General features: G+C 41.8%; 54 protein-coding genes and 2 pseudogenes (2 of these 56 only partly in view). 21 read left to right on the forward strand and 35 right to left on the reverse strand.

Annotation, left to right across the window (positions count from 1 at the left end; translation table 11 throughout):
* Positions 1 to 974, forward strand: the 3' portion of a protein-coding gene (locus FTU75_RS10105; protein ID WP_180115886.1) for a S41 family peptidase. It extends 139 nt beyond the left edge of the window; only the last 974 of its 1,113 coding nucleotides appear in the window; its start codon lies off the left edge, out of view; it ends in the stop codon at positions 972 to 974.
* A gap of 12 nt (positions 975 to 986) precedes the next feature.
* On the opposite strand, the gene FTU75_RS10110 is transcribed toward FTU75_RS10105, so the two are convergent.
* Entirely contained in the window at positions 987 to 2,156 is a 1,170-nt protein-coding gene (locus tag FTU75_RS10110; protein WP_180115887.1) for a glycerate kinase, read from the reverse strand.
* A gap of 83 nt (positions 2,157 to 2,239) precedes the next feature.
* Here FTU75_RS10110 and FTU75_RS10115 point away from each other — a divergent pair.
* Positions 2,240 to 2,688, forward strand: a pseudogene (locus FTU75_RS10115) (carboxymuconolactone decarboxylase family protein).
* A gap of 77 nt (positions 2,689 to 2,765) precedes the next feature.
* On the opposite strand, the gene FTU75_RS10120 reads toward FTU75_RS10115, so the two are convergent.
* The 7 genes from FTU75_RS10120 to FTU75_RS10150 form a co-directional block, all read right to left on the reverse strand.
* Positions 2,766 to 3,338 carry an HdeD family acid-resistance protein gene (locus FTU75_RS10120; protein WP_078189701.1) on the reverse strand — a complete coding sequence of 191 codons (573 nt, stop codon included), beginning with the start codon at positions 3,336 to 3,338 and terminating at the stop codon, positions 2,766 to 2,768.
* Positions 3,339 to 3,464: 126 nt separating this feature from the next.
* Entirely contained in the window at positions 3,465 to 4,223 is a 759-nt protein-coding gene (locus FTU75_RS10125; RefSeq protein ID WP_180115888.1) for a hypothetical protein, read from the reverse strand.
* Position 4,224: 1 nt separating this feature from the next.
* Positions 4,225 to 5,028 (reverse strand): NYN domain-containing protein, encoded by an 804-nt coding sequence (locus tag FTU75_RS10130; protein WP_180115889.1) that lies wholly within the window; start codon positions 5,026 to 5,028, stop codon positions 4,225 to 4,227.
* Positions 5,029 to 5,118: 90 nt separating this feature from the next.
* The gene (gene topA / locus FTU75_RS10135; RefSeq protein ID WP_180115890.1) at positions 5,119 to 7,761 is read right to left on the reverse strand and encodes a type I DNA topoisomerase; all 2,643 of its coding nucleotides are present in this window, start codon (positions 7,759 to 7,761) and stop codon (positions 5,119 to 5,121) included.
* 38 nt (positions 7,762 to 7,799) lie between these two features.
* Positions 7,800 to 8,249, reverse strand: a complete 450-nt coding sequence (locus FTU75_RS10140) for a hypothetical protein (RefSeq protein WP_078189705.1) — start codon at positions 8,247 to 8,249, stop codon at positions 7,800 to 7,802.
* A 70-nt stretch (positions 8,250 to 8,319) separates the two neighbouring features.
* Positions 8,320 to 9,321 (reverse strand): hypothetical protein, encoded by a 1,002-nt coding sequence (locus tag FTU75_RS10145; RefSeq protein ID WP_180024467.1) that lies wholly within the window; start codon positions 9,319 to 9,321, stop codon positions 8,320 to 8,322.
* Between the two features lie 132 nt (positions 9,322 to 9,453).
* Positions 9,454 to 9,699 carry a SlyX family protein gene (locus FTU75_RS10150; RefSeq protein WP_078189840.1) on the reverse strand — a complete coding sequence of 82 codons (246 nt, stop codon included), beginning with the start codon at positions 9,697 to 9,699 and terminating at the stop codon, positions 9,454 to 9,456.
* 34 nt (positions 9,700 to 9,733) lie between these two features.
* Here FTU75_RS10150 and FTU75_RS10155 point away from each other — a divergent pair, with 34 nt between their 5' ends.
* From FTU75_RS10155 to FTU75_RS10170, 4 genes are all read left to right on the forward strand, one after another.
* Entirely contained in the window at positions 9,734 to 11,638 is a 1,905-nt protein-coding gene (locus FTU75_RS10155; RefSeq protein ID WP_078192744.1) for an ATP-binding cassette domain-containing protein, read from the forward strand.
* A gap of 186 nt (positions 11,639 to 11,824) precedes the next feature.
* On the forward strand, positions 11,825 to 12,586 hold the full coding sequence (locus tag FTU75_RS10160) for a 3-oxoacyl-ACP reductase (RefSeq protein WP_180115891.1): 762 nt from the start codon (positions 11,825 to 11,827) through the stop codon (positions 12,584 to 12,586).
* A gap of 87 nt (positions 12,587 to 12,673) precedes the next feature.
* Positions 12,674 to 13,609 (forward strand): LpxL/LpxP family Kdo(2)-lipid IV(A) lauroyl/palmitoleoyl acyltransferase, encoded by a 936-nt coding sequence (lpxL, locus tag FTU75_RS10165; RefSeq protein ID WP_180084716.1) that lies wholly within the window; start codon positions 12,674 to 12,676, stop codon positions 13,607 to 13,609.
* A 32-nt stretch (positions 13,610 to 13,641) separates the two neighbouring features.
* A complete protein-coding gene (locus tag FTU75_RS10170; RefSeq protein WP_078192747.1) occupies positions 13,642 to 14,754 on the forward strand; it encodes a glycosyltransferase family 4 protein in 1,113 nt (370 codons plus the stop codon).
* Positions 14,755 to 14,913: 159 nt separating this feature from the next.
* Here the strand turns inward: FTU75_RS10170 and FTU75_RS10175 are convergent, their stop codons facing one another.
* Together FTU75_RS10175 and FTU75_RS10180 are read right to left on the reverse strand one after the other, a co-directional pair.
* Positions 14,914 to 15,219 carry a hypothetical protein gene (locus FTU75_RS10175; protein ID WP_257223760.1) on the reverse strand — a complete coding sequence of 102 codons (306 nt, stop codon included), beginning with the start codon at positions 15,217 to 15,219 and terminating at the stop codon, positions 14,914 to 14,916.
* Between the two features lie 370 nt (positions 15,220 to 15,589).
* On the reverse strand, positions 15,590 to 16,717 hold the full coding sequence (locus FTU75_RS10180; protein WP_180115893.1) for an endonuclease/exonuclease/phosphatase family protein: 1,128 nt from the start codon (positions 16,715 to 16,717) through the stop codon (positions 15,590 to 15,592).
* Positions 16,718 to 16,902: 185 nt separating this feature from the next.
* On the opposite strand from FTU75_RS10180, the gene asd reads away from it, so the two are divergent.
* From asd to truA, 5 genes are all read left to right on the forward strand, one after another.
* The gene (gene asd / locus FTU75_RS10185; RefSeq protein ID WP_180101434.1) at positions 16,903 to 18,021 is read left to right on the forward strand and encodes an aspartate-semialdehyde dehydrogenase; all 1,119 of its coding nucleotides are present in this window, start codon (positions 16,903 to 16,905) and stop codon (positions 18,019 to 18,021) included.
* 143 nt (positions 18,022 to 18,164) lie between these two features.
* Complete coding sequence (locus tag FTU75_RS10190; protein WP_180115894.1) at positions 18,165 to 19,595, forward strand: hypothetical protein; 1,431 nt, start codon at positions 18,165 to 18,167, stop codon at positions 19,593 to 19,595.
* 75 nt (positions 19,596 to 19,670) lie between these two features.
* Positions 19,671 to 20,981, forward strand: coding sequence for a fimbrial protein FimV (locus tag FTU75_RS10195; RefSeq protein WP_180115895.1), 1,311 nt, complete (start codon positions 19,671 to 19,673; stop codon positions 20,979 to 20,981).
* A gap of 49 nt (positions 20,982 to 21,030) precedes the next feature.
* Positions 21,031 to 21,993: an asparaginase domain-containing protein gene (locus tag FTU75_RS10200; protein ID WP_180115951.1), complete on the forward strand. Its 963-nt coding sequence runs from the start codon at positions 21,031 to 21,033 to the stop codon at positions 21,991 to 21,993.
* A 16-nt stretch (positions 21,994 to 22,009) separates the two neighbouring features.
* On the forward strand, positions 22,010 to 22,807 hold the full coding sequence (gene truA, locus FTU75_RS10205) for a tRNA pseudouridine(38-40) synthase TruA (RefSeq protein ID WP_180115896.1): 798 nt from the start codon (positions 22,010 to 22,012) through the stop codon (positions 22,805 to 22,807).
* A gap of 132 nt (positions 22,808 to 22,939) precedes the next feature.
* Here the strand turns inward: truA and FTU75_RS10210 are convergent, their stop codons facing one another.
* Complete coding sequence (locus FTU75_RS10210) at positions 22,940 to 23,947, reverse strand: AraC family transcriptional regulator (RefSeq protein WP_078189717.1); 1,008 nt, start codon at positions 23,945 to 23,947, stop codon at positions 22,940 to 22,942.
* Between the two features lie 231 nt (positions 23,948 to 24,178).
* On the opposite strand from FTU75_RS10210, the gene infA reads away from it, so the two are divergent.
* The 3 genes from infA (at position 24,179) to FTU75_RS10225 (ending at position 25,489) form a co-directional block, all read left to right on the forward strand.
* A complete protein-coding gene (gene infA / locus FTU75_RS10215; RefSeq protein ID WP_001284370.1) occupies positions 24,179 to 24,400 on the forward strand; it encodes a translation initiation factor IF-1 in 222 nt (73 codons plus the stop codon).
* 153 nt (positions 24,401 to 24,553) lie between these two features.
* Complete coding sequence (locus FTU75_RS10220) at positions 24,554 to 24,928, forward strand: hypothetical protein (protein WP_078189718.1); 375 nt, start codon at positions 24,554 to 24,556, stop codon at positions 24,926 to 24,928.
* A gap of 114 nt (positions 24,929 to 25,042) precedes the next feature.
* Positions 25,043 to 25,489, forward strand: coding sequence for a hypothetical protein (locus tag FTU75_RS10225; RefSeq protein WP_373685859.1), 447 nt, complete (start codon positions 25,043 to 25,045; stop codon positions 25,487 to 25,489).
* 74 nt (positions 25,490 to 25,563) lie between these two features.
* Here the strand turns inward: FTU75_RS10225 and leuB are convergent, their stop codons facing one another.
* The 5 genes from leuB to FTU75_RS10250 all read right to left on the reverse strand — a co-directional run bounded on the left by leuB (position 25,564) and on the right by FTU75_RS10250 (position 29,839).
* Complete coding sequence (gene leuB / locus FTU75_RS10230) at positions 25,564 to 26,643, reverse strand: 3-isopropylmalate dehydrogenase (RefSeq protein WP_078189719.1); 1,080 nt, start codon at positions 26,641 to 26,643, stop codon at positions 25,564 to 25,566.
* A 41-nt stretch (positions 26,644 to 26,684) separates the two neighbouring features.
* Positions 26,685 to 27,248: a hypothetical protein gene (locus tag FTU75_RS10235; protein WP_180115897.1), complete on the reverse strand. Its 564-nt coding sequence runs from the start codon at positions 27,246 to 27,248 to the stop codon at positions 26,685 to 26,687.
* A 109-nt stretch (positions 27,249 to 27,357) separates the two neighbouring features.
* A complete protein-coding gene (gene leuD / locus FTU75_RS10240; RefSeq protein WP_078189721.1) occupies positions 27,358 to 28,008 on the reverse strand; it encodes a 3-isopropylmalate dehydratase small subunit in 651 nt (216 codons plus the stop codon).
* 24 nt (positions 28,009 to 28,032) lie between these two features.
* The gene (gene leuC, locus FTU75_RS10245) at positions 28,033 to 29,481 is read right to left on the reverse strand and encodes a 3-isopropylmalate dehydratase large subunit (RefSeq protein WP_180115898.1); all 1,449 of its coding nucleotides are present in this window, start codon (positions 29,479 to 29,481) and stop codon (positions 28,033 to 28,035) included.
* Positions 29,482 to 29,638: 157 nt separating this feature from the next.
* Entirely contained in the window at positions 29,639 to 29,839 is a 201-nt protein-coding gene (locus FTU75_RS10250; RefSeq protein ID WP_180115899.1) for a hypothetical protein, read from the reverse strand.
* Here FTU75_RS10250 and FTU75_RS10255 point away from each other — a divergent pair.
* Positions 29,838 to 30,074 carry a DUF2061 domain-containing protein gene (locus FTU75_RS10255; RefSeq protein WP_180115900.1) on the forward strand — a complete coding sequence of 79 codons (237 nt, stop codon included), beginning with the start codon at positions 29,838 to 29,840 and terminating at the stop codon, positions 30,072 to 30,074. The two genes, FTU75_RS10250 and FTU75_RS10255, sit on opposite strands and share 2 nt — an antisense overlap.
* 129 nt (positions 30,075 to 30,203) lie before the next feature.
* Here FTU75_RS10255 and FTU75_RS10260 read toward each other — a convergent pair whose 3' ends face one another.
* Entirely contained in the window at positions 30,204 to 30,413 is a 210-nt protein-coding gene (locus tag FTU75_RS10260) for a hypothetical protein (RefSeq protein ID WP_111884091.1), read from the reverse strand.
* A 466-nt stretch (positions 30,414 to 30,879) separates the two neighbouring features.
* Here FTU75_RS10260 and FTU75_RS10265 point away from each other — a divergent pair, with 466 nt between their 5' ends.
* Positions 30,880 to 31,743 (forward strand): LysR family transcriptional regulator, encoded by an 864-nt coding sequence (locus FTU75_RS10265; RefSeq protein WP_180084725.1) that lies wholly within the window; start codon positions 30,880 to 30,882, stop codon positions 31,741 to 31,743.
* 617 nt (positions 31,744 to 32,360) lie between these two features.
* Here the strand turns inward: FTU75_RS10265 and FTU75_RS10270 are convergent.
* The 3 genes from FTU75_RS10270 to FTU75_RS10280 form a co-directional block, all read right to left on the reverse strand.
* Positions 32,361 to 32,603 (reverse strand): DUF2789 family protein, encoded by a 243-nt coding sequence (locus tag FTU75_RS10270; protein WP_078189726.1) that lies wholly within the window; start codon positions 32,601 to 32,603, stop codon positions 32,361 to 32,363.
* A gap of 96 nt (positions 32,604 to 32,699) precedes the next feature.
* On the reverse strand, positions 32,700 to 33,173 hold the full coding sequence (locus FTU75_RS10275) for a DUF2628 domain-containing protein (protein ID WP_257223761.1): 474 nt from the start codon (positions 33,171 to 33,173) through the stop codon (positions 32,700 to 32,702).
* An 86-nt stretch (positions 33,174 to 33,259) separates the two neighbouring features.
* Entirely contained in the window at positions 33,260 to 33,916 is a 657-nt protein-coding gene (locus tag FTU75_RS10280) for an HAD family phosphatase (protein ID WP_078192760.1), read from the reverse strand.
* Positions 33,917 to 34,097: 181 nt separating this feature from the next.
* Here FTU75_RS10280 and FTU75_RS10285 point away from each other — a divergent pair, with 181 nt between their 5' ends.
* Positions 34,098 to 34,577, forward strand: a complete 480-nt coding sequence (locus tag FTU75_RS10285; RefSeq protein WP_078192761.1) for an RNA pyrophosphohydrolase — start codon at positions 34,098 to 34,100, stop codon at positions 34,575 to 34,577.
* A 76-nt stretch (positions 34,578 to 34,653) separates the two neighbouring features.
* Positions 34,654 to 36,948, forward strand: coding sequence for a phosphoenolpyruvate--protein phosphotransferase (gene ptsP / locus FTU75_RS10290; protein ID WP_180024480.1), 2,295 nt, complete (start codon positions 34,654 to 34,656; stop codon positions 36,946 to 36,948).
* A gap of 1 nt (position 36,949) precedes the next feature.
* Here the strand turns inward: ptsP and FTU75_RS10295 are convergent, their stop codons facing one another.
* On the reverse strand, positions 36,950 to 37,135 hold the full coding sequence (locus tag FTU75_RS10295) for a hypothetical protein (protein WP_180024481.1): 186 nt from the start codon (positions 37,133 to 37,135) through the stop codon (positions 36,950 to 36,952).
* 189 nt (positions 37,136 to 37,324) lie between these two features.
* Positions 37,325 to 38,986, reverse strand: a complete 1,662-nt coding sequence (locus tag FTU75_RS10300) for an acyl-CoA dehydrogenase family protein (protein ID WP_180115902.1) — start codon at positions 38,984 to 38,986, stop codon at positions 37,325 to 37,327.
* Positions 38,987 to 39,077: 91 nt separating this feature from the next.
* On the opposite strand from FTU75_RS10300, the gene FTU75_RS10305 reads away from it, so the two are divergent.
* Positions 39,078 to 39,686: a TetR/AcrR family transcriptional regulator gene (locus FTU75_RS10305; protein ID WP_180115903.1), complete on the forward strand. Its 609-nt coding sequence runs from the start codon at positions 39,078 to 39,080 to the stop codon at positions 39,684 to 39,686.
* A gap of 626 nt (positions 39,687 to 40,312) precedes the next feature.
* On the opposite strand, the pseudogene FTU75_RS18675 reads toward FTU75_RS10305, so the two are convergent.
* Positions 40,313 to 40,862, reverse strand: a pseudogene (locus FTU75_RS18675) (alpha/beta hydrolase); the annotation flags it as partial.
* A 734-nt stretch (positions 40,863 to 41,596) separates the two neighbouring features.
* On the opposite strand from FTU75_RS18675, the gene FTU75_RS10315 reads away from it, so the two are divergent.
* Positions 41,597 to 43,117 carry a catalase gene (locus FTU75_RS10315; RefSeq protein ID WP_111884100.1) on the forward strand — a complete coding sequence of 507 codons (1,521 nt, stop codon included), beginning with the start codon at positions 41,597 to 41,599 and terminating at the stop codon, positions 43,115 to 43,117.
* Between the two features lie 81 nt (positions 43,118 to 43,198).
* Here the strand turns inward: FTU75_RS10315 and FTU75_RS10320 are convergent, their stop codons facing one another.
* The 9 genes from FTU75_RS10320 to hcaE all read right to left on the reverse strand — a co-directional run bounded on the left by FTU75_RS10320 (position 43,199) and on the right by hcaE (position 52,127).
* Positions 43,199 to 44,254, reverse strand: coding sequence for an MBL fold metallo-hydrolase (locus FTU75_RS10320; RefSeq protein WP_180024485.1), 1,056 nt, complete (start codon positions 44,252 to 44,254; stop codon positions 43,199 to 43,201).
* A 60-nt stretch (positions 44,255 to 44,314) separates the two neighbouring features.
* Entirely contained in the window at positions 44,315 to 45,256 is a 942-nt protein-coding gene (locus tag FTU75_RS10325; RefSeq protein WP_180115905.1) for a cation diffusion facilitator family transporter, read from the reverse strand.
* A 230-nt stretch (positions 45,257 to 45,486) separates the two neighbouring features.
* Positions 45,487 to 46,389: a DMT family transporter gene (locus FTU75_RS10330; RefSeq protein WP_168377924.1), complete on the reverse strand. Its 903-nt coding sequence runs from the start codon at positions 46,387 to 46,389 to the stop codon at positions 45,487 to 45,489.
* Between the two features lie 433 nt (positions 46,390 to 46,822).
* Positions 46,823 to 48,058, reverse strand: coding sequence for a 3-phenylpropionate/cinnamic acid dioxygenase ferredoxin--NAD(+) reductase subunit (gene hcaD / locus FTU75_RS10335; protein ID WP_180115906.1), 1,236 nt, complete (start codon positions 48,056 to 48,058; stop codon positions 46,823 to 46,825).
* A gap of 11 nt (positions 48,059 to 48,069) precedes the next feature.
* Entirely contained in the window at positions 48,070 to 49,032 is a 963-nt protein-coding gene (locus tag FTU75_RS10340) for a 3-carboxyethylcatechol 2,3-dioxygenase (protein ID WP_180115907.1), read from the reverse strand.
* Between the two features lie 65 nt (positions 49,033 to 49,097).
* Positions 49,098 to 49,916: a 3-phenylpropionate-dihydrodiol/cinnamic acid-dihydrodiol dehydrogenase gene (gene hcaB / locus FTU75_RS10345; protein ID WP_067763930.1), complete on the reverse strand. Its 819-nt coding sequence runs from the start codon at positions 49,914 to 49,916 to the stop codon at positions 49,098 to 49,100.
* Between the two features lie 2 nt (positions 49,917 to 49,918).
* Positions 49,919 to 50,245, reverse strand: a complete 327-nt coding sequence (gene hcaC, locus FTU75_RS10350; RefSeq protein ID WP_067763933.1) for a 3-phenylpropionate/cinnamic acid dioxygenase ferredoxin subunit — start codon at positions 50,243 to 50,245, stop codon at positions 49,919 to 49,921.
* Positions 50,245 to 50,763, reverse strand: coding sequence for a 3-phenylpropionate/cinnamic acid dioxygenase subunit beta (gene hcaF / locus FTU75_RS10355; RefSeq protein WP_180115908.1), 519 nt, complete (start codon positions 50,761 to 50,763; stop codon positions 50,245 to 50,247). Before hcaF ends, hcaC begins: the two co-directional genes overlap by 1 nt.
* Entirely contained in the window at positions 50,760 to 52,127 is a 1,368-nt protein-coding gene (gene hcaE, locus FTU75_RS10360) for a 3-phenylpropionate/cinnamic acid dioxygenase subunit alpha (protein ID WP_078192774.1), read from the reverse strand. Before hcaE ends, hcaF begins: the two co-directional genes overlap by 4 nt.
* 278 nt (positions 52,128 to 52,405) lie before the next feature.
* On the opposite strand from hcaE, the gene hcaR reads away from it, so the two are divergent.
* Positions 52,406 to 53,311, forward strand: a complete 906-nt coding sequence (gene hcaR / locus FTU75_RS10365; protein WP_078192775.1) for a DNA-binding transcriptional regulator HcaR — start codon at positions 52,406 to 52,408, stop codon at positions 53,309 to 53,311.
* Positions 53,312 to 53,717: 406 nt separating this feature from the next.
* Here the strand turns inward: hcaR and FTU75_RS10370 are convergent, their stop codons facing one another.
* From FTU75_RS10370 to dmpG, 3 genes are all read right to left on the reverse strand, one after another.
* Complete coding sequence (locus tag FTU75_RS10370) at positions 53,718 to 54,575, reverse strand: alpha/beta fold hydrolase (RefSeq protein ID WP_078192776.1); 858 nt, start codon at positions 54,573 to 54,575, stop codon at positions 53,718 to 53,720.
* A gap of 293 nt (positions 54,576 to 54,868) precedes the next feature.
* Entirely contained in the window at positions 54,869 to 56,149 is a 1,281-nt protein-coding gene (locus FTU75_RS10375; protein ID WP_180115909.1) for an OprD family outer membrane porin, read from the reverse strand.
* Between the two features lie 547 nt (positions 56,150 to 56,696).
* Positions 56,697 to 57,671, reverse strand: partial view of a 4-hydroxy-2-oxovalerate aldolase gene (dmpG, locus tag FTU75_RS10380; protein WP_111884105.1) — the 3' portion only. Its footprint extends 45 nt past the window's final position; only the last 975 of its 1,020 coding nucleotides appear in the window; its start codon lies beyond the right edge, outside the window; its stop codon occupies positions 56,697 to 56,699.

The raw sequence follows: 57,671 nt of genomic DNA on the forward strand, positions 1-57,671 counted from the left end.
TTATACTCAAAAATGATGCTGGTATTCGAGCAAAAAACTGGGACAACTATCCAAAAAATATTCAAAAGGTCATAAATGAGCAAAACGCTAAAATTACACAAGTAATTTCGGTCGATGCCTGTAAAGAAATCACCAATCACTTTCTGAAATCTATCCGTAAAGGTCATCTGAGCTTAGGCCGAAAAACCATATCAGAAGCCATCACAGAGAGTTCAACAATACAATCAAGCAATCTCGTGACCACGCAAAAATTGTCTGAGCAGACAACCTTAATCACCATCCCAACTTTTGCTCTGTCTGTTCAAGATCAACTTGAAAAGATCATTCAAGACAATCAAAACCAAGTGTTAGACGCACGTTATTTAATTCTTGATCTACGCAAAAACTCAGGCGGATTTGATACATCAGCACAACCCCTTTATCCACTTTTGGGAGCAGCTGAGTATTGGTTTGAAATGCCCCAAATTTATGCATCTACAGAAAATATTCAATCATGGAAAGAAACAGCCAAAATCTTACCTGATGGGGAAATCAAGGTAGAATTTAATCGTATGATTGCTAAACTTGAAAGCAATAAAAATAGCTGGGTTGGGATGACGAAGCAGAAAGAGGAAAAATATGTGATCGCCCATTCAGACGTCAAAGCTACGCCCAAAAAAGTTGTTATTCTGTCAGATGAAGAATGCGGTAGTTCGTGTGAAATGTTTATTTTAACCGCACGTCAAAATCCGAATGTTTTAGTCATGGGGCGTAACACTTATGGTGCTTTAGATGCATCGAATATTCGAACCATCAAAACGCCATCTCAACAATTCACACTGTATTATGCAACCACATTTATCCACCGCCGTACGGGGCAGCAAATTGACGACATTGGTATTGCACCTAATATTCGCCTCCCTAAACCGCAAAATCCAACTGAGTACGATGCAGAAGTCACATTGGCACAGCACTATTTAGAAAATCGCTTATAGAAGTAACACTTTTCAGAACCGATCCATCTTAAGAGGAGTAGGTTCTGATCTTTTACATATAGAATTGATGAGATCTGTACAACTTTTTTCTAAGTATGTTTCGGCATTTTTTAATGCATCCTCCAACTTACAATCTGGTGGATTAATTCCAACAATCTGTGTGAAACCTAAATCATAGAGTTCTGCTATTTCCTCACCCACTAGACCAGCAAAGGCGATCACGGGTTTATTAAACTTTTTTGCAACCTGCGCCACACCAAATGGTGTTTTACCTAACTTGGTTTGATGATCAATTTTCCCTTCACCAGTGAGCACATAATCTGCCTGTGCTATTTTTTCCTTCAACTGACTTTGTTCAATGACCAATTCCACACCTGATTGCATCGATGCACCCGCAAAAGCCATCAACCCAAAACCTAATCCACCTGCAGCACCTGCACCTGCTGCATCACGTAAAGCACAATCCAGAGTCGCTTCAACCACATCCGCATAATGACTGAGGTTCTGATCTAACTGACGCACCATCTCCTGCGTTGCACCTTTTTGCGGGCTAAAGATATGGGATGCACCATTTTCACCACATAGTGGATTAATGACGTCGCTGGCAATGATAATTTCTGTATGCGCTAAACGTGAGTCGAGCTGCGTCAAATCAAGACTTTTAATTTGATCAAGACAACCACCACAAACTGCTATTTGCAAGCCATTTTCATCTAAAAATTGTGCCCCCAAGGCCTGCGCCATACCTGCACCGCCATCATTGGTCACACTCCCGCCTAAGCCAATGATAATTTTACTTACTCCGAAGTCTAGAGCAGCCTGGATCATTTCGCCCGTACCATAAGTTGACGTCAGTAAAGGATTTCGCTGAGCCATATCAACAAGATGAATACCATTAGCTTTTGCCATTTCAATCACCGCAGTTTTTCCACCGTCGATCAAACCGAAATACGTCGTCACACGTTGATTGGGCAAAGGACCTGTAAGCGCTATCGTCACTTTTTGGCCGTCGCAAGTACTGAGTAACGCATCTACAGTTCCCTCACCGCCATCTGCCATTGGCACAGCGATGACATTTGCGTCAGGTATGAGCTTTAAAATTGCACGCCGCATCGCGTCACAGGCTTGTTGAGCACTCATACTTTCTTTAAATGAATCGGGCGCAAGAACAAAAGTGGTCATCTAAATGCTCAAAATAAAACTTGTCCTCAACCATAACGGTTTTAAAATAGCAGGTATATCTAAAAACATCAGAAAGGTTCGAAATGTCACGAATCAACCTAGGTCAGTCTGCACCTGAGCTATATAAAAAAGTTGCAGAACTTGATGCACTGGCAATGCAAAAATAAATGAAGCTGGCCTAAGTGAAGGATTAGCTCATTTACTCAAATTACGTGCATCCCAAATCAACGAATGTGCGTTCTGTATTCGTATGCATGCACACGATGCACTGAAAACAGGTGAAAGCATTGAACGTATTAGCCTACTGACTGCATGGCGTGAAACTGCGTACTATGACGAAAAAGAACGTGCTGCTTTAAGCTTGATCGAAGCAATTACATTAATTGCCGAAGGCCAAGTTCCTGATGCAGTTTATGAAGATGCCCTACCATTTTTAACGGATGATCAAATCAGTGCGATTGAATGGCTCGCAATTGTCATTAACACATGGAATCGTATCGCCATTAGTAGCCGCTATAGCGTGAAACCTTAACGGGTAGTACACATTTTAAATAAATAAAAAAAGAGTGCCTCAGCACTCTTTTTTTATTTATCAGATCCGCAAGCAGCTTACTGCTCTGCCGAGCTTTTCGGTACTTCACGTCGAATATAAGAAGCCAAAGTAAGGTAGTTGACCCCTTGGAATAAAATATCAACCGCCAAGAATAATCCTAATACCCAAAATGGCGCATCAGGCGACATCAAAATGATCACACCAGTAATCAAGGTCAATAGACCTGAAAATAGTGTCCATCCCCAACCTTGAAATGCTCGAAATAGCACAGCATTAAAGATACGAATGACCCCTGCAATGATCAAAATAATCGCCAATAAATTGGTCAGGACAATGGCCGTTTTGACAGGCGTTGTAAATGCATAATAGCCTGCGACCAAATACAGCACACCAAATAGTGCCCAGAACCAGCGGTAACCGCCTTCAAAAATTTTAAATGCTGCGATGAAGTGAATTACGCCACCTAACATCATCAGCACACCAAAAATATAAATCACCGTAAGTGTCGCAAATGGCAAGGCTGCCAAAAGGACCAATCCGAAGACCACCAATAAAGCACCTAAACCGAGATACCACTTACGGTTTTCATGGAGCTGACTGCGAATTAAATCGTTGCCTACTGTTCTCATGTTTTTTCTCAAGTTATTCGTTATTCAATGGATTATGCAACTTCATGATGAAGAAAAATGAAAGAAAAGTCCAAATCTTATCCACACTACCAATTGAAACTGTGGATAAGATACGTTTTATCCACATTATTTTTTCCATCCTACTTCAATCGCTGTGACGTCATTCACCACAGTATCAGCTAAATCTTCAGGCATTTTACTTTGCGTCTGTGAGGTAGGAATATGCCCTGCCATCAGTTCAGCTTTGCTTTGTGGAAACAGAGGCTGCCGCTGGGGTTCTGCATAACCGACAGGGAAGATTGGCTGACCTGTGGCCAAATCGTACTTATCCGTTGCACCAAAAGCGTGTAATAACTCATGGGCTAAAACGATTTTATTCTGCGCTGCCTGTTTATTCGATGCAAATAAATTCACCGATCCAATTCGACCATTTTCCAAGGCTGTGGAATGTTTAAGTTCTTTGGTTTGGGTCGGATCGTAATAATTTAAAAATAGCGTGACACTCGAAACACCATCTACATTTTCATGCTGCTGCCAAGCATAGTAGCGGAATTTCAAACTCCATAAGATAACGTCCAACATACCGGCGTCATTGGGTACTTTGGGAGGTAAAACTTTCAGCTCACGACCTAACTTAAAATACACATAAGTCGGTTGCCCTCGGTATTTCTGTGCTGTCGCTTGTAAATATTGTTGAACATCATTTAAATCATTGACAGAGAGCTGCTGTATATAAGCTTGAGTGCTCTCTCGACCATCTGCATTAATTGGATGTAACAATACAAAGATCGGTTTACTCCAGTCTTGATTTTTGTCTTTATAGGCATTGACTGCGACAACCAATAAAATCAGCAATAAGCACAGTACCCGAATTTTTTTCCACATTTTAAATCGTACTCTGCTTTTTTATCTTTCTTAAATACATTTGACTCATTTCTATTTTTGTTTCAAACAAATTTAGCGTTTTAATTAGTCCAGATAATTTTGCTCGACCGTAGTTTCTAGAATCAAAGTCAGGTTTAACTGCGCTGATATATTGCCCAACCATACTTAAATTTGCCCATCCATTTTCATCCGCATTATCTTTCACAGCTTTATAAATCAAATTTAAAGTGGGTTTATCAATGATTTCAGTGATTGTATTCTCTTTAATCTGCACAGATGGCTTTGGTTCACTTACTTTTGTATTTTCAATGACTTCTTTAATTGGTGAAACAATAAGATCTTCTTCAGTATTTTTTAGCTCATTATCTTGCAGTAAGTTTTCAACATAAATAAATTTATCACATGCTTTTTTAAATGCCTCTGGCGTCGACTTTTTTCCAAAACCGTAAACACTTAGCCCATTTTCACGAATTCTAGATGCTAAAGGGGTAAAATCACTGTCGCTTGAAACAATACAAAAGCCATCCAATGCACCTGCGTACAGCAAATCCATCGCATCAATGATCAAAATCATATCCGTTGCATCTTTGCCCTTTGTGTAAGCAAACTGCTGAACAGGTGTGATTGCATGAGGAAGTAAGACTTCACGCCAATTTTTTAAGGTTTCGCTGCTCCAATCTCCATAAACTCGTTTAACACTTGCGATTCCATATTTTGCAACCTCTTCCAACACAGATGGAATAGCATTGGTCGATGAGTTATCCGCATCTATGAGTACAGTAAACTTTTTCGTTTGAATTTCCACTATTCCCCCAATCATTTTTATCATTTAAATTTTGATTAATTCTGACATAAAAAATGCCGACCGAAGTCAGCATTTTATTGATTTTAAAGCTTAAGCCTCAACCCACTTACCGTCTTGGTACACCAAAGACCATTTGGTTTGTTTTCCTTCAGCATTTTCAGAACCAATATATTGCGCTTGGTTCTTACGGCTGAATTTCACCAATGTTGGGTTTCCTTCAGGATCGACATCCGGTGCTTGTAAGATGAACTGATATTTTGCATCCAACTGATCTGCGACAGAACGTAGTTCAGCCACTTTCGGTGCACGAGTTTCACGTACTTTCGGGAACTTACTTGCAGCTAAGAATAAACCTGCTGCGCCATCACGAAGAACAAAGAAGTCATCATGTTTGGTTGAACGTAAGTGCTCCATTTTAATCGGATCTACACGTGGAGGTGCAGGCTGACCACTCTTCAACACTTTACGTGTATTGTCACAGCTATTACATGCAAAGTAAGGACCGAAACGGCCTGTCTTCAATTGCATTTCGCCATCACATTTGTCGCACGGAATGGTTGGACCATCATAACCTTTGATTTTGAACTCACCTTCTTCAAGCTCAAAACCAGCACAGTCTGGGTTATTACCACAGATATGTAACTTACGACCGCCATCAATCACATAGCTATCCATGGCTGTTTCACAGATTGGACAACGTTTTTTCGACATCAAATCTGCTGTTTCTGCCGAGTCATCGTCAGACAGTGCAGCCAATGATTCTACAGGTGTCAGGTTTAAAGTTCCCTTACAACGCTCTTTTGGCGGTAAGTTATAACCTGAACAACCCAAGAACACACCTGTAGTCCCTGTACGAATCTGCATCGGACGGTCACATTCTTTACAGTGCACAGCATCCACTTCTACAGGTAAATTACGGCGCATGCCATTTTCACCCTGAGCTGTGGTTAAGCGTGTTTTAAAATCACCGTAGAAGCTATTGAGTAACTCTTTCCAGTTACGATCACCATCCGCGACTTTATCTAGCTGACCTTCAAGATCTGCCGTGAATGCATAGTTCATCAAGTTATTGAAGTTTTCATCGAGACGATCTGTCACGATTTCACCCATTTTCTCGGCGAACAAACGACGGTTATCAAGCTTCACATAACCACGGTCTTGAATAGTTGAGATAATCGCAGCATACGTCGATGGACGACCAATCCCTTTTTTCTCAAGCTCTTTGACCAAAGATGCTTCAGTGAAGCGCGCAGGTGGTTTAGTAAAGTGTTGCGATGGATCTAATTTTTCAAGTTTCAGTACTTCACCGACTTTTACAGCAGGCAACAGTACATCATCATCCGATTTGTTTTGGCCACGCACTTTAGTGAAACCATCAAAGACCAATGTACGGCCTTTGGCTTTGAGTTCGACACCATTGGCATTGACTAAAATCGTTGATGATAAATATTCTGCAGGGGTCATTTGACATGCAACGAACTGACGCCAGATCAAATCATAAAGACGCTGTGCATCACGCTCTACGCCCACCAAACTATCGCCTTTTAGCGCAACATTTGATGGACGAATCGCTTCATGGGCTTCTTGCGCACCCGCTTTATTGCCATAGCGATTTGGTTTAACCGGTAAATATTTTTGTCCAAACTCAGTTTCAATATGACCACGAACCATATTCACAGCATCATCACTCAAGAATGTTGAGTCTGTACGCATGTAAGTAATAAAGCCCGCTTCATATAAGCGCTGTGCCAACATCATGGTTTTCTTCACAGAAAAACCTAAACGTGTACTTGCAGCTTGTTGCAATGTAGACGTGATGTATGGCGCACTTGGATTAACCTTGGTTGGTTTGTCTTCACGTGCTGAAACTGTGTAGTCGGCATCTTTAATCAGGTTCAATAAAGCATCCGTTTCAGCTTTATTGTGCAGTTTTAAAGTCTTGCCATTTTGCTTCACCGCTTCTAAGCGGATATCGTCTTTCTTCGACTTGGTATCTGCAAAAACTTGCCAAAATTCTTCTGGAACGAAGGCACGAATTTCACGTTCACGCTCAACCACAAGTTTAACAGCCACAGATTGCACACGACCTGCCGATAAACCACGGGCGATTTTTTCCCATAAGAGTGGCGAGATCATAAAGCCCACAATACGGTCGAGGAAACGACGGGCTTGTTGAGCATTGACTTTATCTGTATCGAGGCGAGAAGGATGTTTAAACGCTTCTTGGATGGCATTTTTGGTAATTTCGTTGAACACCACACGTTGATAACGTGAGTCGTCACCGCCAATCACTTCTTTTAAATGCCAAGCAATTGCTTCTCCTTCCCTATCCATATCCGTTGCGAGATAGACCTCGTCAACTTGCGATGCAAGCTTTTTCAGTTCCGCAACAACATGTTCTTTACCCGGTAGGACTTCGTACTGTGCCTTCCAGTCATTTTCAGGGTCTACACCCATACGATTAACCAAAGCTTTTTGTGCTTTTTTGGCTTTTTCAGCTTCAGTTAATTTTGCACGAGTTACTGGCTTTTTCTCTGCTGTTTTACTCGAACCGCCTGTAGGTAAATCACGGACATGACCCACCGATGATTTCACGATGTAATCAGAGCCCAAATATTTATTGATTGTTTTCGCTTTTGCAGGCGATTCCACAATCACTAACGCACGCTTTTTCCCAGCATCGGCAGATTTTGCTGTGGTACTTTTAGATGTGGACCGAGGAGCGTTCGCCATAGTTAACCATCATTCCTGTTTAATAGGTTTTTTAAAATTTAAAGTTCAGCCAATGAATGTAAAAATGCTTTCATATCATCAAGCTGTGTGGCTCTTAAGTCAGATTCTTCGTTCCAATAGAGTCCTACACAGTTTGCCTGCATATCAATAGCATAAATGCCCTTTAATGTAATGGCTAAATCCTTGAACTTGTCATCACCATGTACCAGTTCAAGTTTGTCATCGACCACTAAAGCACGCATTAAAGGCAAACGCGCATCTGGAATCAGCACACTGTAATACGCCACCATACTGGCACGTTTTTCAGAAGCCATTGGAATCTTGGTCCAAGCAGGTGCAGCCACTAAACGTGGGTGCAGCCCCATCTTACGCGCCTTCTCGCGCATAATGCCCAAGGCTTTTTCTCTAGGATTTACTCGAAGTCCAAAAATCGACCCAAGTACAAAGACCACAATAAAAACGGTAACCCAGATTCCAGTATTTTCCATAGCACAACCTTTATATTCCTTTATTAGAGTTGCATAAGCGCAATATAAAACGCAAGTTCACTCGATAAAATTAATTCAGGAACATCTCGTGGCTATACAGCACTTCGTGACCATTCCAGTAGATATATCCTTTTTCGATCAACTCTTTAAGTAATAATCGAACGTCAGATTGCGGGAACATTTGCTCCAATAAATCACGTAAGGCATAGATATCTTTTGGTTTATCTGACTTTAATTCATGCAATTTTCGGATCACTTCCATTTGCACAGGATCAATCTTATTGAAATTTTTAAATAAGCCTTGCTGTGCAGCCTGAATCATCGACGCCGTATCATCAGTATTTGAGGTTTGTTCTTCGAGTGAAGCAGTAAATGCATTCAGGTCTGTTTTTATCGGCAATGCTGTTTCAGCAGTCGTATTTAAATCTAGCTGCACCCATTGTTTGAGTACTTTTTTTCGAATCGAAATCTGCTCATCAAAGCGTTTGACGATTTTTAGATTGATCAACATACCGACCAAATGCTGAGCTTTTTCGCTAGAGACTTGCAAAATATTCATCAGCGAGTTTTTCAGTTTATCCAAACTGTTTGGCTTGCCACTGAGTTTTTCCAGACCATCACAATAGTGTTTAATCAGTAATAAATCAGGTTTATTCCGAATGGTTTCTAGGTCAGGAATTTTATATTTCACTTTATGTGAAACTTCTTGTTCTGACTGAATTTGAATAAGATGTGCGCTGAGTCCAGAGCCATCCAATTGTTCCATCAGTAATTCAATATCAGGCATTGCTGAAATCACTTCAATATGCGCATCTGGATCCATCAAGGCCATCAGTTGCCCCACAATCACCGCATATTCAAATTCTTTTTGCGGCGTTTCTGGAATATCCAAAACCACCAATTGACCACTCGCGATCCACCCTGCAATTTCAGTCAAATCTTCAAGTGCATATTCAAATTTTCCGCTGCAGCTAAACACATACAAAGTACTGTAATGTTCAATGATATTGCGCAATAGATTTGCTGTGGGCGGGTTATTTTCCAAATCTAGCAGGACAACTTTTTGACTCATGAGATGAAATAATGGGTTTCGATCAGCAGATGCGGTGCATTAGACCTGTCACGCTGCAAAAGGTCAAATAAATTTACACCAATCCACAGCTTTGGCGCTGATTCGTCATCTGCCTGTCATTCAATAGTGACATTAATAATGCGGTGGGCGGTTAGTCATTGGGTCAAATGCCGCAATACCTTCAGATAAATCTGCCGATTCAATACGACGATACAACATCTGCATTTGTTTCTTTAAATCAGCGATTTCGGCGTTTTGACGCGCAACTTGATCATTCAGTTGGTCAACTAAATCATCTAAAAATGCAATTCGGACTTGCAAATCTTCAATGGGTGCGGAAAATGACGCCTGTTCATCAAGATTTTGTTGTGTAGTCAATTTACACTCCTCATATAAGATTTCAGGAAACATTATGGCCTATATTACTTTAAGGGACGTCCAGCTTGCATTTGGCGGACCTTCCCTACTCGACGGCGCGAACTTCAGTTTAGAACGTGGCGAGCGAGTGTGTCTAATCGGTCGTAATGGTGAAGGTAAGTCTACTTTACTTAAACTGATTGAGGGAACTTTATTGCCAGATGGCGGTGAAGTTTCATTGCAAAATGGCATTACGATTTCAATGCTTGCTCAAGATGTACCCATGGATTCGGGCAAAGTTGCTGATATTGTTGCCGATGGTGCAGGTGAAGCTGCAACTGTATTACGTGCTTATCATGAAGCCAGCGAAGCCTGCGTACTCGGCGATATGGACGCCTGTGAGCGCATGGGTAACCTACAACATCAGATGGATCAAATGGATGGCTGGTCACTTGAAACTAAAGTGAATGCCATCCTCAGTAAAATGGGCCTAGACCCAGAAGCTGACCTTGCAGATTTGTCTGGTGGTCGTAAGCGTCGTGTTCTATTGGCACGTGCTCTCTTAACGCAGCCCGATGTATTGCTACTCGACGAACCAACTAACCATTTGGACGTTGAAAGTATTGAATGGCTCGAAAAATTCCTGCTTGATCAAAACAACTTAACCCTGTTGTTTATTTCGCATGACCGTTCATTTGTCGATAGCATCGCAACCCGTATTGTGGAACTTGACCGCGGCATTTTGCGTAGCTATGAAGGCAACTATTCACGTTACCTCGAACTCAAAGCTCAGCAAATGGAAGCGGAAGAAAAGCAAAATGCGCTATTCGATAAAAAACTCGCTGAAGAAGAAGTGTGGATTCGTCAGGGCATTAAAGCGCGTCGTACCCGTAACGAAGGTCGTGTTCGTGCCCTAAAAGCATTGCGTGAAGAGTCTAAAGCACGTCGTTCACAACAAGGTAAAGTGAGCATGGCAACGCAAGATGCGCAGCGCTCAGGTAAAGTGGTCTTTGAAATTGAAAACTTAGCTGTGCAATTTGGCAACAGCGCACCAATCATCAAAGACTTCTCGGCACTGGTATTACGTGGTGACCGTATCGGCTTAGTCGGTGACAACGGTGTGGGTAAAACCACTCTTATCAAAGCTATTTTGGGTGAGCAAGAACATACTGGTACAGTAAAAACAGGTACACAGCTTGAAGTTGCTTACTTTGATCAGCTTCGAAATGCACTTGATCTTGAAAAATCAGTGAAAGATAACGTCTCTGAAGGCTCAGACCATGTCGATGTCAATGGTAGCCGTCGTCACATCTACAGTTATTTACAAGACTTCTTATTCTCTCCAGAACGCGCACGTACACCAGTTAAAGCACTGTCTGGAGGTGAGCGTAACCGTATTCTGTTGGCTAAGCTTCTACTGAAACCATCGAACCTTATCGTAATGGACGAACCGACCAACGACTTGGATATGGTGACTCTTGAACTGTTAGAAGAAATGCTCAGTGCTTACAAAGGCACACTGTTACTGATTTCGCATGACCGTGCATTTATGGACAACGTGGTGACTTCAACTTGGGTCTTTGATGGTAAAGGTCAAATCGATGAATACATCGGCGGTTACCAAGACTATTTGGAACAGCGTCCTGACCAAACTGTCGTGGATCAAAAAAGCGATGTGAAAAAAGCCATGGCTAAAGCCGAAGCAGCGGCTGCCGCTGCGGTGCCTAAAAAAGTCAAGCTCAGCTATAAAGACCAACGTGCTTTAGAACAACTGCCGACTGAAATTGAAGCATTGGAACAAGAGCAAGCTGAATTGTCTGAAAAATTAGCCGACGGTTCTTGGTTTATGACTGATGCTGATGCTGCGACCAAAGCATCACAGCGTCTTGCTGAAATTGATGACGAAATGCTAGAAAAAATGGAACGTTTAGATGAGCTAGAAACGCTCGCAAAAGGCTAAGCCTACAAATATTCCGCAAAGAAAAAGCCGTATTTCGATACGGCTTTTTTTATATCATATGACTCGACTGAATTATTAGATCGGATGACTCAGTTTCAAATTGGAGCATACAGCGTCTGTAAAGACGATTCCGCTAATGTGAAAAGCTTGCTATGGTGACGCTCAACATTAGATTGAGTCACGAGCATGCAAATTTCAGATCAAATTGTCTTGGTTACAGGAGGCGCACGTGGCCTCGGTTTGGCGATTAGCCAAACTTTAATTGCTGAAGGCGCACGCGTGGTCGTGAACTATCTATCCAGTCAAACTGCGGCAGAACAGTTGGCGACCGCATTTCCTCAGCAAGTGTTTGCCTATCAAGCAGATGTCACAGATAAAGCTCAAGTAGAACAGCTTTTTGCCGCAGCAGAAGCACATTTTGGTACCGCGATCACCTCTGTCGTAAATAATGCCCTCATCCATTTTCAATTTAATGGCGATGCCCGTCCTAAAATTGAAGAACTGACTGCACAGCACTTACAGCAACAGTTTGATGGCGCAGTCGTCGCTGCACTCAACACCACGCAAGCGGCGCTTCCCAAGATGAAAGCACAGGGTTTTGGTCGCATTGTCAATATTGGTACCAACCTGGTACAAAACCCTGTCGTGCCTTACCACGACTACACTGCAGCAAAGGCAGCTCTGTTGGCCTTCACCCGCACAGCGGCGCATGAGCTAGGTGAGTTTGGGATTAACGTCAATATGCTTTCAGGCGGCTTATTACAAAGTACCGATGCCAGTAAAGCGACACCCGATGCCGTCTTTGACTTAATTGCGGCATCGACACCTTTACGCACAGTGACCACGCCTGAAGAATTTGCTGCAGCCATCATGATGTTCTTGTCCCCTTACTCACGTGCGGTCACCGGGCAAAATTTGATTGTCGATGGCGGTTTAGTCAAAGGTTAAGGCTAGCGCAGCATGAGGTTGAACTTTCTCTTTCAATTCAGCTTCATGCTAAACTGAACCCTATTTTTTAATCTTTGATTTAGCCCTATGAGTCAAAAGCCAACATATCAACCCGGAAAATTCCAATGGTCTTTCTTACTTCCTCAGTATTGGGGAATATGGATAGGGATTGTATTTCTTATGATTTTGGCGATTCTTCCGTGGGCAATTCAGTATCGACTTGGGCAATTCCTCGGTTCTGTCGCATTTAATAATCTCAAATCACGTCGTAAAACCACGATTCGCAACTTGGAAGTTTGCTTTCCTGAATGGACGGCAGAACAGATTGAAGCTAATGCAAGACAGGTTTTTATCGACCAAATGATTGGTATTTTTGAAACCTTAAATGCATGGTACAGCCCGCAGTGGTTCAAAAATCGGGTGCAAATTGAAGGCTTAGAACATATTCAAAATGCACAAGCTGAAGGCAAAGGTATTTTACTCCTCGGCACACATTCTACCCTGCTCGATGCTGGTGGCTATTTATGCGCACAGTTTTTTGAGCCGGATGTGGTTTATCGTCCGCAAAATAATCCGCTGTTGGATATGTTGATTGTGCGTTGCCGTGCCACCATCTATGCCAACCAAATCGACCATGATGATATGCGTGGCTTGATTCGCAATCTGAAAAATGGCCATGCCATTTGGTACAGTCCCGATCAAGACTTTGGTTTAAAACAAGGGGTTATGGCACCGTTTTTTGGTACTCCCGCAGCCACTGTTACTGCACATCGTCGCTTATTAAAAATTGCTAAAGCCGTAGCGATCCCATTGTATTTTTATCGAGATGGCGACATCAGCAACCCTCAATATCATGTGCTGATTGAACCTGCTTTGGATAATTTTCCGAGTGAAGATGAAGTTTCGGATGCTGTTCGAACCAATAAAATTATTGAAAATCAGCTACGAATCGCACCGACACAATACATGTGGTTCCATCGCCGCTTTAAAACCCGCCCACAAGGCTATGACAAAATCTATTGAGTTCAACTCAGCACATAAAAAAGAGAAATGCTATGAAAGTAATGCAGCTTTTACCTGAATTGAACAGTGGTGGTGTCGAGCGAGGAACCTTAGAAATAGCTCGTGCTTTAGTGACCGCCGGTCATGAGTCCTTAGTGGTTTCAAATGGTGGTCGCATGGTAACTCAATTGGAAGCTGAAGGTTCAACTCACCTCACGCTCGCAATCCATAAAAAAGCCTTATCAAGCTTATGGCAAATTCGTCCTCTACGTAAACTGATTGAGCAACATCAACCAGACATCGTGCATGTGCGCTCACGTGTCCCTGCATGGCTCACGCATTTTGCCCTCAAAGGGATTCCTGCAAACAAACGACCTCACCTGATTTCAACTGTACATGGTTTTTATTCGATTAATCGCTATAGTCAAATCATGACGCAGGCTGAAAAAGTCATTGCGGTCTCAGATAGTGTTGTCAAATACATCACGGACAACTACAAAAACTGTCCTACCAAGGACATTGTGCGTATTTATCGTGGCATAGACCCCGCTGCTTTTCCACATGGTTATCAACCCTCAGCACACTGGCTCAATCAAACCCTAAAAGATTTCCCTGAACTAGAAAATAAGCGTCTGATTTGCTTACCAGGCCGTATCACCCGTTTGAAAGGTCATGAAACCCTGATCCATTTAATGGAACAGCTACAAACACAGTATCCCGACGTACATGCGGTGGTGGTCGGTGGTGCTGATCCGAAAAAAGCGGCTTATTTACAAGAAATGCAAGACAGTATTGCGGCTAAAGGGCTGAGTGATCGGATTACTTTTGTCGGTCATCGTTCAGATATCCGTGAATGGTTAGCTTTTAGCGATTTGGTTTTGTCTTTGTCGAGCCAAGCGGAAACCTTTGGACGCACAGTACTTGAAGCACTGTCTGTAGGTACACCTGTAATCGGTTGGAACCGTGGTGGCGTAGCTGAAATTTTATCGAATGTCTATCCGCAAGGTTTAGTCACTGTCGATGATGAAACACAATTACTCGACACCTTAAAGTTGCATTTAGACCAACCACAACACGTGCAGCCTATCAGCATGTTTAGTTTAAAAGAGATGTGTGATCAGACTTTGGAGTTGTATACGCAAGTGGTCTCTCAGCATTCAGCTTGATTGACTACACGCCATAGATCTTTGCTGTGCAGGATAACGCTCTGGAAATCTTTTTAATTCAGCAACTAGATCAGCATCTAGAAAGGATATTGTGAAATGCACAATATCCTTTTTTATTATGAACGACTCAATGGTTATTATGAATGACTCAATGGTGATTCAACCCTTCCATACACGGTATCGGGCCATCAACCAAAGGATCAGCGGCAACAACATGACATTTAGAATATGTTTCAAACTTTGCCCTATACGCCAAAAGCCTCTATCTAAAATATCATGGCGTGCATTAAACAATTCCAATCCCACTGCGACGACCACAACGGTCCAAATCGCATAATGTGATTTCAATTGGCGGTGGTGGCAAAAGGCCACAAAAAAGAACAGGATTAAGCCAAGATAAATGGAAAGTGCATCTGTCGATAAGTGTGTAATCTGCAATATTTTCTGGTGCCATTCGGACAGCATAGAACGTCTCATACCTATATTTTTATTGGAAATTCATCGTTTTTTCTTGGCACACTGTATAAAGAAATTGATCATAAGAAAAGCAAAAATATGTATATCACAAAAGCAAAACCCGAGTTCTGCATCCTGCAAAACTCGGGTCTATGAGGTTGTGCTTTCACAAGTATTCTTTTTATTTTTTATTGGCTTTCCTTTCCTGCATCTGTTCCGTGATGCTTCCATCGGCTTCGTCTTCCTTAGTGGGATGTTCCGTTCCCAGTTCCATGTGCCGATGATCAAAGAATAAGTCAATACACTTGACCTGACCATTCGTCAGAAGCCGAAAGCTGTGTAAGCTATTTCTTACACTTTTCTCTTAAATCAAACAAAATCAAGGTATCTTCGTACCATCCTTATAATCACGGGCGATTTCATCAGTCACAATCTTCTCCTCTTCCTCAGCTTTTTCTATACCCTCCTGAATTGCCTCTTGCGCTTCTTGTTCATCTTCATCTGTTTGCTCTAATTCTTCTTGGATTTGCTCAAATACCCTTCCTGTTTGCAGCACCACATAGACTGGAAAATGGTCTGAACCGATATTGGGCAAGCGTTCCATATGTACCAAGGCAAAATCTGTACTATGAAAAATATGGTCGAGCGACCAACGCAGCAGTGGATAATTGGCATGAAAGGTATTTACGAAATGCCGTCCAACACGTGGGTCTAAAAGCCCACTGATTCGTTGAAAGAGTCGTGTAGTACGTGACCATGCCACATCATTCAGGTCCCCCATAACGATGCAACTTTCATCTAAATCTTTAATCTGATCGCCCACAATCAGCAATTCTGCATCGCGTAAAGTTGAATCTTTGGCTTCTGTTGGACTTGGCGGTTTGGGATGTAAACAATACAGTTGAACCTGATTTCCTGATGCTAAGGTGACTCGGGTATGGATCGAAGGAATTTCATCACTGAGAATAAATTTGACTTCAGTTTCACCAAGTTCTAACTTGCTATACAAATGCATCCCATACAAATTATCCAAAGGTACGGGTACGCGATAAGGATAATCAGCTTCAATCACTGCCAATTCATTTTGCCAAGTTTGATCTGTTTCTAGCGTGAGTACCAAGTCAGGTTGATGCTTTTGTATTTGTGCCAATAATAAGTGATATTGAGTATTCGGCGTAAGTACATTTGAGACAATGATTGAAATTTGTTTCTGTTTATCTAACTGGTCTGATCGAACTTTTTTGACTTGTTTTTTCCAAATAAAGGTATAAGGCAAAACCATTTTTAATTGATATGCCAAGGCAGCAATCAACCCAATTAAAATGATTTCACGCGCCAAGTCCCATTCAGCATTCCATAAAATTAAGCCTATGAAGGCAAATATGCCCAAAGCCAAGATTTGCAGACGCGGAAAATCTGCACCACGAAACCACCATTCATCTCGTGGTATGAGTGACCAAAATGTCAACCAAATGACGAAGCCCGCCAGTATTTCAATCCAAATCATTACGCCTCCCTTATATTCTTTATTTTTTATTGATTCATAAATTTATATCAGTTTTGCATGTAACATAAACAAGATATATTGCACAATATTATTGGTGTTTTCATTATGTAGCGCTTGCAGTTATGCGCCCTTTTGGTACACTCGAACCCCCTTTTTATTTTTTTAACGCACCGAGGCAAAGTGACATGAAAGTAGGTCTGGTCGGTTGGCGCGGGATGGTTGGTTCCGTCCTTATGCAACGTATGGTTGAAGAAAACGATTTCGCTCATTTCGAACCGTTTTACTTTTCTACCAGTAATGCAGGTGGTGAAGCCCCTGCGTTTGGTGGTAAGACTGCCCCAGCACTTATGGATGCAACGGACATTGATAGTCTGAAGCAAATGGATGTCATTATCACCTGCCAAGGTGGCGATTATACGACTGAAGTTTTCCCTAAGCTTAAAGCTGAAAACTGGAATGGTTACTGGATCGATGCTGCATCGACTTTACGTATGGACGATGAAGCAATCATCGTACTTGACCCAGTAAACATGAATGTAATCAAAGACGGCTTAGTAAAAGGTACAAAAACATTCGTGGGCGGTAACTGTACCGTTTCATTAATGTTAATGGGTTTAGGCGGTCTATTCCAAAATAATTTAGTGGAATGGGCAACTTCAATGACTTATCAAGCGGCATCTGGTGCAGGCGCGCAAAACATGCGTGAACTGATTTCAGGTATGGGCTACTTGTACAACAATACCAAAGATTTGCTAGATGACCCACGTTCTCCAATTTTAGATATCGACTCTAAAATTGCAGCCCTACAACGCGGTGAAGGTTTCCCATCTGCGAATTTCGGTGTGCCTTTAGCAGGTTCTCTCATTCCTTATATTGACAAACAGCTTGAAAGCGGTCAGTCGAAAGAAGAATGGAAAGGGCAAGTTGAAACCAACAAGATCTTAGGCAACCAGCAAATCGTTCCAATCGATGGCCACTGTGTCCGTATCGGTGCAATGCGTTGTCACTCACAAGCATTGACTTTAAAACTTCGTAAAGATGTTCCACTGGATGAAATCGAAGATATCATCGCAAGTGCCAACGATTGGTCTAAAGTGGTTCCAAATACCCGTGAAGCGTCAATGACTGATTTGACTCCTGTTGCTGTAACAGGCACCTTATCTGTTCCAGTTGGTCGTCTCCGTAAGCTCAACATGGGTAAAGAATACCTAGGTGCATTTACTGTAGGTGACCAATTGCTTTGGGGTGCTGCTGAACCTTTACGCCGTATGCTAAGAATTCTCATTGATTATAAAAATGCTTAAGCATTTTTAAGTCTCTGAACAGGAAGCCGATCACAATTGATCGGCTTTTTTATGTAACTGTCGTGTAAATATTTTACAATTCTTTGACAACTCGCTAATCTATAATTTTCGCCATGCGACATATATTCGAGCTAAAGATTAAGATGACCGTATATAACAAATTAAAGATCGCCATTTTAGCCGTTATTGCATCTCAAAACATTCAAGCGATCAGCATTGATCCTGTACAAGTCCAGTCAGCACCCGGGGAATTGCTGTACGCTGAGATTCATTTTCGCCACTCAAATACATCTGTGCCGCTCAGTGCAAGTTTAGCCACGGCAGAAGATTTGTTGAGTATGGGTACAGGGCATCAACCACCGGGACATTTAAACTTCTTTACGCGTCGTGATGGTGCAGGCAACGGGGTAATTACCATTACCTCTTCGCGTCCAGTAACCGACGCTGAGCTTAATTTTATTGTTAATATTAAAGAAGGGAATGCTTCACGCCTGCAACAAATTCGCACACCATTAAAACGCAATCCAACCACATCGAATGCGAATCAAACCGCCAATGAGCGTGCTTTAGTACCTGTCGTGATTGTAAATGAAAAAGAAATTGCCCTAAATTTACCTGTTAGCACACTCTACACCGCAAAAGCACCTGTAGCTGCAGAACAACCCCTATTACTCAGTACCAAAGCACCGCCAAAATTAGCACAATTAGCAACGTCAACGCCTGTTGCGATTGAACCAGTCACGCATGTGCAAAATTATAGTGTTACGCCTGCGGAGCAACATAGCGGAAGTACTTCATCAGGTGCTGAAACATCAATTTCGCAAGTTACAAAAACCAATTCGACCGGCTCTGTCAGTTCAGAAATGCAAGCCACACAAACTGAAACCGCATCAACTGCAAGGTCTCAAGACCCATTGGCACAAAAATTTGCTGCGGAGCAGGCAGCACAAAAACGTGAAAATCCAACAATTCCAGCTCAAAAGGCATCTACACCAAAACCAACAAGTACTGCAGCTGCATCGACAGCAACACCAGCGGCAAAATATGTGGTTCGCTCAAATGAAAGCCTTTGGGGGATTGCCTCACGTATCGCGACAGAACAAAACCGCCCTGTTTCTGAAGTCATGCAACAAATTAAAAACAGCAACGAACATGCATTCATTCAAGGCGATGTCAACCGTCTGCGCCGTGCTGCTGCCTTAAATCTGCATGGTATGCAGCAAGCAAAACAGCCTGTAAAAGTCTCTGCTGCAGAACTTGCCAAAGTGCCTTCGAAGCAGTCAGGCAAAACCAAATACCGCTTGAATCAAGCTGAAATGAGCTTGGTTGCAGAGAAAGCACAAGATTCGGCACAATCTTCTGCCAACAGTGCGGCAGAAAAGAACAAAACTTCGAAAGAGTTGTCATTAAAAGTTATGACATCTCGTGAAAAAACCGTTAAATTACAGAGAAACGTAACTCAATTAGAATTGGCGCTAAATCAAAAGGATCACAGAATTCAATTATTAAATGCTCGTCTTGCTCAACTGCAACAACAGTTGAAAGCTCAACAAGCAGATAAAAGAAGCCAATAAACTAAAACGTTACCAATCAAGATTTTATAGGGATGAGTGCAACTTTATATCACTCTATCTCCAAGGGGTTAAAACATGCTGATTTATGTGATTCCATTAGTGATCTTAGTGATCGTATTGGTTTTTTTAAACAAACGCCAAAAAGGTCAAGAATCAGATAAAGCCAAACCAACATCCACTAAAACCAAGAAAACGGGTGTTTCGGCCAAAGCAACTCCGAAGAAAACTCAAGTGGTTGAAAGCAGTGTCATTGAAAAAAAATCAATGACGCCATTAACGACCGATGCTCGTGGCAAAATTGAAAAATTAATTGCGGAACGTAATTTCTTTTCTGCTGAAGCGCAAATCAATCAATCATTAAAACGTGATAACTCACAACATGAGTTGTATCTATATCTATTAGATATTCACATTTTACAAAAAGACGAATTTGCCATCAGCCAATTGCTGAGCCATATTCGTTCACTTGAACTCGATGAAATTTTAGAACAAGCTGAAGCAAAAAAAGTAGAGTTTGAAAATTCTCAAAATGTGAAAGATGATGCCATTAACTTTGTATCACCAATCACTGAAGAGGTTCCATCAAAAGCTCAAAATACCTCTGATTTTGATGCTTTAATGCAAAGTTCAACTGCTGCACCTGTTGAACCCAAAGCAGCAGAAATTAAACCTCTAGATTTTAATTTCACCACTGAAACGCCAGCAAAAGCAGACATTTCAACCCCAGTTGAAAGTGCGCCTGCTGAAAAAATACAGACGCTTGAATTTGACACGCTTTCAATTTCACCAGAACCCGCACTTGAAGCAACACCGAAAACCGAAGAGATTGCTCAGCCATCTCCTGCCGTTGAAGAAATCAAACCGATTGATTTTGTAATGGACTTTGCCCCAAGCACTGAAGCTGCGGCTGAAACCAAAACAGAAACTGTAGAAGAAAAAATCGAGCCTTTAGATTTTTCATTTACAACAGAAAAACCAGCTGTAGAAGAAAACAAAGTTGAAGCTCCAACCTTAAACTTTGACTTAGGTGCTTTTGAAACAGCAAAAACAGAAGAAGCGGTTGTTGCTCCTGCAACAGAGTTTAACTTAGAGTCTACACCTGAAGAAAAACCTCCCGCACTTGCTTCAAGTGGTGTGAGTTTTGACATTAGCGGTTTAGGCACACCGTCAACCCCATCTGCTACAGACCAAAACGATCCATTGGTTAAATCTTTCCCTGAACTGGTTGAAGTCAATGAAATTGAATTGAATCTTGAATTGGCAGCGCAATACATCAAACTAGGTGCTTATGACGCTGCACGTGAAATTTTAACTGAAAAAGAGGCTGAGTTTTCTTCAGCTCAGCGTCAACAAGTAGATCAGTTACTGAATCAAATCGCATCTTAAGCAAAAGCGATTTAAACTAAAGCAGTCTTTCAAGGCTGCTTTTTTTATGATGAAAAAAATTGCTCTTATTTATATGGGTGGTACCTTCGGTTGTATCGGTGAACCTTTAAGCCCCATGCCAGCGAATGCGTTTTTACCTAAATTACAGCATGTGCTGCCACTACACCTAAACATTGAATGTTTTGTTGCACCTGTCATTCGTGACAGTAGTGCTTGTACTGCACCCGACTGGCTGGCACTGATCCAACAAATTCAAAGTTTACAATTACAACAATTTCAGCATTTCGTAATTATTCATGGCACAGACACGCTTAGCTATGCCGGCGCAGTACTTGCACACTTTATGGCACAGTCTGCTCATATCGTGCTAACAGGCAGCCAATATCCGCTGTTTAATGTGGCTGGTGACAACACCCGTGAATTTACCGATGCCATCTACAATTTAAATTTTGCATTGGAATCGGTACACCAATCGAGTGTTGGGGTTTATTTGGCCTTTCATCATCAATTAATGCATGCTCAATCCGCACTAAAAGTACATACAACCGATCTGAAAGCCTTTGATGGGCTGCCAGCCACACAGCCACTTTCAATGCTGACATCGCCGTATATTGTTCAAGCCAATGATTTAGACAAAGCAGCTCATTTCAATTGCCTGAATTGGATGTGGCAACCGATAGCAACTGATCTACACAGTCAAAATTTAGCCGCCCTGCTTACACACACGCCAGATGTTTTAATTCTGCAAGGTTTTGGCACAGGGAATATTGCCGTTGATGCTGAATTACTCAATGTATTGAAAGCCATACAACAAAAAAATTGCAAAATTATCTTAAGTACACAGGTTGTTCATGGCGGTATAGATCAACGCTATGCTGTGAGTGACTGGGTCAAAGACAGTGGAATATTACTGAGCAATTGTTTGGGTCATGCAGATCTTTATGCCAAATGCTTGAAAATGTATTTACAATACGGCAGTGCCGCAGACTGGACTGCGCATTGGAACGATTAAGTCATTTGAGGTAACTATGCAACGTTTTGCGATTGGGATTGAGTTTTGTGGCATGCAATACAAGGGCTGGCAAACTCAGCAACCGGGCGTACCAAGCGTGCAAGAAACCATTGAAACCGTCCTCAGTAAAGTGGCCAATGAGCCGATCATGTTGCACGGCGCTGGCCGAACAGATGCCGGCGTCCATGCAACCAATATGGTGGCACATTTCGATACTCAGGCGATTCGTCCCATTCGTGGATGGTTAATGGGCAGCAATAGCCAATTACCTCGTGACATCTCCATCCAATGGATTAAGGAAATGGATCAGGACTTCCATGCCCGCTTTAAGGCACAAGCGCGCCGCTATCGCTATGTGATCTATAACAATCCACAACGTCCAGCTTTACTGCACAAGCAAGTGACTCATGTTTATGCCAAGCTAGATGTGCTAAAAATGCAACGTGCCGCGGCCAAATTTGAAGGCACTCATAATTTCGAAAGCTTCCGTGCCGCAGCCTGTCAGTCCAATCAGCCTGTTCGTCATGTCAGCCATTGCCGTCTGATCCAACACGGATGCTACTTGGTCCTAGATATTCAGGCGGATGGTTTTTTACATCACATGGTGCGTAACATCATGGGCTGTTTATTGGAAATTGGGCAAGGTATGTATGACATTGACCATATTGACGATATTTTTGCTGCTGAAGACCGAAAAGCAGCAGGTGTCACCGCACCACCCGATGGACTATATTTTATCCACGCAGACTATCCAGCTCAGTTTGAACTTCCTCAAGTTCCGTTAGGACCACATTGGTTAAATATGCCTGAATAAACAATCCATCCCAACCTCTCTTTCATAGAGGGAGGTGTTTCATTTTCTCAATTATTGCTAAGCTTTAAAATGAAACTTCCCCCTTCCAAAAGGGGGATTCTGTTTAGGGAAGGATTTTATCGAAGATCAACCTTAACGCTGCTTCCGCTTACGATATTCCACGGGCGTTTCATTGGTCCAGCGTTTAAATGCGCGATAGAACGTACTTGGCTCAGAAAAACCCGTTAAGTACACAATGCGCTCCACACTTTCATTGGTATTGGCCAATAATTTTTTAGCCAAACGACAGCGATAGTCTGACAAAATTTGCTGAAAACTGGTATTGGCTTCTGACAACTGAGTCCGTAAACGACGCGGAGTAATGTTGAGCTGCGCAGCGACCGTTTCGAGTGTGGTTTCACCGCTTTCAAGCGTTGAACCAATAGCACGGCGAACTTCACCAACCAAATCATAACGCGCCAACTCCTGAAGTTTTTCAATCGCCAACTGCTCATGCAATTGTAATAACTCAGGTTCTGCCTGCCACAATTGATACTCTAAAATAGCTGGATCAAAATATAATCGGGTTTCTTTTTGCCCTAAGCTCACAGGGCATTCATAAACACGGAAATACTCATCATCTGGCGCGCCCTGACTAAAGTTAAAGTCGATATAAATCGGCTGAAAACGCCCTTCAGTAATAAACTTAAAGAAACGCAAAACACCGGACATCGCGCATTCAGAAAAATGACGATTCACGATATTTTCTGCCCAAGGCTGATGACCATTGGTCAAATAGCAGCGGTCATCTTCAATCACCAATTGTGCATGAAAGGCATCGCTAATTAGGCGTTGATACGCCAAAGCTCGCTTTAAACCTTCACCAAAATTCTCAGATGAAATAAATAAGTGTTCAATCACTTGCCCTCGATATAAAGGCAAATGCTCTCCCAGATGCAAACCAATATCAGGATCCTTACTGACTTCTTCTGCAGCCACCCAGAACGCAAATTGCGCATTCAATGGGGTACGGTCATTGGTTTCAACCTGATTTAATGCCACACCCGCTTTTGTTAAAATTTCTTCTGTTGGTAATCCGGCACGACGAATCGCTTGATACCCTAAACGCAACACAACAGATGCATCAGTTAGCTGACCCACTCCAGAACCTTCCTTGTATGTACTTCATTTATACCTAAAAAGATTGATTTTAGATTAACTGCGATTGACCAAACTGACAACTGTTACTGCACATTTTTTGTTGAAAATATTTAACTGAATTGTTCGCTTATTTTACTGACAGTCGATCAGTTCAAAGCCTTTTACGGCTTGTATTCTGAAAAAAAATTGACTATAATTTGCGCCTTGCTAATTTATTCATTCAGGTAGGCTATGGCCAATAAAGAGGAACTCATCGAGTTCGAAGGCGTTGTCACCGAGACGCTTCCTAATACTATGTTCCGTGTACGTTTAGAAAACGGTCATGAAGTGATTGCTCACATCTCTGGCAAAATGCGTAAACACTATATCCGTATTTTGACTGGCGACAGTGTTAAAGTAGAAATGACACCTTATGATTTGACTAAGGGTCGTATCACTTACCGTGCGCGCTAAGTTTTAGCGAAGCGAAAAAGCCACTTTATCAGTGGCTTTTTTTGTATTTATTTCAATGCAATGATAAAAATTGACTGCAAATTTGCTTTCCTTTACAGTCTAAAAACATAAAAATTCGATTATAAAATTCAAAATATAAGGACATAAAATCATATGAAACATCTAGGATTAGTCGGAGCTATCTTTTGTGTGGCTTGCGCCACGACAGGCCAAAAGCAACTCAATCAATCACTACAACACTATATTGGGCAGCCAGCTGATCAAGTTCGTAAAGAGCTCAACTTGAGTCAATTGGGCTATAAAGTGATGGGAGCACCCGTACAAAGCAATGAAAAACTCAGCTATACCATTTTACGCTCGATGCCAATCCCGATTGGTACACCAAATATCGGCACCAGTATAGCCATGGGCGCCCCTATCCCAACGCCGTCTAAAGGTGGTGTCACTGTCGATATGGAATGTAAAATCGAGTTCAAATTACGCAATCAAATAGTTGAATCCATTGACTATGTTGGCAGAGCTTGTTGATCCTGCTTTAGAATACTAGAAGCTAATCTTGCTCAGCTGACCGTGTATCAAATGACTACAGTGTTATACAGACCGATCTGACTAAACTGAATTTATTTCGTAAGGAACTGACCCATGAAATTTATTTTAGAACATCAGGTTTACGAAGCTCAGCGTTTTATTCGCCCAATATTGAGCATGGGATGCGTTCTAAGCATTGTATGGTTGGCTGGTTGTACCACGACATCAACGATATCCTCCGTTGAACGTGAACGCTATTTAGCCTCATTTATTGGTCAATCGAGCCAAACGATTCAAGCAGAACTTAATCTCAGCAAACTCGGCTATCAAAGAACCTCTCCCGTAGAGGTCAGTTCAGACTACCTTCGTTATCGTGTTACACGCCCGATCAGTATTCCTTTACCGATGGCGGAAAATCCTGCGATGGGCATGGGCAGCGGCGCTGCTGTGCCGATTCCCAGTGGAAATACACACTATGAGGTTGAGTTAAACTGCCTTATTCAATTTCGCTTAAAGCATAATATTGCAACTGATGTCCGATTAACTGGTCGCACCTGTTAGCGCATCAATTCTAGGATTGATAATTTCTAGGCACAAAAAAACGCAGCATAAACGCTGCGTTTTTTGATTCGCCATTAGTTCAATGCAGAAACTACAGCTTGACCCATTTCAACAGTACCGACTTGAGTACTGCCTTCTGACATGATGTCACCTGTACGTAAGCCTTGATCTAAGACGTTACCTACTGCATCTTCAATCGCTTTTGCCGCCGCTTCTTCACGGAAGGTATAGCGCAGCATCATAGCAACAGACAGAATCGTTGCTAATGGGTTCGCAATGTTTTGACCTGCGATGTCTGGCGCTGAACCGTGGCAAGGTTCATACATACCTTTACCATTTTCATCTAAAGAAGCCGATGGCAGCATGCCGATAGAACCGGTTAACATCGCCGCTTCATCAGACAAGATATCGCCGAACAAGTTACCAGTCACGATCACATCAAACTGTTTTGGCGCACGGACCAATTGCATGGCAGCATTGTCAACATACATATGAGACAAGTTAATTTCAGGATACTGCTCTTCTTTTAACGCAGTTACGGTTTGTTTCCAAAGCTCAGTCACTTCTAGCACGTTGGCTTTATCCACTGAACACACTTTACCACCACGTAAGTTCGCCATTTCAAAAGCAACTTTGGCAATACGCTTGATTTCAGATTCTGCATATACGTCAGTATTGAAACCTTGTTTTTCACCGTTTTCGAGTTCACGAATACCACGTGGTTGGCCGAAATAGATACCGCCAGTTAACTCACGTACGATCAAGATATCCAAACCTGCTACGATTTCAGGTTTTAAGCTCGACGCATCTGCAAGCTGCGGATAAAGAATGGCTGGACGTAAATTAGCAAATAAATTTAATTCTGAACGAATTTTTAATAGGCCACGTTCTGGACGAATTGAACGCTCAATGGTATCCCACTTAGGACCACCCACTGCACCCAATAAAATCGCATCAGCAGTCTTCGCTTGTGCCGCTGTTACATCTGGATAAGGTGAACCGTGCGCATCGATCGCTGCACCACCTAAAAGACCTTGTTCCCAAGTCAAACCTAAGTTGAATTTCTCGTTTACACGTGTCAGCACTTGTTCAGCCGCTTTCACGATTTCAGGACCAATACCATCACCTGGTAAAATCAAAATATGTTTTGACATGAGTCTTTCCATTTATACGCTGGCTTGATTACCAGTCAGATTTAAAGTTTCTTTTCTACAAACTCACCAAGTCCTGTGAGGACATTGTACGGTCGGCAGAAACGTCGAATCGTTTTTGCACCTTGCTTTAAGTCTACACAGAGCGGATCAGGCGCAGATTTATCTAGTAAACTGCCTCTGTTTTTTGAACGCTCACGGTACATTTTAAAGGTGTACTCGTGTTTAGACCTAAAGTTGTGAATGACATGCAAGCGCTCTGCTTTTTCCTGAGAAATTGGATAATAGCGAATCACGACTTCATGCTGACCTGTAGGTACAGACAAATACAAAGGATTAGGCTCAGACAATGAACGACCATTCAACCGTACAATGCCCGCTTTAATCGCAGCACGTTGTACACGTTGATTATTTGGATCAACCACTTGTATTTGATCAAAACGCTCAAATTCACAGTGCGCTGTACCTGCACAGTAAATCAAAGCATTAGTGTTTGTACTTTCAGTTTCTTTCACATTTTTAATGCGTGCCGTGTCAAAGCTTTGACAGGCAGAGAGCGTTGCAAACAGCGCTCCCGTTACAACCAGCTGACCGAAGAACTTTTTCATTTTTCGAACCCAACCTGATAAATTCTGGCTAACGTATAAATTTTGTTTCGCCTGATATTAACAAGACTTAAGCCGACTGACTACTAAGAAGTTCTACAGTGACACTGACTTAAGCTTTAATTTCTGCAAATACCCAAGGGCGAGATGCTTTGGTTTTTTCTTCATAAGCACGGATATCATCGGCTGCTTGTAAAGTTAAACCGATATCATCCAAGCCATTCAATAGGCAGTGTTTACGGAATGGATCGACTTCAAATGTAAATGCTTCACCACTCGGTGTACGTACTTCTTGCGCAGCCAAATCAATGGTTAATTGATAGCCTTCAGATGCAGCACATTCTTTAAATAACTGATCGACGATCTCTTCAGACAAGATCACTGGCAACATGCCATTTTTAAAACTGTTATTAAAGAAAATGTCCGCATAGCTTGGTGCAATGACGGTACGGAAACCATATTCTTCTAATGCCCAAGGCGCATGCTCACGGCTCGAACCACAACCAAAGTTTGCACGAGAGATCAAAATCGACGCCCCTTGATAACGTGGTTTGTTCAATTCGAAATCTGGGTTGATTGGACGTTTTGAAATGTCTTGACCTAAATAGCCTTCATCCAAATAGCGCAACTCATCAAATAAGTTGGCACCAAAGCCTGTACGCTTAATAGATTTCAAAAACTGTTTTGGAATAATTAAATCTGTATCCACATTGGCACGGTCTAATGGTGCAACGATACCTTGTTCAACGGTATATTTTTTCATGCGATTTGCTCCTATTAGCCCTGATTAGAAGGTACGAACGTCAACGAAGTGACCAGCGATTGCCGCAGCTGCTGCCATTGCTGGACTCACCAAATGCGTGCGACCACCATTGCCTTGACGACCTTCAAAATTACGGTTAGACGTCGATGCACAGTGCTCACCTGGTTGCAATTTGTCGGCATTCATTGCCAAACACATTGAGCAACCCGGCTCACGCCATTCAAAGCCTGCTTCAATTAAGATTTTATCTAAGCCTTCTGCTTCTGCTTGTGCTTTGACTAAACCTGAACCCGGCACCACCATGGCTTGCTTAATCGATGCCGCCACTTTTTTGCCTTTGGCCACTTCAGCCGCTGCACGAATATCTTCGATGCGTGAGTTGGTACATGAACCAATAAATACACGGTCTAATTGAATATCAGCCAATGCCTGCCCCGCTTCTAAGCCCATGTAGTTGTATGCACGTGTCCAGTCATTACGCTGTACATCATCTTTGGCTTGTTCTAAAGTTGGCACTGCTTGAGATACAGGAATCACCATCTCAGGAGAAGTCCCCCAAGACACTTGTGGCTCAATCTCTTCACCTTGCAACACCACAACAGTATCAAAATGCGCGCCTTCATCAGACACTAAAGTCTTCCAATATTCTACTGCAGCATCCCACTGTTCGCCCTTCGGTGCATATGGACGGTCTTTTACATAGGCAATGGTTTTGTCATCGACAGCCACCATACCCACGCGCGCGCCACCTTCGATCGCCATGTTACACACCGTCATACGACCTTCGATCGACATATCACGGAATACTTGACCACCAAACTCAATCGCGTGACCTGTACCACCTGCCGTACCGATTTTACCGATAATCGCTAAAACCACGTCTTTAGGAGTTACGCCCTGACCCAATTGACCATCAACACGCACCAACATGTTCTTCATTTTCTTTTGAACTAAGCATTGAGTCGCCAATACGTGTTCAACTTCCGATGTGCCGATACCATGAGCCAAGCAACCAAAAGCACCATGAGTGGCTGTATGTGAGTCACCACAAACAACCGTCATACCTGGCAACGTTAAACCTTGCTCAGGTCCAACAACGTGTGCGATCCCTTGACGCACATCATTGATGTCAAACTGGGCAACATTAAATGTTTTACAGTTATCATCTAAAGTTTGCACTTGGATACGTGAAGTATCATCTTCGATCCCCGCAATCCCTTCAGAACGCTCTTTCGTAGACGTTGGTACGTTATGGTCAGGAGTTGCCACGTTTGCACTTAAACGCCAAGGTTTACGACCTGCAAGTTGTAGCCCTTCAAAGGCTTGTGGAGAAGTCACTTCATGCAATAAATGACGGTCGATATACAATAATGAAGAGCCATCATCTCGTTGTTTTACTAGATGGTCATCCCACAATTTGTCATACAAGGTTTTTTTTGTTTGGGTTTCCGCTTTTTGGGTTTCGCCTGCCATGTCGATTTGCTCCACTGGACTGGGTAAATTCTTTCGTTAAATCGATTATAACCACGTATTCACATAAATCTAATTTATCATTTTTATTAGTTTAAAAACTTATAGGAATGATATTTAACTGCTGATTTCCGCTGCATTTTAAAGACCATTAATGCGTTTAAAACACGCTCACTTCAATACTTTCAGCAGATGAGACTTTAGAATTTTCTCCGACTTTTTGTTCACTTTCTGCCATTTTTAAACAGTAATTTAAAAATTCAATGATCATAAATTGAATTTTCTCTTTTACATTGCAAATAAGAATCATTACTATTAACTCATTGCCAAGATTTATCAATTTAACAAGGAGCATTTTCATGGCACACATTAACAATTTCGTCGAAAATAATCAGCGCATGTTCAAAAAAACCTTGAGCTATTACATTATGCATATCACGGTTGCGATGTTGGTTGGTTATTACGTGACAGGCAGTATTGCAATGGCCATTACCTTAAGTTTACTTGAACCAACTGTTCAAGCGGTTGCCTTTTTCTTCCACGAAAAAGCATGGGAAAAGAAAGATAAAGCAGCAGAGGAAAATATCCCCGCTTAATTCAACCCTGCTCCTTGTAAAAAAACCACCATCACGGTGGTTTTTTTTATGACCTTTAAACGTTTTTTTACTCCATCTACTTTAACTTTTTATCGATTTCATCCTATAGATTCAAATGTAGACAGCTCATCAAAGCTTGGTTTTTTGCTGTAAGGCCAGCTGTTCATGCGCCTCAACCAATTGTTCTATCGCAAGAATCAGTTTATTTTTTGCCGCATTACACTCAGCAGCTGCACGGTTTTCGTCGTCTTCATCATCTGCGATTTCATATATCGCACAGCGCTTTTCGACTGTCCCTTCAAAAATATCCAATAAATTTTTAATGTGTTTAATATCCATCGCCTTCTCCCTGTGAGGTACGCTATCGCTAATCGATGCCGCCCTGACTGTACCTGTTACTTTAATTATTCACTGAAAAGTATGTTCCCCAAGCCATCAAAACTTGAGTTCATTTTTGTTTTAGTTCAATGCTGAGTTAAAAGAAACGCCATCGCTCCTCTTTAATTCAAACGGTTGAAATACTTTTCAGCCCTGTATTTTTTATATTATGCATAACTCTGGTTTCGGTTTAAAAAACAACTTTGTAACAGCGCATTTGAGCTGAAAACGTCACAGCTCCATCTCGAATCATGCAACAATCAAGCACTCGAATAACGCTATAGAACTCGGAAAATCCCCTCAGATTTAACGCGTAGTATGGCTTGAACGCCTAGTTTTAAATCAAAAGATACAACTTTCCCTTTGATTTATTCTTAAAATATTATAACAATGAGACTACGCATAAAAATTCTTTATAGGAATGAAGATGAATCTCGCAGCCTTTGAAGCCTTTGTAAAAGTCATGGAAACTGGTTCGATCTCTTTGGCAGCAGATCAGCTCTTCATTACGCAACCTGCTGTAACCAAGCGTATTCACAGTTTAGAAGAATACTTCGGTGTCAAACTTTTTGAATCCGCGGGTCGTGGTGTTCAGGCGACGCATGCAGCAAACTCTCTCTTGCCAAAAGTAAAAAGCTGGCTGAATGAGTTGGGCGATATTCACCATACGCTCAGCCATGAGCAAGGTCAGGTTCAAGGTAAACTGAAAATTGGTACCAGTCATCATATCGGCTTACACCATTTACCAGCGCATTTGCGTCAATATGTGCAACAGTTTCCGGAAGTAACCTTAGATGTACACTTTGTTGATTCTGAACAGGCCCATGAGCAAGTTTTGGCTGGCGACTTAGAATTGGCATTTTTAACTTTACCGCCACAAGGTGACAGCCGTTTAAAATACATCACGACATGGAATGATCCACTGGTATTCGTGGTTGCACCTTTCCATCCTTTGGCGCATGTTGAGCATTTAACCTTAGAAGATTTGATCCAATACCCAAGTCTATTGCCTGCGGCGCAAACCTATACCAGTCAAATTACCTTGGCTGAGTTTGAAAAGTATGGACTCAAGCCAAAAGTCACCATGAGCAATAACTCACTTGAGTCGATTCGTATGTTGGTTTCAATTGGTCTAGGTTGGTCAGTCCTTCCTAAAACCTTATTGAACCAAGATTTAAAACAATTGAATTTACCTTCAAACATGAATCGTCAACTGGGGATGGTATGGCACCCAGGCCGTACTCAGTCACTTGCTGCACAAAAGCTGGTTGAATTGATGAAACACATCTAATTCATTTTTTTGCCTACAAAATTCAATTATTAATCAAGCCACCACTATGGTGGCTTTTTTATTGATCTGTTTAAGCATCTAGAAAAAGCGAATGATTTGATTAGCCAAGTGTTGAACAGTCCTTGTTGAATAGTCATCATAGACAATGCAGTGTCCTTCAAATCTGCCATCAATATTTGTAGCTTGGCTCAAGGTCTGCAATAGATGCTCTTACTTATTGTGAAAGTTCAACCTCTTTTCACTGATGTTATACAGTAACATCAGAAGTGCAATTTGATTCAAATATAAGAACGATACGCGGCAAGGTCATCCGCAAGTGTTTGAGATAGAACTACTTCTCATCAAAAATGTTTTTGCGATACTTTGAATAATTAGACGGTAGTTAACGAGTTTTGCGGATGACAATGGTTTTGGGTACTTTTGCCGAAACAAAAGTACCTCCAGCCGAAGGCCAATCAATTTATTCAATTCCTAGATGTAAGACTTCGTTGAATAGACTTAAAAATCATTTTAAAAACACGAGATAACTTTTACGTACGCAACATCAGTTTTTCAGTAAAAATGGGATCACCTATTTCAGCCGATCCCATTAAAAAACAAAGGAAAACCCGTTAGTTTTACTTCGTCAACGAATCTTCATGTAATGATTCATTCAATTGATCAACAATAATCGCCCATTCACCATCTGACTTAATTTTTTCGGCCAAGAACTGGCGCTGAGCATCTGTCCAATAATCTGCTTCGGTAATTTTAGTTTGGGCACTGAGTTGATGCGTCACGATAAATAAAGCAATCGCGTCTTCACTCGAATCTAAACCCAGTTGTTCAAATAGATGAGTCATGCGTGGACGTACACTCATTGTCATTCTCCGTGTTAAAACTTATTATTTATGGATACAAAATTATTCTGTTTTAAGGATATAACACGGAACGAACACGCACTCAATTACAGAATTCTATAGCGGTGAAAATTGAATAAAAGGCAAACTGAGCATAATCATCACGACAGATTGAATAAATACCAACAATAAAGGCAGCCCCCAGTTCACTCCTCCTTCTTCAGCAAACACCCGCTCACTATATTTCGGCTGCTGCATATAGGCTTTGGTCTTTTGCACCGCAAAATCGCTATAAAGCCGCTTTCCGATCCCTGCGAGTATGAGGTTAGGAATCAATGACAGCCCCATCAAGACTTGTTCAGGCACACCGATGATGAGTGCCAACATGCTAATCAAAAAACCAACCGCAAAGAATAAGAAGAAATAGCGGTACATCTTTCGATAGAGTAACCAATAGGGTCCAAAAATTAGCCCTGCCCAACTCAGACCATTGTTCTGTCCAACTTGTTGTTCAATGAAATTTAAATAAGATTGAGCACGTGGCCCAATAAAGATTTGAATTAAATGTTTAAAAGAAGCTTCTGTCTGCATACGGAGCGATAGTTCAAATAGTCGAGGGTTAATCAAAAGAACATCAAAAAAAAAGCATCTCAAGATGCTTTTTTTCATGTTCATCTTTAGGCTTGAATTGACCAGTCTTGAATGTCCCAACCTTGTTCTTTTGCTAGGACCTCTAAACGATCATCTGGATTAACTGCAATTGCATGATCCGCATATTCCAATAAGAATCGATCATTGATTGAATCTGAATAGGCCCAGGACTCTGTAACATCACGACCTTCTAACCATTGATTCAAACGGACTAATTTGCCCTTTTGATAGCACGGAGTATTAATTACTTTACCTGTATATTTACCATTCACAATTTCGGCATTGGTCGCAATGATTTCAGTAATGCCGAATTCACGAAAAATCGGTGCGGTAATAAAATCAGACGTTGCGGTGATCCCGACCAATTGATGCCCTGCATCTTGATGGCGCTGAATGGCAGCATAGCCCTCTGGACGCATTTGCGCACGAATAACTTTTTTCATAAACAACTGATGTAACTCAGTTAAGTAGGCATTGTCATGTTGGGTTAAAAACTCAAATACAAATTCGTTATAGGCAATCGGGTCAAGCTGGCCTTTTTTATAATCATCATAAAATTTGTCATTCATGGCACGATGACGAATTGGATCAACCAAGCCTTCATTGACCAAAAACTCCCCCCAAGAATGGTCTGAGTCGGTATTTAATAAGGTGTGATCAAGGTCAAACAGTGCCAATTTCATGAAAATACTCGTAAAAGCTGAAATTTAAGAAAAAAATTGTAAATCTATCTCCGCTAGTCGATAGAAATTCGTTAAGATCATAACAATTTTAACATTTTTACACTTTGCTTTTTCGAGATGGACACAGAAATAAACGTCCCCGTGAGCAAAGTCATAAATTACACAATATTTAGGTAGCCAAATGATCGATTCAGAAGGTTTCCGACCCAACGTCGGGATCATTTTGGCAAACGACATTGGACAAGTTTTATGGGCAAAGCGCATTGGTCACAATGCCTGGCAATTTCCACAAGGAGGTATCCAACATGGTGAAACCCCCGAACAGGCACTTTACCGTGAGCTGAGAGAAGAAGTTGGCTTACTGCCCGAACACGTCCAGGTGATAGCACAAACCCAAGGGTGGTTGCGCTATCGTTTGCCACATCGGTATATACGTACCGATTCAGCCCCCGTTTGTATTGGTCAAAAGCAAAAGTGGTTTTTATTGAAACTGACAGCTTCAGCACAGCATATTCAGCTGGATTTGTCAGATCCACCTGAGTTTGATCAATGGCAGTGGGTCAGCTATTGGTACCCACTAGGACAAGTGGTGAATTTTAAACGCGATGTATATCGTAAAGCCATGGTGGAACTGTGCAGTCAGCTTCCACAAAAGCCGTAAAATTTGCAGAATGGATGCAGATTTTTAGGATGAGTGTTGTTATAAATAAAGCAGAATAAATTTTGGAGCAGACACGATGTCGAACATGCAACTGGATACCTTAAGACGCATAGTCCAAGAGATTAATGCGTCAGCCAGTTTGCATGAATCTTTAGACATAATGGTCAATCAAGTGGCAGAAGCCATGCATGTGGATGTCTGCTCAATCTACTTGCTTGATGAACGAAACCATCGTTATTTACTGATGGCTTCAAAGGGTTTAAACCCTGAAGCCGTTGGGCATGTCTCTTTGCATACCAGTGAAGGTTTGGTTGGCTTAGTAGGGCAACGTGAAGAGATCGTCAACCTTGATAACGCACCGAAGCATGAACGCTTTATGTATCTGCCAGAAACGGGGGAAGAAATTTACAATTCCTTCCTCGGGGTTCCGGTAATGTATCGCCGTAAAGTTATGGGTGTCTTGGTGGTTCAAAACAAAGAACCTCAAGACTTTAGCGAAGCTGCCGAATCTTTCCTCGTGACCCTATGCGCTCAACTTTCAGGGGTGATTGCCCATGCACATGCCGTCGGGAATATCGAAGTCTTTCGCAAACCGAACAACCTCCCAGCCTATAAAACCTTCCAAGGCATTTCAGGTTCAGGCGGCATTGCTCTAGGTCGTGCAGTCATCTTATATCCACCTGCTGACTTGGCTTCAGTCCCTGATCGTGAAGCCGATGACATTAGTGAGGAGCTCGAATTACTCGACAATGCCATAGACGCAGTTCGCCAAGAAATTCAGTCGCTTGATGAAAAAATGCAAGATGCCCTCATGGCTGAAGAACGGGCGTTATTTAGCGTGTTCTTACGGATGCTCGATGCCAATGCCCTCCCCGCGGAAATCAAAAGTGAAATTCGCGACGGTAACTGGGCACAAGGTGCTGTTCGCATTGTCATTGATAAACACATTGCGCTCTTTGCACAGATGGAGGATGACTATCTCCGTGAGCGTGTTTCAGACTTAAAAGATCTAGGGCGTCGTATCTTGGCCTTTTTGCAAGAGGCAGATGCCAGTCACCGTGAAATCACCGATGAAAGTATTTTAATTGGTGAGGAAATTTCTACGGCTGCCTTGGTTGAACTCCCAGTCGATAAAATCGCAGCGATTGTGACCACTGAAGGTGCCATGAACTCACACATGGTGATTGTGGCGCGTGCTCTCGGCATTCCAACTGTGGTTGGTGTGACTGAACTGCCGATTAACACCCTTGATGATGTCGAAATGATTGTCGATGCACATCAAGGTCGTGTATTCATCAATCCACCTCGTCGTTTACGCACACGTTATAAAGAGATTCAAAAAGAAGAAGAGCAAATTGCTAAAGATCTGAAGCAATACGAAACCAAAGATGCCATCACCCCTGATGGCGTCGCGGTTCGATTGTTTGTAAATACAGGCTTGATGATCGATGTAGTTCGCGGTGTACAACGTGGCGCCAAAGGTGTCGGTCTATACCGTTCTGAAATTCCATTTATGCTGCGTGATCGCTTCCCAGGTGAAGAAGAACAGCGCGCGATTTATCGTCAACAGCTCAGTCATTTTGCCAATAAACCCGTAGTGATGCGTACCCTCGATATTGGTGCAGATAAAGACCTGCCTTATTTCTCGATTGAAGAAGAAAACTCAGCTCTGGGTTGGCGTGGGATTCGCTTTACCCTCGATCATCCTGAGATTTTTTCAGCCCAAATTCGCGCCATGCTCAAAGCCAGTATTGGCCTCAACAACTTGCATATTTTGCTGCCGATGGTGACCAGTGTCAGCGAAGTCGAAGAAGCGTTGTATTTGCTCGATCGTGACTGGCAAGCGGTGCAAGAAGAAGAACAGGTGAAAATTACCAAACCCAAAATCGGCATCATGGTCGAAGTGCCGAGTGTGCTGTTACAGATCGATGAATTTGCTGAATTGGTTGACTTCTTCTCGGTCGGATCAAACGATTTAACCCAATATTTACTTGCGGTTGACCGTAATAACCCACGTGTTGCCAATGTCTATTCACACTCACACCCAGCCGTACTTCGTGCGCTGACTCGTTTGGTGCAAGAATGTCATAAATACGACAAGCCGATTAGTATTTGTGGGGAAATGGCTGGTGATCCACTCACCGCTATTTTATTGATGGCAATGGGCTTTAATACCCTATCGATGAGTTCGAGTAATATCCTGAAAGTTCGTAAAGCCATCTGCCATGTGCCGATGCCAGATGCAAAAGAGCTCTTAGATCGTGCCTTAAGCATGAATAATCCACTGATGGTGAAAAGCTTAATGGAGTATTACTTTAAGACTCATGGTCTAGGTGATATGGTGAAATCAGCGACACGAATAGTCAGTTAAATTATAAAAATACAGACCAATAAAAAGGGAGATAATCATTCGAATATCCCCCTTTTTTGTGCTTTGCATAGCCACGTTTTGCATTTTTCTTTCGATCTACAAAAGTTTGGCTTTTGTTAAAATCGTTCATGTGTTTTGCCACAAAGTTGCGAACTTCAACTTCAGGCAGGACTTTTTTCTTTGCCATTTGCATTCACCTTTTGCCTATACAGCACCCTCGTGCTGTAGTGCATATATTGGTCTATTTTTAGATTTTTTCAAGCACTTTCCTATGGCTTTTTGATACAGCGTCGTTAGTCCCATGGCCATAAAAAATTGTTTTGCCACATTACTTCCCTCTCCATAACCCTCTCCCAACAGGGAGAGGGAATCCATTTTAAGATGCGAAAGCCCGTTCCAACAAACGCTCTACATCGACCATTTTGGCATCCAACATCCCCACCACTTGCCCGTGTTTAGCGCTATAACGGCTTTGAATAAAACCATTTGCTACATAATCAGGCGCATAGCGTTTCAGTAAAACTGCTTGTGCCAAAACTGTTAAGCGACTGACTAGGCTACGCCCCATAAATTGTAAATCTTCAGGTGATTGATGGAACATTCTAAACAGGTCTTGTAATTCAGCTTGTAGGGTTTCATCTGTGCTTGCAGTTGAAGCGAGATCTTTAAATAATACTTCGATGGACTCAGGATCACGTCCAATCGCACGCAGCACATCCAAGCACATGACATTGCCTGAACCTTCCCAAATGGTATTCACAGGTGCTTCTTTAAAGATGCGCGCCATGATGCCGTTATCGACATAGCCATTACCACCAAAGACTTCCATCATCTCACCAGTTAGTTCGACTGCACGTTTACAAATCCAAAACTTAGCTGCTGGGGTCATAATGCGTTTCCATGCCACAGACAAGGCATCATCTGATTCATAGCACTGCGCCAAATGGAAACTGAGCTGCGTCGCTGCTTCACTCTCTAAAGCCAAATCTGCCAAAACTGCACGCATTAAGGGTTGTTCAATCAAATGTTTACCAAAAGCCTGACGCTGACGGGTATAGGCAATGCATTGCACCAAAGCTTGACGCAGCATGGCGCTCGAACCGACCGAACAGGTCAGACGGGTGTAATTCGCCATTTCAATAATGGTTGGAATGCCACGCCCTGCCTCACCAATCATAATGCCCCACGCATTTTTGAATTCGACTTCCGAGCTTGAATTACTGCGGTTACCGACTTTTTCTTTTAGGCGTTGCACCTGAATATTATTCTTGGTGCCATCTTCCAACCAACGTGGCACAAAGAAACAAGCCAAGCCATCTTGTTCGGTTTTTGCCACCACCAAATGCGCATCACACATTGGTGCAGAGAAAAACCATTTATGCCCTGTCAGCAAATAAGCTTTGCCTCGTCCTGTTTCTGCCATAGGCACAGCTATAGTTTCATTAGCACGTACATCTGAACCGCCCTGCTTTTCAGTCATGCCCATACCGAGCCAAATCGACTTTTTCTGCGCAATCGGTACATCGCGTTCATCATATTCAGTCGATAGTAGTTTCTCTCCAATTTTGGCCCACAGTTCAGGTTCACGCTGAATGAGTGGAATACTGCCGAGTGTCATTGAATTTGGACATAAATTGCCGCACTCGACCTGACCTGCTAAATAAAAACGTGCTGCCCATTCCACCCATTTTGCCTTGGAATTTGGCTGATTAAATGGATGTGCATGGGTATCAAACTGGCGGTTGAGTCCCATCCATTTATGCCATGAAGGATGAAACTCGATAAAGTCAGTACGGCGGCCTCGCGCATCGAAGGCATGTAAGATTGGGGTATGTTTGTTGGCTAAAGCCCCATGCTGAAAGTATTCACTCGAACCTGCCACTTTGCCCATTTCGCATAAAGTCGGCTGATCATGGCTGCCATAGCGTTTTAAGATTTCATGTAAAACCGTATCGCTTGAAAATAGATTGTAGTTTTCCAGCTCATCAAATTGGTTGCTGATTTGATGTGTCATCCATGGCTGTTCTAATGTATTCATCGTCTATATTTTCCACTTGTTCTCGTTGGCTTTTCATTTCAGTATAGAGAAAATTTAAAGCATAGACGTTCGGTTTTCAGCGCTTAACAATATGAAGAATTCAGCCATTCAAATACGGCGTAAGCCGCGTCAATCACGTGCAAAGCTCACCCAAGAAGCCTTACAGGACAGTTTTGTTCGGCTTTTGCATGAGCGCCCTGCCGACAAAATTACCATTCGGGAAATTACCGACCTTGCAGGCGTTGGCTTAGGGACATTTTATGAATATTTTTCTAAGAAGGAAGATTTGATTGCGCTGACCATTCATTTGCATGTGAAACACAATGCCGAACAGATGAAAACTTATGCACAATCGCTGATGAAGTTATCCACAGATTTGGATTTTCAAGAGTATTTACAGCAAATCATCCACTTTCAAATTGAGCAAATTCAAGCGCAGCAGTTTTTATGGTCACAGGTGTTTTTATTGGAACGGCGGATTTCAGATATTGAAAGTTACCGTAAAAGTTATGTCATGATGGTGCAAATGTGGCAACACATGCTTAAGCCTTTTATAAATAACGAGGAAAAGCTCAAGCCAATGGCTTTAAATATACAAAGAGTGTGTTATGGCTTTGTGTCGCAAAGCTTGTTGATCGTACCCAACTTTACTGAATGGGATGAATTAAAGCGAGATATAATTCATATGTTGCGCGATTAGACTTCGCGGACAAGTCTAATGACGTTTCAAATGCATCGGTGAATAAAATAAAGTCATGTTATTTACAAAAAAACCGGCTCTTAAACCAGTTATTTTAGATATTTAGGAAATTCATTTTTACAGTAGAAGAAAATCATTCATCACTTGGTTCAGACTTCAATAAAAATGCTTTAGAAGTTAAGCTTTTATTGCCAGCTTACTTATCTCATTTATACGCCTTTGCAATGCTGGCCAGTTGTAAGCTCTTTAAAAATTCAGCCGTATATTTTGGACTATGGCCTAATGCACCCGATGATAGCCATTTGGGATCGCCTGATAACTACTGGCAATTTTTATTTGCACACTTTCTGGTAATAACTTTGAGTACCAAGGTGATCTACAAATGGTCTGCGGCGCCTTAAACAAACATCAGTGTTACGGTTAGGGTCATATATTCAATCGACTACCGTTTTAAATAGCTTAGAGATGGCCTTAAGTCTGAATTTTTTAAAAGATTGGCTGAGGTGCTTGTTTTAACTCAGTTTGTAGTTCTGACAAACAGCGTTTACGGGCCTGATTTAGTAAAGACTGCATATCTGGACTAACCTGTTAATCTACATTGATCGATCTGCTGCGGCTGCTCCCTACAACACGCTGGGGAAAAATGCCGCTACGTTGGTATCTGGGTTTGGATTGGTTTTTACGTATTCAGCAATACATTCATATTGATAACCACCCGGTGCCAAGGGTATTGCAGCTTTAAAATTTAATTCAAGCGCATCTTTTTGCTCCTGAGCTGCAACCGCAATCACAGCTGCACCACCTTGACTACGCCCCATCAGCATCCAGTCTTTACTAAATTGCCTCGGCTTCCAAGAATGCAATGCACGCACAGAATGCACCAAATTATAAACTTAACTGACTACATTCATATGAGGGTGCAGTTTTGGCTTACCCAGTCCTTATAATCTGTTGCAACCACTACATAGCCATGCCTCAAACAACTGTCGATTGCACCATCTATGACTAGTTGCAAACTATATACAGGCCCATTGTATAATCACTTGAAGGAGCACTTGTATCAGCCACACGAGTCGTGCCATGTGCTCATGCCAATACGGTCCAGTCTTGTTTAAGTGCTTATCCTTTTGGGAGTAAAATATATCCCGAGGTCAAAATGGGTTCGCCATTAACCCCCTCAACTACGATATGCGATCACGTAAGGTTACCTAGTAGTTGATATGATGTAGGAATCGATACACGCTGGAGTGACAACACCTGACCTGACAACAATAAAGATAGGTGTGCCAACCATCACCCCATAAAGAATTTATTTACAATTTTCTAAAACAACTTAGACCACTTGCCAATATTTCTTCAGCTGTATTTTTAGCTTATTTTAAGTATTAAATAATGTCTTTAATGCTGAAAAACTCTGCAATATTAACAACATAAAAATGTCTTTCATTAACTAGAATCAGCTAAAAAACCTATATTAAGGCCAAAATCCATAATAAAAATATGGATTTAGATATTTCGTCCTGTTCTACCTATCATAGCTATATATTTGAGTTTAATTCATGGATAAAATATTAAAACAAAATATATAAATAAATAATATAAATTCAATAACTTAATAAATCGAATTAACCATTTATTCAAAACTATTTTTCCATTTGTCAAAAGCCACAGAAAGCTTTAGAGTCAATAAGTATATAAAGATTTTTAAGCTTTTAACGGCTACAGTTTTATGACTTCTCTTCGATTGATTGCTGCTTGAAAAATTTTAGAATGAGAGAAAAACTGTTGTCACATTGTCACTTTAAAATGAATTAACAAAACGGTTAATGTCATGTGCTGTTGAGCGTGTTATCAATTTAAAGGTTATAACTCCCAACTTTAATACATGATTATAATAATGGAGATACTCAATGAGCGACGACGTTAAAAAATGTCCTGTCACCCACCTAACAACTGATGCTGGTGCTCCTGTTGTAGATAATCAGAACAGTATGACGGCAGGTGCACGTGGTCCTTTACTTGCCCAAGACCTATGGCTTAATGAAAAACTCGGTAATTTCGTTCGTGAAGTAATTCCAGAGCGTCGTATGCATGCCAAAGGTTCTGGTGCTTTCGGTACGTTTACCGTGACTAACGATATTACCCAATATACCCGCGCTAAAATTTTCTCAGAAGTTGGTAAAAAAACTGAACTTTTTGCTCGTTTCTCTACCGTAGCGGGTGAGCGTGGTGCTGCAGATGCAGAACGCGATATTCGTGGTTTTGCCCTTAAATTCTATACTGAAGAAGGTAACTGGGATTTAGTTGGTAATAACACACCTGTCTTCTTCCTACGTGATGCTCGTAAATTCCCTGACTTAAATAAAGCAGTGAAACGCGATCCTAAAACCAATAAGCGTAGTGCAACTAATAACTGGGATTTTTGGACTTTACTACCTGAAGCTCTACACCAAGTTACGATTGTGATGTCTGACCGCGGTATTCCAGATGGTTACCGTCATATGCATGGTTTTGGCAGTCATACTTTCAGTTTTATTAATGCCAATAATGAACGCTTCTGGGTTAAATTCCACATGCGCACTCAACAAGGCATTAAAAACTTAACCGATGCTGAAGCTGAAGCGATTATTGCCAAAGACCGTGAAAGCTCACAAACCGATCTGTTCAATGCAATTGAACGCGGCGATTTTCCAAAATGGAAAATGTACGTTCAAATTATGCCTGAACTTGATGCAGAAAAAGTACCTTATCACCCATTTGATTTAACCAAAGTATGGCCTAAAGGCGACTATCCGTTGATTGAAGTGGGTGAATTCGAACTCAACCGTAACCCTGAAAACTATTTCCAAGATGTTGAACAAGCCGCTTTTGCACCAAGTAACTTGGTGCCGGGCATTAGCTTCTCACCTGACCGTATGCTGCAAGCGCGTTTATTCAACTATGCTGATGCTGCACGTTATCGCGTGGGTGTAAACCATTACCAAATCCCTGTAAATGCACCACGTTGCCCTGTTCATTCCAACCGTCGTGATGGTCAAGGCCGTATGGATGGTAACTATGGTGCAACACCGCATTATGAACCAAACAGCTTCAGCCAATGGCAAGAGCAACCACAATACAAAGAACCACCATTGAAAATTACTGGTGATGCTGACTTGTGGGATTATCGTGAAGATGACAGCGACTATTTCAGTCAACCACGTGCATTATTCAACTTAATGAATGATGAACAAAAACAAGCATTGTTTAATAACACTGCTGGCGCAATGGGCGATGCACTCGACTTCATCAAATACCGTCATATCCGTAACTGTTACGCATGTGATCCAGCTTATGGTGAAGGTGTTGCAAAAGCATTAGGCTTAACTGTAGCGGATGCGCAAGCTGCTCGTGCAACTGATCCAGCTCAAGGTAATCCTGGCTTGCTTTAAGTTTTATCTTTGAATAAAAAAACCACCTTTTAAGGTGGTTTTTTCTTGGCATTAAATATTCCAATTACCTTCTATTAATCCTTAAACAATCAATTTTTTGCCTTCATGCATGGTTAAAAATGGATTCATTAACTTTGATGTTTTTCGCATTGCATGATGTAAGTCATGTTCAGGTTGGTCTCTAGCTTCATCAGTCAACTGAAAAGTCCGATAATGCATTGCCAATGAACATTTTGACTGTAAATCTTTATGCGCCTGAAAAGCTTCTTCGGGATTCATGTGCAAATATTTCATTAAACGACGTGGCTCATAAGCTCCAATCGGTAATAACGCTACTCGGGGTGCACCTAAGCGTGTATGGATTTGTTTGAAATGTGCGGCATAGCCCGTATCTCCAGCAAAGAAGAAATGTCCTGTACTATGCACGATGGAAAAACCTCCCCATAAGGCATGATTTTGATCTCGCCAACCACGACCTGAACCATGCTGTGCAGGCGTATAAACGATACGCAAATCTTCAAACATTTCCGATTGCCACCAATCAAGTTCAATGACATTGAAATGTGTGGGTAAATAATAAGCATTGCCTAAACCAGTATAAATCGGCATAGCAAATTGTTCATGTAACCAATTCAAGGTTGCTAAATCCATATGATCATAATGATTATGGCTCAGTAAAACCCCATGAATTGTAGGTAATTCTTCTAAGGCAATTCCTGCAGGACAAGCACGTCGTGGTCCAGTCCCTTGACGTGGGCCTGCATACTCCGCCCATACAGGATCGGTCAAAAAATTATATGGCCCAATTTGAATCAAAACCGTCGCATGTCCGACAAACCAAACCAACCAATCATCCATTTTAGCCAATGGCCGATTGTGCGGAATGCTACGCGAAGAAGCAAAAAACTGTTGGTATTCTTGCTCACGATCTACTTTCCATGTATCGCTTTTACGCGTCATGATCCATTTCAGCATATCTTTACGCGTAAACGCATCTGGATTTTGAAGGGTATTAAAGAATTTTTCCCCATTAAAATGGTCAGTTGCCAGATAATCAAATACAGGCTTCGTCCACGTATGTTTCATACAGCTTTTAGTACTGATTTGAAACTGTGCTGATTGAGTTTTTTGATTCATGTGTATTTAAAATTCATTCACTATGCTGACAAACCTTGCAAAGTATTTAACCTCGCAGACCTATTGATCAAGACGACCTTTCATGCGCTCAAGCCAAACCTTCCGAGATTGAGGCTTGACAAAGAGTGCCACAATTTCAGGATGAAGCTGTTTAATTTGTGCTTCAATTCTGTTGACACAAGCTTCTATATCATCTGACGTTAAATTATCTTTAAATTCAAGACTCAAAGATGCCAAAACTTGATGTGCACCCATCTGCTCTGTTAACACCCCATTGGCAGAATGCACTGCTGGATCTTGCTCTGCAACCATCAAGACATTATGCCTCAATTGTGGGTCAGCAGTTTCTCCCATGAGCAATCCTTTAGTCTCACGTGCAAGTAAAATTGCTGAAATAGCGAGTACAACCCCAATTAGAATTGATGCCAGACCATCAAGCATTGGCATATTCAGCGCGTGTGATAAATAGATACCGATCAGGGCAATAAACAGACCAATCAGCGCTGCTGAATCTTCAAATAACACGGTAAATGTCGTCGGATCTTTACTGCGTCGAAATGCTTCAAAATAGCCCTGTTTCCCTTTGATTTTACGAAATGCCTTCAATGCCACAAACCAAGAGGTCCCTTCACACAAAATCGCAATACCTAATACGATATAGTTAATCATCGGATTTTGCATTTCTTCGGGGTGATAAATATGACTAATCCCTTGATAAATCGACACGATCGCACCCAAAGCAAAGACCATCAACGCCACAATAAAAGCCCAAAAATACAGCTCTCTCCCATAGCCAAACGGATGGCGTGCATTTGCTGGCTGCTGCGATTTTTTCATACCGTAGAGCAGTAAGATTTCATTTAAAGTATCAACCACAGAGTGAATAGCTTCACTCAACATGGCCGAACTATTCGTGATATAGGCAGCGACAAACTTCACCAGTGCAATCGCTAAATTGCCGAAGAGCGCTGCATATACCACGATTTTGTTAGATTCAAACATTTAAAATTGTCCTAAATTTATTTTTATCAAACAGATCTATTTGATTTTATAGCTCATTCCATAGTACTCAAACTGACTGTAGCTGTTGTTTGTTATTTTGTTGTTTTTACACCAACTGTCGATTGTTTCGACAATGCCATCATGTTCCATGTGAAACACGCTCTTTAGCGCAAAGGTATAGAAAAAAAAGGAAGCCGCAGCTTCCTTATAATTCTGTAGATGTACACGGTTCAACGTACTTTATTAAAATATTGCTCGCGCCACTCTTTCCAAAAGTACATCACAATACCAAACATCACGACCACGATTCCAACAAAGGCATTGGAGCTAATATGTTCACTGTTCAACGTCGCTCCCAAAACCAATGCTATGACAGGTGTCATCACATTACTGAGTGACACCGTTGATGCGGCCAAACGTCTTATCAGCCAGAAGTAACACAGCATTGCCACAATGGATGACATGATCATGGTAAAGACAAATCCAATCATTGCACGGCCGCTTGGCAATTCGGTTGGAAAATGCTGCCAAATAAATGGAATAATGAGCATCGATCCTAAAGCAGAAACAATCAGGGAACCGGTTGCCTGTGACATCGGCTTTAACGGTGCGTTAATCTGTTTCACCCAAAAAATCGAACTGATATATGACACCATACTGATTAGCATCAGTACAACGCCAATTGGATTGACTTTGCTATCAGCAGAATCTGCAAAGACAAAAGTTAGACCACCCACTGCAACCGCCATGCCCAACCACTGCAAAGCGACCAATTTATGTGTTTTTAAAATTACATGGCCAATCAAACCGGCAATTAAGGGTGAAAAACCAAAAATCAGTGCCATTAAACCAGAGGTGAGATAATTGGCTGCCAGATAAATAAACAACTGTGCGCCAATCAAATTCAAACTCCCTGCCACATAACTTTTTAATGAGGTTTCATCAAACGGCAAAGGATCACGCATCAATTTCAACAAAAACAGCGCAATAATAGATGCACCGAAGTAACGGATGATCAACACCCACATCGGATGTATTTCCTGTACACTCCACACAATCGCGAGCGGCGTCGTCGCCCAAATCAGTACCAAAAGAGCATATATACTTGCCGTCAGCGGCAGTGAAGATTTCATTTCATTCTCAAATTTGATTGTTCTAACGACTTAACCTGAAACCCACAATTCAGATCTGGAACTACTCGTAAGACCAGTAACTAATAAAGTTTAAGACCAATTATTGCTCTCCCCTTTATCAACTAAATTGGAGGCGGTATGAATGCCACCCGATCGTTTGGGGTATAAGGACTTCTCTTCAAACGATCAATAATCTCCCCTAGCCCCTCTTTAAAAAAGAGGGGGAACCATCCAAACGAAATCCATTCTTCACAAAGACTACTCCCTCCTTTGAAAAAGGAGGGCCGGGAGGATTAAAACCGTTGAATAGTTCTACATAAGCTAAAACTATATACATGGACTACAAAATAGCTTTATAAGTGCGATGCTAAAACTAAAGACATAAAAAAACAGACCTACGTTACCGTAAGTCTGCTCCTCTTAGACATTCAGCTTACTTTACAAGTTTACGTAAATCTTGGCTTAAATCTAAATATTTATCCGCTTCAAACGCCGCATTCTTGCTAATCAATTTTTTCAAATGACGCATCTCTTTTGCAGCATTCACCGTAATACCACCAACAATGACACCGTCAGTTACACCAAACAATACAAATGAAGACTCAGCCGCCAATTCAGGTTTAATTTCACCACGAACGATCCATTCGCTTGCAGCCATATCACCCACAAATTGATAGTTGATATTCAATTGATCTGTCCAGAACCACGCTGGATTTGGGGTTGGATGTTCAACACCCATTACATGACGAGCAAAGATACCTGCTTGAAGATTGGCATTTTCCCAAGTTTCGACACGACGGTGGTTTCCACAGTCACGAAGCTGAGTCGCAACATCACCCGCTGCATAAATATCTGGATGCGAAGTTTGGCAGTTATCATTCACTTTAATGGCAAAATCAACGTCTAAACCTGCATCAACCGCAAGTTGAGCATTTGGCACAATGCCAATACCGTAAACTACAGCATCTGCACGAAGTTCTTCGCCGCCTTCAAGCGTGATCACCACTTCTTCGCCATCAAGCTTACAGTCAGCAATAGAAGTCGAAAGACGAACATCTACACCTGCAAGACGTTGCTGTGCCAATAAGAATTCACTTAAAACACGTGGAGATGAACGACCCATGACCATCGGACCCATTTCAATCACGGTCACGATACAGTCTTTAGAACGTGCTGAAGAAGCAAGCTCAAGACCAATCACACCACCGCCGATCAATACAATACGGCGACCCGCTTGTAATACAGGCACCAATGCTTGTGAATCTTCAAGGTTACGTAAGGTATAAACGTGTTTACCCAAAGCATCGAAATTCGGTAAACGGCGTGCTGCACCACCAGTTGCTAGAAGCAACTTGTCAAATGCAACAATTTCACCATTTTTCAGTTCAACTGTTTTCGCATCGCTATGGATTTTCACCACTCCATTGCCACGAATATGTTCAACACCGAGTTCTGCCAATTTTTCTTCTGACAGAATTTCGATTTTGGTCTCTTCAGGTTTTAGAATTACGTCTTTAGACAAAGGCGGACGTTCATAAGGAAGATGTGTTTCATCACCCACCAAAATGATTTTGCCTTCATACTTGTTCGCACGGAGTTCTAAAATGGCGCTAGCACCAGCTTGACCAGCTCCAACAATAACGATGGTTTCGATACCATTTTGGCTCATGGGTTTGTTCCTTATTTCAATTTTGCAGATACGATGCCGAAGCCCGCAATCCACTCACTAATATCTTCGTAGCAATGTGTTGTCATGTCGTATTCGCCCACTTCATGTAGTGCAGCAAAAGCAGCCATCCAAGAACGAACTTCTTGACCACCACGACCGCCTTCAACACGAATTTCAGCTTCAGTCATCGCTTCAATGGCAGCAAAGTCAGCTTTGGCGAAAGTATCAAGCAATGCACGATCCCATTCTGGGTTTAAAGGCACTGCGACAGAAGTATCACCCGCTGCGAGTTTTTGACCGACAGCAATGATTTTGCCTTGACGTGTATTACGTGCCTCTTCAGTTGGATTACGACCTGCAATCAGGAACTCTTCCACTTCTGGTGGAACTGAACCCATTTGCGGCGTTGGTGGATCATGAGACAAACCACCTGTACCCAAAACAAGTACACGTTCATTCTCTAAGTTCAATGATTTAATGAACTGACCGACTGCACGACCCAAAGCGACTGTACGCTTGGTTGTTGGCATCGGCGCAGCTGCACCATTGATAAAAATTGGAATCGTTGGATAACGATCGAGCTTGCCACCACAAAGGAAATGTAATGGTTGAGTCACACCGTGGTCTGCCTGCATACGATAAGAGTATGCAACATCGACACCTTCATCCAATACGCGACGAACCAGACTGATTGCTGTTTCTTCAGGCACATTGATGTGGTCATTGTCTTTACCATAATCCCAATCACCTGCTGCTTTGGCACGAATACCGACGCAGAAAGATGGCATGAGGTCATAGAAGAAACCATTGAAATGGTCTGGACCAAAAGTAATGATCAATGTTGGATTATAGTCTTCAACTTCTTTAGCAAGTTTGGCAAAAGTTTCGCGAACTTTTTCCTCTTTGTATTTCTCTTGCGGAGAAGCGAATTCCATTAGGGGACTGTGCGATGCACAAATAAGTTTAACGGCCATGGGTGACTCCTAAACGGAAGGCAGCCAAGACGGCTGCCGAGTAAGTCCTTTACGTATTTGGCGAATTAAATCTCGTCAAAGAAGCCAGCACGTGGTTGACGTAAACCACGGATACCCAGACCACATTCAGCATTAATTAAAACACCAGTTAATGGGCGGTTGTTTTGACGAGAAGCCAATAACACGTATGAACCAGTCATATCTTCAGGTTCGGGTAAGAAATTGAGCGGCATGCCGCGTGCAATCTTCTCAGGATCACGTGCATCGAGCAGACCGAGGTTTTCTTGGCCTAAAGAAGCAGCACCTTTGATGTTTACATTCATACCCGACGGAGCAACAGCGTTCACTCGTACTTTAGGCGCAAGCTCATAGGCTAATTCTTTCATAATCCCAACGCCAGCATGCTTAGATGCTGTGTATACAGGGCCTCCGCCTGCCGAATACAGTGCTGAGTTAGACAAAGTAAATATGATAGAACCTTCCGAAGCTATCAATGCATCAAGTGCAGCTTTGGCACCTAAGATGAGAGATTTGGTGTTAATACCCATAATCTCATCAAAAGCTTTTTCCAGCTGTTCACCCGATGTATTGACGATATCTGCGTAATGATCCCAGATACCTGCGTTTCCGACGAAACAGTCAAGTTTGCCATAATGTTCTACAGTTGCTTGAACTGCACGAACATTATCCTCATAGCTGGCTACATCTCCTGCGATCGCAAGCACGCGGTCACCAAAATGTTCTTTCAATGCATCAACTTTCGATTGAGAACGTTGAAGAACAGCAACTTTTGCACCTTCTTCTAAGAAACGTTCAACCAATGCCCAGCCTAAGCCTGAACCACCACCGGTAATAAGTGCAACTTCGCCTTGTAGCCAACCCATGATTACTCTCCTGCCATCTCTACGTATAAAGCACCATCTTCAACAATCACAGGGAATGTCTTGATAGGATCTGTTGCTGGTAAGCATAATGCTTGACCAGTTTTCAAACAGAATCGAGCCGAATGAAGTGGACATTCAACAGTGCCATCATCTTCAAGGTAACCTTCAGACATTGAAGCATTACCATGTGAACAACGGTCGTTCATCGCGAAAAATTCGCCATTGTTGTTGAATACTGCAAGCGCATCGATACCGTTAACGCCGCAATCTACTTTCAATGCTTCGCCTTCGTCTAATTCGTCAACTTGGCAAACAAAAATCTTATTCATTAGAAGAACACGCTCAGGTTATGTGAGTTGTAAGTCACCTGATCAAGGGTAATCTTACGGTTGAAGATTTCGAAACCTTGCTCAGTGTCAACTTTGCGGATCTTGTCGTGACGCTTACCACAGTAGATTGTTACATCTTTCTCTTTCTGGGTACGGTACAACAAGTACGTTACGTAAACGTCGTATTCGCCTTCAACTTCTGTCGCTTCAACAATCACATTTGAAACCATGTGTGTTGTACGTGAAGGAGGTTCTTCAGCCCAAGCCATACCTGTCTCTAAACGAGCTACACGGCGTTCCAACAAATCTTTAGTATCGTTAAATACCCAAGTTGTTGGCGGCTCAATCGAACGACGACGGTCACGTGTTTGCGCGTTTGGTGTTGTGCGTAGCGTATAAGAAATATCTTCCGCTAATACAGCTAACCAATCACGGAACTTCCAATCGTCCAGCAATTTTGCTTCACGATAAAGAAACTGACTAATTTGGTGATGGAGTTCTAAACTACTTTGACTCATTTCATAAGCTCCTTCTCATATTCGTCAGCCGCAGCTTCAACGTCTTCCCATTTTTCATGAATCAGTAGGTCAGCCCAACGACGGTACATACCTCGTGCAGCTGTTTCTGAGAAAATGTAGTTGGTGATACCAGGGATACCATCTTCACGTACTTTCTCGTTACCTTTACCCATTTCCATAATTAATTTGTTTTGACGGGCTTTATAACCACGTAAAACTTTTTGAATTTCAATCCAGTTTTCAGAGTCATCTTGCTCTAGGAAACCAGCAGGACCGAAGGCACGTGTTGCAGAACGTTCAAATGCTGCTTGTACATCTTCTGGCGCGTCCGCATCACAGATACAGAATGCCCATACTTCAGTTTTGTTTGGACCACGTGGGTGCCATACACGAAGCGTTGCAGTACCGTTCAACCAAGATAGTGTTGGGAACATAGTGTTGTGACCAGCAAGACGCAGTGCACGAGTTTCACCTAGGCGTTCTTTCACTTCTTCATACGTTTCACGGAAGTAGTTTGCTACTTCACCATCCACCCATACGTTTGCGTCTGGTTTCTCAGTGAAGAAGAAGCCTGAACCGTGACCACGTGAACCGTATTGGATCGCGTCTTTGGCAGTTTCCCAAACTGGACGGGCAGTTTGTGCAGCACCTAATTTCTTAGAAGATTCATCATCTGGTTTAGCACCAAGCACCTGAATCGCAGATGCATGAGAGAACAACGCGTGGTATTGGTCAGAAGCGAACTGTTCAGCTGCAAATTTCCAGTTACAGTCGATTTCCCATTTGTGTACACCACCAACGATCACCGTACCACCTTCACGACGGTCTACAACGCCGTCCAGGTACCAAGCGATATCGCCCATGTATTCTTCTAGATCTGGAGTTGTTTCATCCCAGCAGCCGAATACTAAGCCTTTGTATGATTTAACGCGGTTAACTTCTACCAGACCCCATTGCTCTTTACATGCACCATGTGGGTAAGCACGATCTTCAAGCGGGATATCTTTTAGAGAACCGTCAATACCGTATGACCAGCCGTGGTATGGGCAAGTAAACGCACGTGTATTACCACAGTCCGCGAAGCTCACACGCATAGAGCGGTGACGACATTGGTTTAAGAATGCTTTGATTGAGCCATCTTTTTGACGTGCCACGATGATTGGATCTTCACCCATATAGGTATTGAAGAAATCGCCGGCTTTAGGAATTTGGCTCTCATGGCATAGGAATAACCATGTACGACCGAACACACGTTCTAGTTCAAGTTCGTAAATGTCTGGATCGGTATAGATAGATGGCGTGATACGTCCATTTTGTGCATCGACTAAAGCATCGATTTCGCGCACATCAATTTTTCCACTCATGAAAAGCTCTCCTGTGACCATAAGGCACAAAGTAATAGACTCAACTTTTCAACGATGATGGATTTTAGAGCGATATTCGGGAAATATTTATTTTGTTTTAATTAAGAGATTTTATGGATTATTACGGTAGATTTTTTTTATAGTATTTTTTTTAAATTACCGAGAACACCATTTATTTCGTGAATGGCAAAATAATCCTCACGCAATAGTTGTTTATAGATTATACTGAACGAACTTCTAAGTAAGACATTTTTTGGATTACTCCACGGGTTGATTATATGGAATTACGACACTTACGCTACTTCATTACTGTTGCTGAAGAACTCAATTTCAGTAAAGCTGCGTTAAAACTTTATACTGCTCAACCTTCTTTAAGCCAACAAATTAAAGATCTTGAAGAAGATGTCGGCGTAAAATTGTTGCACCGGACTAAACGCAAAGTTGAGCTCACAGAAGAAGGTGCCGTATTTCTAGAACAAGCACGTTTGACACTAGCTCAAGCAGACAAGGCCGTAGCGATGGCACGTCAGGTTTCACAAGCCAAACAACAGATGCTACGGATTGGTTTTGTGCCCGTCGCAGAGATGAAAATCTTCCCATACGTCTTGCCAAATCTGCGTGTTCAAAACCCAGAACTCAAAATTGAATTACTTAGTTTAAATAATCGCGATCAGATGAAATTGCTACAAAAAGGTGAACTAGATATCACTTTTACTCGCAATAACTTTCATAGCGACGAAATAGAAAGTCAGTTTGTACTACGTGAACCATTGATCTTTATTTTACCCAAAGATCACCCTTTAGCGAAGTACGAACGTATTCCAGTTAAAGCATTGAATGGTATTGATTTTATCATTCCTGCACGCGAACAATCAGGCACGTTGCATGAAGCCATTTTAGACTTTGCTTCTAACCATGGCGTTCAATTTAATATCGTGCAAAAAGCCGACAATATCCTGTTTAACATTAACTCCATCGGCATGGGTTTAGGCTGCACGATCCTACCGGGATACATCGCGCCATTGACCATGAACAATACTGTGATTCGTCCTTTAGATGTCGAATTACCGTATCTAGACCTGTACGTAAGTTACCGAAAAACGGCGAGTTCTGTGGCTGTAGATAAATTCCTTGAACTGCTAACCAAAGTTTTTTATCTCGATATCAATCGCGAACAGCGTTAATTTTCGCCAAGTCATAATTTATAGATATAGCACCATTATTTTTGAAATAAATAATGGTGCTTTTTTTATGGCTAAAAAGTCGCTTTTTTAATCGTTTAAATGTTTTAATCGACGCATTTTATCTATCATGCATATCGACTTGATGGAAAATAACTTATAAATATTAGTTTAGACATTGATAAAAATTGCTAAGAATAGCCGATTTACAACTTAAGTCTAATAAATAATTCCCCATCCCCAACCATTTAGATGAGCTTATTTTATGCCTTTTTACTGATTTAGACCGTACACTGTCGACCTTTTAATGATAATAATACTCATTTAAAGTATTTCTTTCAAAAGATTTATATAAAAAAAAGGATGGCAAAACCATCCTTTTTTTGAATTTCATGTCAGTGACAAGAAATTACACACCACGCGCTTTTAAATAATCTTTAATCACGGTGTTGAATTCTTCTGCTTTTTCAACTTGAGACCAGTGGCCACATTGGCTGAAAATATGCGCATCAGCATGAGGAACGGTATTCAAAATATCCCACGTACGAGATACAGGAATCACCACGTCTTGTACACCATGAATCAACAATACTGGCACAGTAATGTCTTTCATTTTTTCAAAATCTAATGGGAATTCGAAACGGTCACGGTCACGTGCGCCAACAACATCCATCAAACGATTTGATGCATAGTCATTTGCAGCAGATGCAAAACGTACTTTTACCAATTCGTCTGTGATCAAGTCTTTGTTTACAACAAACATAGACAAGGTTTTCTTGATGCCTTCTTCGGTTAATACAGGGTTTGCATGTGCTTTAAGTGCTGCAGTTTGTTTAGCACCGCCTGTACCCATAGAAACGATACCCAATACACGTTCTGGATAGTCCAAAGCCATTTGGAATGCTAACCAGCCACCGAGTGAGTTACCCACTAACCAAGTTTTTTCAATACCTAGTGCGTCTAACGTACGTACAGCGTGATCAACCCAAGCACGGATACCATAAGCAGTATTCGGTGCAACAACAGTTTGACCATAGCCAATCGTATCGATAGCGATACAACGTGCTTGTTCACCAATTTGAGGTAGGTTCAACCACCAGTTAGCAGCAGCAGATACACCTGTACCTGAACCGTGTAAAAATAGAATTGGTGTGCCTTCACCCACTTCGTGGTAATGCGTTAATTCGCCTTCAGCAGTTTCAATCCATTTATCTTCTAAACCAAAGAATGAATCAGTTGTATAGTCAGGAATCTGAACAGTGCTCATACATGCTCCTCGTATTGCGTAGAGCTTATGTTTCAATCCATAACGGATTTAAACACAAGGGGGACTCTTTTGGATTTTGTGGTTTTTACAGTCTCATATTACCTGTTCAGCCACTGCTAACTGATACATATTTACGATCATAAATAACAAATAGACTATAATTTAAGTTATTGTTTTTAAATACATAACTCAAAAATATATCCATAAAATCTTTGAGGTATTTCTTTTTTAAATAAACCAGCGAATAAAAAGGGAAGCAATGAATCCACTTCCCTTTTTTTTATCCTGAGAAATTAGAACTTATAGGTATAAGTTGTCGCGACACGGTACTCTTGCAAGTCAGATTTGTAATCGAAATCGGCATCGATATACATTGCCTGGAAGCCTAAGCCCTTCAACTTACCTTCAGGCACGGTGTAGTTCACGATTAAGTTAAGCTCATCAGATTTTTGATCTTTCAGGATGCCATTTGCAGTACCAATTTCTGCATCAGAACCTGTAAAGTAAACCGCTGTAGCATTTAGGCCTTTCGCACCAAGCTCTGCAAAGTCATAGCCATAAGTAAAGCCCCATGATTTTTCATCTGGATTGGTAAATGTCGCTACGCCCCAGTTTACAAGGTACGGCTGTGGCACCCAGCCGCCCAAAGTTGGAAAGGCATTGTCACCAAACATTTGTTGATAACCTAAACCAAACGTATGTGAGCCATAATTGACTTTCGCCCCCACCGACAACGCTTGGTTATCAATTTCACCATAGAGCTTGTCACCCGAATCCGAGTTATCAAAATAGCGGATATGACTGTCTAACTTGACTTTTTCACCCAGTTTAGTTTTGTAGTTCGCACCTATATAGTGCTGTTGGTAGATATCCTGTACATCGGCATACCAGTAGCTACCACCAATTTCAGGCGTAAATTGGTGATCAATCCCCGCAATATACATCCCGTCAGATGCTGGACCGTTGTCAAAATGACCTATTTTTCCATTCGGCAGCTTTTTACCTGGTGAAAATAAAGTTAAATCACGGAACTGGTTATCATAACGATTATTAATACCGTCAATATAAGCCACGGTCAACTTGGTATCTTTCAGGTCTTTCGACTCCAGCCATGCACCGCTGTAAGTAGTCAGCAACTGACGTGATGGATCAAATACTAGCACTGGAGATACCGGCAATAGCTCGCCCACTTTCAATTCAGTTTTTGACACTTTGGCTTTAAGGGTCACACCCACTTTACCAAAGTTATCTTTTGATTCTTTACCATCGTGCGGCAAAATAAAGTCTGCATTGGTATCACGGCCATTGAGTTTAAAGGCATGCTGTACCAGCAGGTCCGCACCCACTTGAATACCTGCACCAATATCTTGATACCCTGACTTGGCATCCAAAGTCACACCCTGTGACCATGAACCCCAGTTACCTGCCGGATTTTCTTTAATTTGACGGTCTAAGTAGAAGTTTTTAAATTTCAATTGTACTTGGCTGTCGTCAACAAAGTCCGCATAAGTTGCAGATGTTCCTAATGTTGCTGTCGCAGCAAGAATTGCTATCCATAAATTTTGACGACGCATGGCTTATTCCCAGTGATCAAATTAAGCTATGACATCATCATGCTCAACAATACCTTGGAAAAAAATCCGACTACAGTATTAAGGTTTATCAGGCTTTTGTACGACTTGAACTTTGGATGCGATATCTGGTTATTTTCCTTAGAGATTAAAACAATAACTCCCTTTTATCATTTAGAACGGCTGATTAAATTAACCCCATGTTTTATTAACATAAAATTTAAAGTTTTTTATTTTTTGCAATTACATCCCCTGTATTAATTGCTTTTAAGTTTAATCAAAGTTTTCTAATGAGATTTATCCTCATTTAATTTATAAAATTTAGCTATGACATGATATTTAATTTATATAATCATCAACAACTTAAAGTTAAATTTTACTACTATGGCTGCTCGAAATCAGCCATTGGTTCGTAAGATATTTCTTATTTCAATCCACTTTTCATGCCTCAAATCAATCTCAACGTAATCTCAAGCCCATCTCAAACCAACACAGCCACTTCAGACATAAAAAGAGCGCCCATTTCGGGCGCTTTTTGATTTAAAGCAAATTAAGCATTGGCTTCTTTTGCTTTAGACATGGTCAATGCCAAATCTTCGATCATATCTTCTTGACCACCAACAGTACCACGACGACCAAGCTCAAGAAGAATTTCACGCGCAGAAACGCCATATTTCGCTTCAGCACGTTTCGCGAATAACAAGAATGATGAGTAAACACCGGCATAACCTAAAGTTGCTGCATCACGGTCAGCACGGATCTGATGTGTCATCATTGGAATGATTAAATCTTCCGCAACATCTTGAACTTTAAACAAGTCCACACCTGTCTCCATTTGCATACGGTTGGCAACCGCAACAAACAATTCAAGTGGAGTATTACCTGCACCTGCACCTAAACCTGCAGAAGCTAAATCGACACGCGTTGCACCAGCTTGAACCGCTGAAACAGAGTTCGCAACACCCATACCTAAGTTATGGTGACCGTGGAAACCGATTTCGATCTCTGAAGCTAGGTTGGCACGTAAAATACCCACGCGGTCAGTCACGTCTTGAGGCAACATATAACCAGCAGAGTCAGTCACATAAATACAGTTTGCACCGTATGACACCATTTTGCTGGCTTCTTCCAAAAGTTTTTCAGGAGTTGCCATGTGCGCCATCATCAAGAAGCCCACAGTGTCCATGCCAAGTTTACGTGCAGCAGTAATGTGCTGTTCAGAAACGTCAGCTTCAGTTGAGTGCGTTGCAACACGAATGGTTGCTACACCAACATCATGTGCCATTTTCAAATGGTCAACCGTACCAATACCAGGAAGTAAAAGTGCAGATACTTTCGCCTGTTTCAGGTTTGGAATCACCGCTTTTAGGTATTCTTCATCGGTTGCTGCTGCAAAACCGTAGTTCACAGAGTTACCGCCTAAGCCGTCACCATGCGTAACTTCGATTAAAGGTACACCTGCATCATCCAAAGCAGTTGCAATGGCAACCATTTGTTCAGGTGTAGTTTGATGGCGCATAGGATG

Source organism: Acinetobacter sp. YH12140 (assembly GCF_013418475.1).
GTDB lineage: Bacteria > Pseudomonadota > Gammaproteobacteria > Pseudomonadales > Moraxellaceae > Acinetobacter > Acinetobacter amyesii.

Coding starts and splice junctions, on each gene's coding strand:
- FTU75_RS10110 (WP_180115887.1), bottom strand. CDS start 2,156: ATGACCACTTTTGTTCTTGCGCCCGATTCATTTAAAGAAAGTATGAGT.
- FTU75_RS10120 (WP_078189701.1), bottom strand. CDS start 3,338: ATGAGAACAGTAGGCAACGATTTAATTCGCAGTCAGCTCCATGAAAAC.
- FTU75_RS10125 (WP_180115888.1), bottom strand. CDS start 4,223: ATGTGGAAAAAAATTCGGGTACTGTGCTTATTGCTGATTTTATTGGTT.
- topA (WP_180115890.1), bottom strand. CDS start 7,761: ATGGCGAACGCTCCTCGGTCCACATCTAAAAGTACCACAGCAAAATCT.
- FTU75_RS10140 (WP_078189705.1), bottom strand. CDS start 8,249: ATGGAAAATACTGGAATCTGGGTTACCGTTTTTATTGTGGTCTTTGTA.
- FTU75_RS10145 (WP_180024467.1), bottom strand. CDS start 9,321: ATGAGTCAAAAAGTTGTCCTGCTAGATTTGGAAAATAACCCGCCCACA.
- FTU75_RS10155 (WP_078192744.1), top strand. CDS start 9,734: ATGGCCTATATTACTTTAAGGGACGTCCAGCTTGCATTTGGCGGACCT.
- FTU75_RS10160 (WP_180115891.1), top strand. CDS start 11,825: ATGCAAATTTCAGATCAAATTGTCTTGGTTACAGGAGGCGCACGTGGC.
- lpxL (WP_180084716.1), top strand. CDS start 12,674: ATGAGTCAAAAGCCAACATATCAACCCGGAAAATTCCAATGGTCTTTC.
- FTU75_RS10170 (WP_078192747.1), top strand. CDS start 13,642: ATGAAAGTAATGCAGCTTTTACCTGAATTGAACAGTGGTGGTGTCGAG.
- FTU75_RS10175 (WP_257223760.1), bottom strand. CDS start 15,219: ATGCTGTCCGAATGGCACCAGAAAATATTGCAGATTACACACTTATCG.
- FTU75_RS10180 (WP_180115893.1), bottom strand. CDS start 16,717: ATGATTTGGATTGAAATACTGGCGGGCTTCGTCATTTGGTTGACATTT.
- asd (WP_180101434.1), top strand. CDS start 16,903: ATGAAAGTAGGTCTGGTCGGTTGGCGCGGGATGGTTGGTTCCGTCCTT.
- FTU75_RS10190 (WP_180115894.1), top strand. CDS start 18,165: ATGACCGTATATAACAAATTAAAGATCGCCATTTTAGCCGTTATTGCA.
- FTU75_RS10195 (WP_180115895.1), top strand. CDS start 19,671: ATGCTGATTTATGTGATTCCATTAGTGATCTTAGTGATCGTATTGGTT.
- FTU75_RS10200 (WP_180115951.1), top strand. CDS start 21,031: ATGAAAAAAATTGCTCTTATTTATATGGGTGGTACCTTCGGTTGTATC.
- truA (WP_180115896.1), top strand. CDS start 22,010: ATGCAACGTTTTGCGATTGGGATTGAGTTTTGTGGCATGCAATACAAG.
- infA (WP_001284370.1), top strand. CDS start 24,179: ATGGCCAATAAAGAGGAACTCATCGAGTTCGAAGGCGTTGTCACCGAG.
- FTU75_RS10220 (WP_078189718.1), top strand. CDS start 24,554: ATGAAACATCTAGGATTAGTCGGAGCTATCTTTTGTGTGGCTTGCGCC.
- FTU75_RS10225 (WP_373685859.1), top strand. CDS start 25,043: ATGAAATTTATTTTAGAACATCAGGTTTACGAAGCTCAGCGTTTTATT.
- leuB (WP_078189719.1), bottom strand. CDS start 26,643: ATGTCAAAACATATTTTGATTTTACCAGGTGATGGTATTGGTCCTGAA.
- FTU75_RS10235 (WP_180115897.1), bottom strand. CDS start 27,248: ATGAAAAAGTTCTTCGGTCAGCTGGTTGTAACGGGAGCGCTGTTTGCA.
- leuD (WP_078189721.1), bottom strand. CDS start 28,008: ATGAAAAAATATACCGTTGAACAAGGTATCGTTGCACCATTAGACCGT.
- leuC (WP_180115898.1), bottom strand. CDS start 29,481: ATGGCAGGCGAAACCCAAAAAGCGGAAACCCAAACAAAAAAAACCTTG.
- FTU75_RS10255 (WP_180115900.1), top strand. CDS start 29,838: ATGGCACACATTAACAATTTCGTCGAAAATAATCAGCGCATGTTCAAA.
- FTU75_RS10250 (WP_180115899.1), bottom strand. CDS start 29,839: ATGAAAATGCTCCTTGTTAAATTGATAAATCTTGGCAATGAGTTAATA.
- FTU75_RS10260 (WP_111884091.1), bottom strand. CDS start 30,413: ATGGATATTAAACACATTAAAAATTTATTGGATATTTTTGAAGGGACA.
- FTU75_RS10265 (WP_180084725.1), top strand. CDS start 30,880: ATGAATCTCGCAGCCTTTGAAGCCTTTGTAAAAGTCATGGAAACTGGT.
- FTU75_RS10270 (WP_078189726.1), bottom strand. CDS start 32,603: ATGAGTGTACGTCCACGCATGACTCATCTATTTGAACAACTGGGTTTA.
- FTU75_RS10275 (WP_257223761.1), bottom strand. CDS start 33,173: ATGCAGACAGAAGCTTCTTTTAAACATTTAATTCAAATCTTTATTGGG.
- FTU75_RS10280 (WP_078192760.1), bottom strand. CDS start 33,916: ATGAAATTGGCACTGTTTGACCTTGATCACACCTTATTAAATACCGAC.
- FTU75_RS10285 (WP_078192761.1), top strand. CDS start 34,098: ATGATCGATTCAGAAGGTTTCCGACCCAACGTCGGGATCATTTTGGCA.
- ptsP (WP_180024480.1), top strand. CDS start 34,654: ATGTCGAACATGCAACTGGATACCTTAAGACGCATAGTCCAAGAGATT.
- FTU75_RS10295 (WP_180024481.1), bottom strand. CDS start 37,135: ATGGCAAAGAAAAAAGTCCTGCCTGAAGTTGAAGTTCGCAACTTTGTG.
- FTU75_RS10300 (WP_180115902.1), bottom strand. CDS start 38,986: ATGAATACATTAGAACAGCCATGGATGACACATCAAATCAGCAACCAA.
- FTU75_RS10305 (WP_180115903.1), top strand. CDS start 39,078: ATGAAGAATTCAGCCATTCAAATACGGCGTAAGCCGCGTCAATCACGT.
- FTU75_RS10315 (WP_111884100.1), top strand. CDS start 41,597: ATGAGCGACGACGTTAAAAAATGTCCTGTCACCCACCTAACAACTGAT.
- FTU75_RS10320 (WP_180024485.1), bottom strand. CDS start 44,254: ATGAATCAAAAAACTCAATCAGCACAGTTTCAAATCAGTACTAAAAGC.
- FTU75_RS10325 (WP_180115905.1), bottom strand. CDS start 45,256: ATGTTTGAATCTAACAAAATCGTGGTATATGCAGCGCTCTTCGGCAAT.
- FTU75_RS10330 (WP_168377924.1), bottom strand. CDS start 46,389: ATGAAATCTTCACTGCCGCTGACGGCAAGTATATATGCTCTTTTGGTA.
- hcaD (WP_180115906.1), bottom strand. CDS start 48,058: ATGAGCCAAAATGGTATCGAAACCATCGTTATTGTTGGAGCTGGTCAA.
- FTU75_RS10340 (WP_180115907.1), bottom strand. CDS start 49,032: ATGGCCGTTAAACTTATTTGTGCATCGCACAGTCCCCTAATGGAATTC.
- hcaB (WP_067763930.1), bottom strand. CDS start 49,916: ATGGGTTGGCTACAAGGCGAAGTTGCACTTATTACCGGTGGTGGTTCA.
- hcaC (WP_067763933.1), bottom strand. CDS start 50,245: ATGAATAAGATTTTTGTTTGCCAAGTTGACGAATTAGACGAAGGCGAA.
- hcaF (WP_180115908.1), bottom strand. CDS start 50,763: ATGAGTCAAAGTAGTTTAGAACTCCATCACCAAATTAGTCAGTTTCTT.
- hcaE (WP_078192774.1), bottom strand. CDS start 52,127: ATGAGTGGAAAAATTGATGTGCGCGAAATCGATGCTTTAGTCGATGCA.
- hcaR (WP_078192775.1), top strand. CDS start 52,406: ATGGAATTACGACACTTACGCTACTTCATTACTGTTGCTGAAGAACTC.
- FTU75_RS10370 (WP_078192776.1), bottom strand. CDS start 54,575: ATGAGCACTGTTCAGATTCCTGACTATACAACTGATTCATTCTTTGGT.
- FTU75_RS10375 (WP_180115909.1), bottom strand. CDS start 56,149: ATGCGTCGTCAAAATTTATGGATAGCAATTCTTGCTGCGACAGCAACA.